The 55176-nt window shown below is 64.8% G+C and carries 56 protein-coding genes and 1 pseudogene (2 of these 57 running past the window's edge); 28 read left to right on the top strand and 29 right to left on the bottom strand.

The annotated features are described in order from the left end of the window. On the top strand, nucleotides 1-464 hold the end of the coding sequence (locus J0X27_RS06725; protein ID WP_207271617.1) for a glucose-6-phosphate isomerase. Its footprint begins 832 nt before the window's first position; 464 of the gene's 1296 nt are visible here — the last part of the coding sequence; its start codon lies beyond the left edge, outside the window; its stop codon occupies nucleotides 462-464. Between the two features lie 95 nt (nucleotides 465-559). Further along, a complete protein-coding gene (locus J0X27_RS06720) occupies nucleotides 560-1681 on the top strand; it encodes a CPBP family intramembrane glutamic endopeptidase (protein ID WP_207271616.1) in 1122 nt (373 codons plus the stop codon). Nucleotides 1682-1747: 66 nt separating this feature from the next. Here the strand turns inward: J0X27_RS06720 and J0X27_RS06715 are convergent, their stop codons facing one another. After that, complete coding sequence (locus tag J0X27_RS06715; RefSeq protein WP_097381369.1) at nucleotides 1748-2206, bottom strand: NOB1 family endonuclease; 459 nt, start codon at nucleotides 2204-2206, stop codon at nucleotides 1748-1750. 4 nt (nucleotides 2207-2210) lie between these two features. Further along, complete coding sequence (locus tag J0X27_RS06710; protein ID WP_097381370.1) at nucleotides 2211-2456, bottom strand: PRC-barrel domain-containing protein; 246 nt, start codon at nucleotides 2454-2456, stop codon at nucleotides 2211-2213. 281 nt (nucleotides 2457-2737) lie between these two features. Here J0X27_RS06710 and infB point away from each other — a divergent pair, with 281 nt between their 5' ends. Next, nucleotides 2738-4537: a translation initiation factor IF-2 gene (infB, locus tag J0X27_RS06705; RefSeq protein ID WP_207271615.1), complete on the top strand. Its 1800-nt coding sequence runs from the start codon at nucleotides 2738-2740 to the stop codon at nucleotides 4535-4537. A 26-nt stretch (nucleotides 4538-4563) separates the two neighbouring features. On the opposite strand, the gene J0X27_RS06700 is transcribed toward infB, so the two are convergent. Then, a complete protein-coding gene (locus J0X27_RS06700; protein ID WP_207271614.1) occupies nucleotides 4564-4941 on the bottom strand; it encodes a cyclophilin-like family protein in 378 nt (125 codons plus the stop codon). Between the two features lie 125 nt (nucleotides 4942-5066). On the opposite strand from J0X27_RS06700, the gene J0X27_RS06695 reads away from it, so the two are divergent. From J0X27_RS06695 to J0X27_RS06680, 4 genes are all read left to right on the top strand, one after another. Next, the gene (locus tag J0X27_RS06695) at nucleotides 5067-5435 is read left to right on the top strand and encodes a hypothetical protein (protein WP_207271613.1); all 369 of its coding nucleotides are present in this window, start codon (nucleotides 5067-5069) and stop codon (nucleotides 5433-5435) included. 89 nt (nucleotides 5436-5524) lie between these two features. Then, nucleotides 5525-7204, top strand: a complete 1680-nt coding sequence (pyrG, locus tag J0X27_RS06690) for a glutamine hydrolyzing CTP synthase (RefSeq protein ID WP_207271612.1) — start codon at nucleotides 5525-5527, stop codon at nucleotides 7202-7204. Next, entirely contained in the window at nucleotides 7204-8121 is a 918-nt protein-coding gene (gene guaA / locus J0X27_RS06685; protein WP_207271611.1) for a glutamine-hydrolyzing GMP synthase, read from the top strand. The genes pyrG and guaA overlap by 1 nt, the downstream gene beginning before the upstream one ends. Beyond that, entirely contained in the window at nucleotides 8118-8450 is a 333-nt protein-coding gene (locus tag J0X27_RS06680; RefSeq protein WP_207271610.1) for a DUF7126 family protein, read from the top strand. Before guaA ends, J0X27_RS06680 begins: the two co-directional genes overlap by 4 nt. A gap of 634 nt (nucleotides 8451-9084) precedes the next feature. On the opposite strand, the gene J0X27_RS06675 is transcribed toward J0X27_RS06680, so the two are convergent. Continuing rightward, a complete protein-coding gene (locus J0X27_RS06675) occupies nucleotides 9085-9882 on the bottom strand; it encodes a 5-formyltetrahydrofolate cyclo-ligase (RefSeq protein ID WP_224214627.1) in 798 nt (265 codons plus the stop codon). A 1-nt stretch (nucleotide 9883) separates the two neighbouring features. Then, complete coding sequence (locus tag J0X27_RS06670; RefSeq protein WP_207271608.1) at nucleotides 9884-10510, bottom strand: MogA/MoaB family molybdenum cofactor biosynthesis protein; 627 nt, start codon at nucleotides 10508-10510, stop codon at nucleotides 9884-9886. A gap of 102 nt (nucleotides 10511-10612) precedes the next feature. Between J0X27_RS06670 and J0X27_RS06665 the strand changes: the two genes are divergently transcribed. Both J0X27_RS06665 and J0X27_RS06660 read left to right on the top strand, forming a co-directional pair. Then, complete coding sequence (locus J0X27_RS06665; protein ID WP_207271607.1) at nucleotides 10613-11638, top strand: zinc-binding dehydrogenase; 1026 nt, start codon at nucleotides 10613-10615, stop codon at nucleotides 11636-11638. A gap of 85 nt (nucleotides 11639-11723) precedes the next feature. Further along, entirely contained in the window at nucleotides 11724-12044 is a 321-nt protein-coding gene (locus tag J0X27_RS06660) for a DUF7977 family protein (protein ID WP_207271606.1), read from the top strand. 89 nt (nucleotides 12045-12133) lie between these two features. On the opposite strand, the gene J0X27_RS06655 is transcribed toward J0X27_RS06660, so the two are convergent. Then, a complete protein-coding gene (locus J0X27_RS06655) occupies nucleotides 12134-12451 on the bottom strand; it encodes a DUF7853 family protein (RefSeq protein ID WP_207271605.1) in 318 nt (105 codons plus the stop codon). 224 nt (nucleotides 12452-12675) lie between these two features. On the opposite strand from J0X27_RS06655, the gene J0X27_RS06650 reads away from it, so the two are divergent. Both J0X27_RS06650 and J0X27_RS06645 read left to right on the top strand, forming a co-directional pair. After that, nucleotides 12676-13737: an alkaline phosphatase family protein gene (locus J0X27_RS06650; RefSeq protein ID WP_207272045.1), complete on the top strand. Its 1062-nt coding sequence runs from the start codon at nucleotides 12676-12678 to the stop codon at nucleotides 13735-13737. Then, a complete protein-coding gene (locus tag J0X27_RS06645; RefSeq protein ID WP_207271604.1) occupies nucleotides 13734-14492 on the top strand; it encodes a class I SAM-dependent methyltransferase in 759 nt (252 codons plus the stop codon). The genes J0X27_RS06650 and J0X27_RS06645 overlap by 4 nt, the downstream gene beginning before the upstream one ends. 33 nt (nucleotides 14493-14525) lie before the next feature. Here the strand turns inward: J0X27_RS06645 and J0X27_RS06640 are convergent, their stop codons facing one another. After that, nucleotides 14526-15011, bottom strand: a complete 486-nt coding sequence (locus tag J0X27_RS06640) for a halocyanin domain-containing protein (RefSeq protein ID WP_207271603.1) — start codon at nucleotides 15009-15011, stop codon at nucleotides 14526-14528. Between the two features lie 74 nt (nucleotides 15012-15085). Further along, the gene (locus tag J0X27_RS06635) at nucleotides 15086-15550 is read right to left on the bottom strand and encodes a PadR family transcriptional regulator (protein ID WP_207271602.1); all 465 of its coding nucleotides are present in this window, start codon (nucleotides 15548-15550) and stop codon (nucleotides 15086-15088) included. 520 nt (nucleotides 15551-16070) lie between these two features. Between J0X27_RS06635 and J0X27_RS17890 the strand changes: the two genes are divergently transcribed. The 3 genes and pseudogenes from J0X27_RS17890 (at nucleotide 16071) to J0X27_RS06630 (ending at nucleotide 18179) form a co-directional block, all read left to right on the top strand. Continuing rightward, nucleotides 16071-16316, top strand: coding sequence for a transcriptional regulator (locus tag J0X27_RS17890; RefSeq protein ID WP_224214628.1), 246 nt, complete (start codon nucleotides 16071-16073; stop codon nucleotides 16314-16316). Nucleotides 16317-16681: 365 nt separating this feature from the next. Beyond that, nucleotides 16682-17011 (top strand): annotated as a pseudogene (locus J0X27_RS18215) (HVO_A0114 family putative DNA-binding protein). Nucleotides 17012-17714: 703 nt separating this feature from the next. After that, nucleotides 17715-18179, top strand: a complete 465-nt coding sequence (locus J0X27_RS06630) for a hypothetical protein (protein WP_207271601.1) — start codon at nucleotides 17715-17717, stop codon at nucleotides 18177-18179. A 236-nt stretch (nucleotides 18180-18415) separates the two neighbouring features. Here the strand turns inward: J0X27_RS06630 and J0X27_RS06625 are convergent, their stop codons facing one another. The 5 genes from J0X27_RS06625 to J0X27_RS06605 form a co-directional block, all read right to left on the bottom strand. Then, nucleotides 18416-19477 (bottom strand): glucosidase family protein, encoded by a 1062-nt coding sequence (locus J0X27_RS06625; RefSeq protein ID WP_207271600.1) that lies wholly within the window; start codon nucleotides 19475-19477, stop codon nucleotides 18416-18418. After that, nucleotides 19474-20196 (bottom strand): class I SAM-dependent methyltransferase, encoded by a 723-nt coding sequence (locus tag J0X27_RS06620; RefSeq protein WP_207271599.1) that lies wholly within the window; start codon nucleotides 20194-20196, stop codon nucleotides 19474-19476. Before J0X27_RS06620 ends, J0X27_RS06625 begins: the two co-directional genes overlap by 4 nt. A gap of 1 nt (nucleotide 20197) precedes the next feature. Beyond that, nucleotides 20198-21568: a glycosyltransferase family 4 protein gene (locus tag J0X27_RS06615; RefSeq protein WP_207271598.1), complete on the bottom strand. Its 1371-nt coding sequence runs from the start codon at nucleotides 21566-21568 to the stop codon at nucleotides 20198-20200. A 233-nt stretch (nucleotides 21569-21801) separates the two neighbouring features. Next, nucleotides 21802-22362, bottom strand: a complete 561-nt coding sequence (locus J0X27_RS06610) for an NUDIX hydrolase (RefSeq protein ID WP_207271597.1) — start codon at nucleotides 22360-22362, stop codon at nucleotides 21802-21804. A gap of 72 nt (nucleotides 22363-22434) precedes the next feature. Continuing rightward, entirely contained in the window at nucleotides 22435-23388 is a 954-nt protein-coding gene (locus tag J0X27_RS06605; RefSeq protein ID WP_207271596.1) for a diacylglycerol/lipid kinase family protein, read from the bottom strand. A gap of 54 nt (nucleotides 23389-23442) precedes the next feature. On the opposite strand from J0X27_RS06605, the gene J0X27_RS06600 reads away from it, so the two are divergent. Next, nucleotides 23443-24159, top strand: a complete 717-nt coding sequence (locus tag J0X27_RS06600) for a PHP domain-containing protein (protein WP_207271595.1) — start codon at nucleotides 23443-23445, stop codon at nucleotides 24157-24159. A gap of 115 nt (nucleotides 24160-24274) precedes the next feature. Here the strand turns inward: J0X27_RS06600 and J0X27_RS06595 are convergent, their stop codons facing one another. Beyond that, nucleotides 24275-26146, bottom strand: a complete 1872-nt coding sequence (locus J0X27_RS06595) for a PAS domain S-box protein (RefSeq protein WP_207271594.1) — start codon at nucleotides 26144-26146, stop codon at nucleotides 24275-24277. 114 nt (nucleotides 26147-26260) lie between these two features. After that, nucleotides 26261-26674, bottom strand: a complete 414-nt coding sequence (locus J0X27_RS06590) for an Lrp/AsnC family transcriptional regulator (RefSeq protein ID WP_207271593.1) — start codon at nucleotides 26672-26674, stop codon at nucleotides 26261-26263. Between the two features lie 102 nt (nucleotides 26675-26776). On the opposite strand from J0X27_RS06590, the gene carA reads away from it, so the two are divergent. Both carA and J0X27_RS06580 read left to right on the top strand, forming a co-directional pair. Further along, the gene (gene carA, locus J0X27_RS06585; protein ID WP_207271592.1) at nucleotides 26777-27856 is read left to right on the top strand and encodes a glutamine-hydrolyzing carbamoyl-phosphate synthase small subunit; all 1080 of its coding nucleotides are present in this window, start codon (nucleotides 26777-26779) and stop codon (nucleotides 27854-27856) included. A gap of 279 nt (nucleotides 27857-28135) precedes the next feature. Further along, nucleotides 28136-28390, top strand: a complete 255-nt coding sequence (locus J0X27_RS06580) for a DUF7533 family protein (protein WP_207271591.1) — start codon at nucleotides 28136-28138, stop codon at nucleotides 28388-28390. Between the two features lie 148 nt (nucleotides 28391-28538). On the opposite strand, the gene J0X27_RS06575 is transcribed toward J0X27_RS06580, so the two are convergent. From J0X27_RS06575 to J0X27_RS06560, 4 genes are all read right to left on the bottom strand, one after another. After that, nucleotides 28539-29708: a M24 family metallopeptidase gene (locus tag J0X27_RS06575; protein WP_207271590.1), complete on the bottom strand. Its 1170-nt coding sequence runs from the start codon at nucleotides 29706-29708 to the stop codon at nucleotides 28539-28541. Then, nucleotides 29705-31579: a UvrD-helicase domain-containing protein gene (locus tag J0X27_RS06570; RefSeq protein WP_207271589.1), complete on the bottom strand. Its 1875-nt coding sequence runs from the start codon at nucleotides 31577-31579 to the stop codon at nucleotides 29705-29707. The genes J0X27_RS06575 and J0X27_RS06570 overlap by 4 nt, the downstream gene beginning before the upstream one ends. A gap of 63 nt (nucleotides 31580-31642) precedes the next feature. Then, nucleotides 31643-31801, bottom strand: coding sequence for a DUF7563 family protein (locus J0X27_RS06565; RefSeq protein WP_207271588.1), 159 nt, complete (start codon nucleotides 31799-31801; stop codon nucleotides 31643-31645). A gap of 114 nt (nucleotides 31802-31915) precedes the next feature. Next, nucleotides 31916-32101, bottom strand: a complete 186-nt coding sequence (locus J0X27_RS06560; protein ID WP_097381402.1) for an HVO_0416 family zinc finger protein — start codon at nucleotides 32099-32101, stop codon at nucleotides 31916-31918. 222 nt (nucleotides 32102-32323) lie between these two features. On the opposite strand from J0X27_RS06560, the gene ubaA reads away from it, so the two are divergent. Next, the gene (gene ubaA, locus J0X27_RS06555; protein ID WP_207271587.1) at nucleotides 32324-33163 is read left to right on the top strand and encodes an SAMP-activating enzyme E1; all 840 of its coding nucleotides are present in this window, start codon (nucleotides 32324-32326) and stop codon (nucleotides 33161-33163) included. Between the two features lie 38 nt (nucleotides 33164-33201). Here the strand turns inward: ubaA and J0X27_RS06550 are convergent, their stop codons facing one another. The 6 genes from J0X27_RS06550 to J0X27_RS06525 all read right to left on the bottom strand — a co-directional run bounded on the left by J0X27_RS06550 (nucleotide 33202) and on the right by J0X27_RS06525 (nucleotide 38563). Next, the gene (locus J0X27_RS06550) at nucleotides 33202-34104 is read right to left on the bottom strand and encodes a transposase (RefSeq protein ID WP_207271586.1); all 903 of its coding nucleotides are present in this window, start codon (nucleotides 34102-34104) and stop codon (nucleotides 33202-33204) included. Nucleotides 34105-34197: 93 nt separating this feature from the next. After that, nucleotides 34198-35169, bottom strand: coding sequence for a hypothetical protein (locus J0X27_RS06545; protein WP_207271585.1), 972 nt, complete (start codon nucleotides 35167-35169; stop codon nucleotides 34198-34200). Nucleotides 35170-35273: 104 nt separating this feature from the next. Further along, nucleotides 35274-36059 carry an SDR family oxidoreductase gene (locus tag J0X27_RS06540; protein WP_207271584.1) on the bottom strand — a complete coding sequence of 262 codons (786 nt, stop codon included), beginning with the start codon at nucleotides 36057-36059 and terminating at the stop codon, nucleotides 35274-35276. Nucleotides 36060-36111: 52 nt separating this feature from the next. Further along, entirely contained in the window at nucleotides 36112-36570 is a 459-nt protein-coding gene (locus J0X27_RS06535) for a Tfx family DNA-binding protein (RefSeq protein WP_207271583.1), read from the bottom strand. Between the two features lie 326 nt (nucleotides 36571-36896). Beyond that, nucleotides 36897-37889 carry an MBL fold metallo-hydrolase gene (locus J0X27_RS06530; protein WP_207271582.1) on the bottom strand — a complete coding sequence of 331 codons (993 nt, stop codon included), beginning with the start codon at nucleotides 37887-37889 and terminating at the stop codon, nucleotides 36897-36899. Nucleotides 37890-38086: 197 nt separating this feature from the next. Next, complete coding sequence (locus J0X27_RS06525) at nucleotides 38087-38563, bottom strand: TRAM domain-containing protein (RefSeq protein WP_207271581.1); 477 nt, start codon at nucleotides 38561-38563, stop codon at nucleotides 38087-38089. Nucleotides 38564-38769: 206 nt separating this feature from the next. Between J0X27_RS06525 and J0X27_RS06520 the strand changes: the two genes are divergently transcribed. The 5 genes from J0X27_RS06520 (at nucleotide 38770) to J0X27_RS06500 (ending at nucleotide 45516) form a co-directional block, all read left to right on the top strand. Further along, the gene (locus J0X27_RS06520; protein WP_207271580.1) at nucleotides 38770-39561 is read left to right on the top strand and encodes an electron transfer flavoprotein subunit beta/FixA family protein; all 792 of its coding nucleotides are present in this window, start codon (nucleotides 38770-38772) and stop codon (nucleotides 39559-39561) included. Further along, the gene (locus J0X27_RS06515; RefSeq protein WP_207271579.1) at nucleotides 39558-40514 is read left to right on the top strand and encodes an electron transfer flavoprotein subunit alpha/FixB family protein; all 957 of its coding nucleotides are present in this window, start codon (nucleotides 39558-39560) and stop codon (nucleotides 40512-40514) included. Before J0X27_RS06520 ends, J0X27_RS06515 begins: the two co-directional genes overlap by 4 nt. Before the next feature lie 290 nt (nucleotides 40515-40804). Then, complete coding sequence (locus J0X27_RS06510) at nucleotides 40805-42070, top strand: ABC transporter substrate-binding protein (protein WP_207271578.1); 1266 nt, start codon at nucleotides 40805-40807, stop codon at nucleotides 42068-42070. Further along, entirely contained in the window at nucleotides 42070-44616 is a 2547-nt protein-coding gene (locus J0X27_RS06505) for a methyl-accepting chemotaxis protein (protein WP_207271577.1), read from the top strand. The genes J0X27_RS06510 and J0X27_RS06505 overlap by 1 nt, the downstream gene beginning before the upstream one ends. A 57-nt stretch (nucleotides 44617-44673) precedes the next feature. Further along, nucleotides 44674-45516, top strand: coding sequence for a polyprenyl synthetase family protein (locus J0X27_RS06500; protein WP_207271576.1), 843 nt, complete (start codon nucleotides 44674-44676; stop codon nucleotides 45514-45516). 62 nt (nucleotides 45517-45578) lie between these two features. Here the strand turns inward: J0X27_RS06500 and J0X27_RS06495 are convergent, their stop codons facing one another. Then, complete coding sequence (locus tag J0X27_RS06495; RefSeq protein WP_207271575.1) at nucleotides 45579-46691, bottom strand: DUF373 family protein; 1113 nt, start codon at nucleotides 46689-46691, stop codon at nucleotides 45579-45581. A gap of 70 nt (nucleotides 46692-46761) precedes the next feature. After that, nucleotides 46762-48657, bottom strand: coding sequence for a hybrid sensor histidine kinase/response regulator (locus J0X27_RS06490; RefSeq protein ID WP_207271574.1), 1896 nt, complete (start codon nucleotides 48655-48657; stop codon nucleotides 46762-46764). A 122-nt stretch (nucleotides 48658-48779) separates the two neighbouring features. On the opposite strand from J0X27_RS06490, the gene J0X27_RS06485 reads away from it, so the two are divergent. Then, nucleotides 48780-49775 carry a radical SAM protein gene (locus J0X27_RS06485; RefSeq protein ID WP_207271573.1) on the top strand — a complete coding sequence of 332 codons (996 nt, stop codon included), beginning with the start codon at nucleotides 48780-48782 and terminating at the stop codon, nucleotides 49773-49775. Nucleotides 49776-50188: 413 nt separating this feature from the next. After that, entirely contained in the window at nucleotides 50189-50917 is a 729-nt protein-coding gene (locus J0X27_RS06480; RefSeq protein WP_207271572.1) for a hypothetical protein, read from the top strand. Nucleotides 50918-50953: 36 nt separating this feature from the next. On the opposite strand, the gene J0X27_RS06475 is transcribed toward J0X27_RS06480, so the two are convergent. Further along, the gene (locus J0X27_RS06475) at nucleotides 50954-52291 is read right to left on the bottom strand and encodes a helix-turn-helix transcriptional regulator (RefSeq protein WP_207271571.1); all 1338 of its coding nucleotides are present in this window, start codon (nucleotides 52289-52291) and stop codon (nucleotides 50954-50956) included. A gap of 169 nt (nucleotides 52292-52460) precedes the next feature. Here J0X27_RS06475 and J0X27_RS06470 point away from each other — a divergent pair, with 169 nt between their 5' ends. Continuing rightward, nucleotides 52461-53687 carry a DUF7096 domain-containing protein gene (locus J0X27_RS06470; RefSeq protein WP_207272044.1) on the top strand — a complete coding sequence of 409 codons (1227 nt, stop codon included), beginning with the start codon at nucleotides 52461-52463 and terminating at the stop codon, nucleotides 53685-53687. A gap of 161 nt (nucleotides 53688-53848) precedes the next feature. Continuing rightward, the gene (locus tag J0X27_RS06465; RefSeq protein WP_207271570.1) at nucleotides 53849-54298 is read left to right on the top strand and encodes a type IV pilin N-terminal domain-containing protein; all 450 of its coding nucleotides are present in this window, start codon (nucleotides 53849-53851) and stop codon (nucleotides 54296-54298) included. 21 nt (nucleotides 54299-54319) lie between these two features. Here the strand turns inward: J0X27_RS06465 and J0X27_RS06460 are convergent, their stop codons facing one another. Next, nucleotides 54320-54943 carry a methyltransferase domain-containing protein gene (locus J0X27_RS06460; protein WP_207271569.1) on the bottom strand — a complete coding sequence of 208 codons (624 nt, stop codon included), beginning with the start codon at nucleotides 54941-54943 and terminating at the stop codon, nucleotides 54320-54322. A 157-nt stretch (nucleotides 54944-55100) separates the two neighbouring features. Here J0X27_RS06460 and ahaH point away from each other — a divergent pair, with 157 nt between their 5' ends. Next, nucleotides 55101-55176, top strand: partial view of an ATP synthase archaeal subunit H gene (gene ahaH, locus J0X27_RS06455; protein ID WP_207271568.1) — the 5' end (the start) only. Its footprint extends 257 nt past the window's final position; the window shows 76 of its 333 coding nt (coding positions 1-76); it begins with the start codon at nucleotides 55101-55103; the stop codon falls past the right edge of the window.

The raw sequence follows: 55176 nt of genomic DNA, 5'->3' as shown, positions 1-55176 counted from the left end.
TCGGCCAGACGCCCGTGCGGGCACTCGGCGTCACCGACCAACACTCGCAGCTCCAGCTCTATCGTGCGGGCCCACGGGACAAACTCGTCACCTTCGTCACGACAGGGGAGCGTCCGGACCGGTCGATCCCGGCGACTGACGTCGACGAGCTGGCGTATCTGGGCGACGCGACGCTGGGCGAACTGCTCGAGGCGGAGTTCGAAGCCACGGAAGCGAGCCTCGCGGCCGCCGGCCGACCGAACGTCCGCGTCGAACTCGAGGCCGTCGACGAGTACGAACTCGGGGGTCTACTGTACGGGCTGGAAGCCGCCTGCGTGCTCGCGGGCGAACTCTACGGCGTGAACACCTTCGAGCAGCCGGCCGTCGAGTGGGCGAAGAAGGCGACTCGCGGCCTGCTCGGCGGTGGCGAGTTCGAAGAGGCCGACGCTGTCGCCGAGAAAACCGAGCTTCGGGTAGAGCGATAGCCGACGTGTCGATCGCTCGTCGGTGACCGGCCATCCGCCCCGAGCCGAACGTCGAGTTGCGGTGCGCATATGAATCCGCACACGAATACGTACGTATGACCGAGACCGCACGGGCCGACGAGGCCGGCCCGATCGCCTCCGACGTCGTTCCGGGGATCGGGACCGTCCTGGCCGGAATCACGATGGTCGCACTGCTCGTCCCCGTTCGCCGCGGCGTCGACGACCCGATCGTCCTCGCCGGTGTCGGCTTCGCCCTCGCGGCGGTCCTCACGTTTCTGGTTCGACGCCACGCCGGGCTCGAGCGACGGATCGGGGGACCGATCGCCGCCGGGTCGAGCGTTCTGGTCGTGTTGCTCGCCGGCTACGCGCTGAATCAGGGGGTTACCGCGCCCGCCGCTTTGCCGACGGGGTCGGTGTCGATACCGGTCGTCTTCGTCGCGTTCGTCACGGCGGGGCTGGCCGCTGCGATGGGGGTCGCCGACTACTACGGAATCACCCCGACGGGACTCAAGCGCCGGAGTCTGCAAGTCGTGTCACTGTCTGCCGTCGGGCTCGCAGGACTCCTCGCGACACCGGTCGTGATCGCGATCCTCGCGATTCCGATCGTCCCGCTTCTCGAGCCGCTCTCGACGTTCGAAGAAGCCGTCTTCACCCAGGTATCGATGGCTATCGGTGCGATGCTCGTCACCGCGGGCTACCTCGCCATGACCGACCGTGACCTGTCCTTTATCGACCTCCGCCGACCTACGCTACGGGAACTGGGCTGGATCGTCGGCGGGCTGTTCGTCCTCTTCGGGGCGCTCTTTGCAATCTCCACGCTCATGCAGTCGGCTGGCGTCGAGAGCGCCGATCACTCGACGACCCAGCGAGCCCAGGACAACCCTGAACTGATGCTGATACTGGCTCCTCTCGCGATTTTGATTATCGGTCCGTTCGAGGAACTGCTCTACCGGAACGTGATTCAGAAGTCCCTGTACGAGACGTTCTCGCGCCCCGGGGCCGTCGCCGTGGCCAGCGTGATCTTCGCCGCAGTACACGTCCTCGCGTACGCCACTGCCGGTATCGGTGCGGTGATTGCCAGTTTGGGGACGATATTCGGGCTCTCGATCGTCCTCGGAACGATCTACGAACGAACGGACAACCTCCTCGTACCGGCACTGATCCACGGGGTGTACAACGCAGTGACGTTCGTGAGCCTGTATTTCACCTACGGCTGATCGAGTGACCGAGTCGCCGCCGGCGACAGGATCGAACGACCGACCGCGACCGAACGCGATCGGGGGTTACGACGGATTCTTGCGGGCCAGCGCCGACCCACAGATCGGACACCGATCCTTCTCCTCGTCGAACTCCCGACCACAGCCCTGACACTGGAACCGCCAGTGGCGCTGTTCGTCGATCCCCTCCCGAGCGATCACCTCGACGTCGACGTTGAGTTTCTCCGAGACGTTTTGCATCGCGTAGTCGTCGGTCACCAGCACGCCGTCGAGTTCGAAACTCGCCGCGACGAGCCGAACGTCGGTATCCGAGAGCACCTCGAGGTCGCCGGATTCACGCGCGGCCCGCTCGACCTTTTCGGTGGTATCGTCGTTGGGAATGTGGATGTGCATTCCCGATCCCTCCATCGCGTCGTAGCGATAGGCGCTCTCGTCCTCGAGTTCTTCGCGGACGAGTGGGATCGTTGCAGTCTGTTCTGTCGTGTGAAAGTCGTGGATAAAAGCGGAGGAGTCGAGAACGTACATACCGTTAGCGCTGGACGACGATGTAGTCTTTCACCGCTTGAACGCGGTTGACGGGAACGAGAAAGCGACCGGCGTCGTCGAGATCGAAGTCGACCCCGCGGCGAGGCAGTTCCTCGTCGGGCTCGATAACGAGATCGTGGAGCTTGCCGGATTTCAGATCCATCGTGATGTTGTAGAGCAGTCCAAGCTCGGTGCCGTCGGACCCCATGACGGACTTCCCCGAGAGGTTTTCAGCGAGTATATCGCTCATGCATGCCCGTACTTACTAATCGGTATTAAACGATTGGGACCGCGCACAACGGCGTCGGAATCCGGCGGCGGTCGGCGACGAGCGGACCGTCACGCGATCCGGTCGATCAACGGCGATGGCACGATGTGAGAGTCTAAGCCGGCGATCCGTCCCATGTCCGGAGCGGCGATCGGTGGCGGCTGTGACCGCGGCTCGCGTCGCGGCGTCCGGAACGCGGATGACGATGGGTTTAACTACGGCGCTACGGAGGTTTTAGGTAAGACCTTCTCGGGTGGTTCACCATGTCGGATACGGATACACGCGACCCCACATCTCTCAGAACGCCGATCGTCGCCGTCCTCGGACACGTCGATCACGGCAAGACAAGTCTCCTCGATAAGATCCGCGGCTCCGCGGTCATCGAGGGCGAAGCAGGCGCGATCACCCAGCACATCGGCGCGACCGCCGTTCCGCTGGACATCATCTCCACGATCGCAGGCGATCTCGTCGACCCGGACGACTTCGACCTCCCCGGCCTCCTCTTTATCGACACGCCGGGTCACCACTCCTTTACGACGCTGCGATCGCGTGGGGGCGCGCTGGCCGACATCGCCATTCTCGTCGTCGACGTCAACGACGGCTTCCAGCCCCAGACGCTCGAGGCCCTGGACATCCTCAAGCGCTCGGAAACCCCCTTCATCGTCGCGGCGAACAAGATCGACACCGTTCCGGGCTGGAAGGAAAACGAGGACTCCCCGATCAACGACACCTACGAGGCCCAGACCGATCGCGTGCGCGAGCGCCTCGACGAGAGCCTCTACGAGATCATCGGGAACCTCTCGGACGAGGGCTTTTCCGCCGACCTCTACTGGCGGGTCCAGAACTTCCAGCGCAACGTCGGCGTCGTCCCCGTCTCGGCGATGACCGGCGAGGGCGTCCCCGACCTCCTGACCGTCATGATGGGGCTCTCCCAGCGCTACATGAAAGAGGAGATGGAGATCGACGTCGCCGGCCCAGGCGTCGGCACCGTCCTCGAGGTCAAAGAGGAGAAAGGGTTCGGGACGACGATCGATACGGTGCTGTACGACGGAACGATCCGTTCGGACGATCGGATCGTCGTCGGCGGACAGAACGAACCGATCGTCACCGACGTGCGCGCGTTGCTCCAGCCGCGGCCGCTCGCGGAAATCCGGACCGAGAGCCGGTTCGAGAAGGTCGACGAAGTGTCGGCCGCGTCCGGGATCAAGGTCGCCGCGCCCGAACTCGCGGACGCGATGGCCGGCGCGCCGGTCCGGGTCGTCCGCGACCGTGACATCGACGAGGTCGTCGCGGAGGTCCAGGCCGAACTCGCGGACATCGCCGTCGACACCGCCGAAGAGGGCGTCGTCGTCAAAGCCGACACCCTGGGCAGCCTCGAGGCGATGGCCGACGCCTTGGACGACGCGGAGGTGCCGATCGTCCGCGCGGAGGTCGGCGACGTCGCCCCGCGTGACGTCTCGGTGGCATCGACGGCCGAGGACGGGAAACAGAAGGCCATCCTCGGATTCAACGTCGATACCCTCGAGGACGCCAACCAGCGCGCGGAGATCGAGGACGTGACGATCTTCACCGACGAGGTCATTTATCAGCTCATCGAGGAGTACGAGGAGTACGTCGAGGGGATCGAGCAGGCCCAGCAGGATACCATCCTCGAGAACATCACCCGGCCCGCCCGCTTTCGCATCCTGCCGGATCACACCTTCCGCCAGAACGACCCCGCGGTCGTCGGCGTCGAGGTGAATTCGGGAACGATCCAGAACAACGCGAACGTCGTCAAGTTCGAGGGCAACGAGCCCGATCGGGTCGGCCAGGTCAAGGGCATTCAGGAGCAAGGCGAGGACGTCGACGAGGCCCGCGCGGGCAACCGCGTCTCCGTCGCCATCGAGGGACCCACCGTCGGACGAGGGATCGAGGAGGACGACGAGCTCTGGATCGAGATTCCCGAGAAACACGCGAAGATCCTCGAACAGGAACTCGCCAGCGAGATTCCCGGCGACGAACTCGAGGCGCTGAACATGTACCTCGACAAGCAGCGCAGCCGGGATCCCTTCTGGGGCAAGTAGCCGTCCTTTTTCGGCCTCGGGCTCGCTCACCCCTCGGCCCGATCGAGGCGAACCCGCGCCCCGCCCTCGAGATCGGCCAGCGAGACCGTCTCGTCGACGCGTGCGACGACGGTCACGGGCGCGGCGGCGCGGGGTTCGCCGTCCACGCTGGCCGGCGTCTCGCCCCAGAAGAGACACAGTTTCTCCCCGGCCGGCCAGTAGGCGATCGCGCCCTCGGGGACGACCGCGCTGGCGTTTTCCGGCGGCGCGTCGAGCGCGAAGTCGAAATAGAGTTCCTCGCCCCAGCGGATCGCGTCGCCGGCGACCGGTAGTGCGTCCTCGAGCGCGGCTCGCGTTTCGGGTGCGTCGTCGGTCCACGTGGCCTCGAGTTCGCGGTCGTCGACGGTAACGCGTAGATCGGTCATAGCTGCGTCCACGAACAGCGGCTACTTCTCGGTGGCGGTCGCAATTCCACCCCGCTCGACTCGAGACGGAGGCCCCCGGCGACTTCCACTGGAAGCATTAACACGCTGCTCGTGGTGGACCCGGTATGCTCGTTCAGCTCCGCCAGTACAAACACGAGGAGGTCCAGTTCGACGACAACAGGACGACCGGCGAGTCCCAGACGGAAGACACGGTCAACCCGGACGCGGAGGACTACTTCGGCAAAGACATGGCCGACCTCGACGTCGAGACGTGGGATACGGTCGAGTACGAGGGTGATCCGATTCAGCGCCGTTCGCTCACGCTCGATGGGGTCACAGCCGTCTCGGTGCCACAGGACCCCATCGACGAGGGGGACCCGGCCCTCCCCGGACGGACGGTCCAGGTGCGGATGGAGGGGGGTATCGAATCCCTCGAGCAGGCCGAGATCGTCGACGTACAAGACGAGAACCCACGGGAATCGACGGCCGAGTGAACGGTGGCTCCGCCGGCGAGGAGTGACAATCTCTGTCGGAGGCGGTGCGGTCCCGAAATCGTTTTCAAGCGGTCGCGCGCACACTCGGTATGCCGACGGAATCGGACACTCATTATGACCCCTCGCTGGGGAACAAGTTCATCTTCGTCACCGGCGGCGTCATGTCGGGGCTCGGAAAGGGGATCACGGCCGCGAGCACCGGCCGGCTCCTCAAAAACGCCGGGTTCGACGTCACCGCGGTGAAGATCGACCCGTACCTGAACGTCGACGCGGGGACGATGAATCCCTACCAGCACGGTGAGGTTTACGTCCTCGAAGATGGCGGCGAGGTCGACCTCGATCTCGGGAACTACGAACGGTTCCTCGACATCGACATGACCTCGGATCACAACATCACGACGGGGAAGACCTACCAGCACGTCATCGAGAAGGAGCGCGCGGGAGACTACCTGGGCAAGACGGTCCAGATCATTCCTCACATCACCGACGACATCAAGCGCCGCATTCGCGAGGCCGCGGAAGGCACCGACGTCTGTATCATCGAAGTCGGCGGCACCGTGGGCGACATCGAGGGGATGCCCTACCTCGAGGCGCTGCGCCAGTTCGCCCACGAGGAACCGGAAGAGAACGTCCTCTTTACGCACGTCACCCTCGTTCCGTACTCGAAAAACGGCGAGCAAAAGACCAAGCCGACCCAGCACTCGGTCAAGGAGGTCCGCTCGATCGGCCTCCAGCCGGACGTGATCGTCGGCCGCTGTGAGGATCGACTCGATCCCGAGACCAAAGAGAAGATCGCGCTGTTCTGTGACATTCCCACGGAAGCGGTGTTCTCGAACCCCGACGTCGAGGACGTCTATCACGTTCCCCTGATGGTCGAAGACGGGGGGCTCGATCAGTACGTCCTCGAGCACTTCGGGCTGGCCGAGGAGGCGCTCCCGGAGGGCGAGCGGGCGAACGACTGGCGCGAGATCGTCACGACCGAGAAGGAAGGGACGGTCGACATCGCGCTGGTCGGGAAGTACGACCTCGAGGACGCGTACATGTCGATCCACGAGTCGCTGAAACACGCCGGTTTCGAAGTCGGCGTGGACGTCGACACCCACTGGGTGGCCGCCGACGAACTGAGCAAGGGCCACGACGGCCAACTCGAGGGAATGGACGGTGTCATCGTTCCCGGCGGGTTCGGAATGCGTGGCTCCGAGGGCAAGATCCGGGCGGTCCAGTACGCCCGCGAGAACGACGTCCCGTTCCTGGGCCTGTGTCTGGGCTTCCAGATGGCCGTCGTCGAGTACGCCCGGAACGTGCTCGGTCTCGAGGGTGCCCACTCCGCCGAGATGGAGGCGGACACACCCCATCCCGTCATCGACATCCTGCCCGAACAGTACGAGGTCGAGGACATGGGCGGGACGATGCGGCTGGGCGAGCACACGACCGTGATCGAACCCCAGACGCTGGCCTACGAGCTCTACGGTGACACGTCCTGCTCGGAACGACATCGCCACCGCTACGAGGTCAACCCCGAGTACTTCGACGCCTTCGAGGACGAGCCGCTGACGTTCTCCGGCACCGCGGGCAACCGGATGGAGATCCTCGAACTCGACGACCACCCGTTCTTCCTCGGCACGCAGTTCCACCCCGAGTACACGTCCCGACCGGGGCAGCCGAGTCCACCCTTCCTCGGGCTGGTCGAGGCCGTCCTCGAGGAGCCCGATGCCGAGAGCGAGAGCGAACCCGACGATGCCGACACCGAAACGGAGGTAACCCACTGATGGTAGATACCGAGACGTTCGTCCCCGACGCAGTCGCAGAGATCGACGAGAAAATCGGCGATGCGAACGCCGTCATCGCGCTGTCGGGCGGCGTCGACTCCTCGACGGCCGCCGCGCTGGCCTACGAGGCGATCGGCGACCAGCTCACGCCCGTCTACGTCGACACCGGGTTGATGCGGAAAGGCGAGACCGAGGAGATCCGCGAGACCTTCGGCTACATGGACAGTCTCCGGATCGTGGAGGCACAGGACCGCTTCCTCGACGCACTGGAAGGCGTCACCGATCCCGAGGAGAAGCGCCACATCATCGGCGAACAGTTCATCCGGGAGTTCGAGACGGTCGCCACGGACGTCGACGCCGACTATCTCGTGCAGGGAACGATCTACCCCGACCGCATCGAGAGCGAGGGAACGATCAAGTCCCACCACAACGTCGGCGGCCTCCCCGAGGTCGTCGACTTCGAGGGCATCGTCGAACCCATGCGCGACCTCTACAAGGACGAGGTCCGCGAGGTCGCACGCGAACTCGGCCTCGAGGAGATCATCTCCGAGCGCATGCCGTTCCCCGGTCCCGGCCTCGCCGTGCGGATCATCGGCGAGATCACCGCGGAGAAACTCGAGGTGGCCCGCGAGGCTAACCACGTCGTCGAGGAGGAACTCGAAGACTACGAGCCCTGGCAGGCGCTCGCTGCCGTCATCGGGAAGGCCACGGGTGTCAAGGGTGACAATCGGGTCCACGGCTGGGTCGTCTCCGTCCGCTCGGTCGAGTCACGCGACGGCATGACTGCCCGCGCTCAGGAGATCGACTGGGACACCCTCCAGCGCATTCAATCCCGAATTACGGGGTCCCACGAGAACGTCGCCCGCGTCGTCTACGACGTAACCCACAAACCACCCGCGACCATCGAGTACGAATGAGTTCCACGACGACCGCTGTCGTCGCCGGCCCCGACGACGACGGCATCGGCGCTGCACTCGAGGGTGAGGGCGTCGACGTGACCCGACTCGACGGCGTCATCTCTCGGCCCCAACTCGAAGAGGCGGGCGTCGTCGGGGTCGACCTGTACGTCCTGACCGACGTGGGACAGGCGACCACCATCCCGATCGTCTGTGACCTGAACGACGACGTGCGGACCGTCGTCTACGCGCGACGAACGGTCCCCGAGTTCGTCAAGGGGCAACTCGATATCGCGATCGATCCACAGTTGATGGATGCACGCGTCGTCGCCGACGAACTGGTCGACTGAGACGGGCCGGTGTCGCCGGATCCCGGCGCACCCGCGACCCGCTGTGGCGCTTGGCCGACACTGATTGCCAGGAATCCGGACGACAGCGTCGATCCGGTCTCCGGACGCAGTCGTTACGGGAGCGAAGTCGACTGGATTCGGCTATGACGGCAGTATAAACTTTTTCGAGCCGGAATTCGGGCGGCTGAACTCACGTTGAATTCGGCGTAATTCGGCGTAAAATCGGTATACCATCACCCCCGTTCAAGTGGTATCGCCCGTCACGTCGTGATGGAGGTCGACGGGCAGATCCCACCGATGGCATCCACCGCCTTCCCGCGACTTCCAGCAATCCCACCACAGCACCCTTCCCCACCACTGCCAATCGATTCTCGCTGACGCGAGCCTCCCACCCACCCACCCGGCTCGCGTCGCTTTTGGGAATCTGGCGTTCGGAACGCGGCGGGTTCCGCCGCGTTCCGGGGATGGACACCCTTTCATTGCTACGGACTGGGTAGACTGGCGTCCAGCGAATCGACCCCAGGAGCGTTCCGATCTCGAGTCCGGAGCGCCGCGAGCGATCGATGCCACTGCAACGATTCACACGCTGATCGCAACGCCGTCGCGCGAGTCGGTATGCAGTGACGTTCGGTGCTTACGACACGTTCTCCCGAAACCCGTCGAGAACCGGGATCTCCTCGAGTCGCTCGTCGGCGAGCAGGTCCCAGTCGATCCCCGTCGGCTGGTCGCTTCCCTCGGGTCGGATCACCCGCTCGGGCGTGACGACGAGATCCATCGCGACGTCGTGGGGCTCCATCGCGACGCGCTCGTCGAGCAACTGCCGTTCGTGGATCGTCGTCGCCACCGGCGTAGACGCGTCGACGAGTCCGAGCTCTCGGAGCACGGCGTACTCGAGGTCGCTGTAGCCTTCGCCCTTGCCGATCCGGCCGCCGTCGTCGGCCGTGGAGCGATCGTCGCTCGCCGTCCGTGCGGACTCTCGGCCCGCGCTGACGGCAACGCTCCCGGAGACGATCAGATCGACGCGGTCGACCTCGTCGGGCCCCACCTGTTCGCCGTGGGCCGAGGAGCCGGAGACGGTCGTCGCGGCGTCGTAGTCCTCGAGTTCCGCGGGATCGAGTTTCAGGAAACACTTCTCGTCTCGCAGTCGCGGCACCGCCATGTAGACCGTCTTCCCCTCGCGGAGCGCGCGCCGTCGGACGGGGAGTTGCGGCGCATCGGGATTGGCCTTGATCGTCGTCGCGTCCGTCCACTCCGGTTGCTCGGCCAGCCGATCGGCTGCGTCGTCCGCCCCGGCGAAGTTCGGAATCCGGCCGTGGGGTGGAAACGGAAACCGGGCCTCGCCGCTCTCCTCAAGGTCGTCCCAGACGCGCTCGCGGATCGATTCCTTGTCGGTGCCGTGGTCCCCGTTTCGACCGTCGTCGACGGAGCCCACGTCAGGCACCTCCGTCGGTCGCGTCGACTTCGGTTGGGTCGCCGGCTGCGGCGTCCGGATCGCTCTCGGCGTCGTCGTCCTCCTTGACATCTTCGTCGTCCTCGGCGTTCGACTCGTCCTCCCGGAGGCAGTCGATGATCTCGGGCGCTTCCGACAGGACGATCTCCTCGAGTGCGAGGCGGACCGCATCGGTGTTGCCGGGCAGACAGAAGACCGGCGTTTCGTCGGCGATGCCCGCGAGCGTCCGCGCGGTCACGGCGCTCGTCCCCACCTGTTCGTAGGCCAACACGGTGAAGAGTTCGCTGAAGGTCGCCAGCTCCTTCTCGAGTAACGGGGCGACGGCCTCGAGGGTGACGTCGGTCGATTCGACGCCCGTCGCGCCCGCTGTGATCACGACGTGGACGTCGTTGCGGTCGATCAATCGCGAGACGATCGACTGGACGGTATCGTGATCCGGGCCGACGTGTTCTCGCACCGTGACCTCGTTGCCGTCGGCCTCGAGAATCTCGGTGAGTGCCTCGCCGGGTTCGTCGGTCTCGAGGCTTCGATCCGAAGCGATCGTGACGACACCGGTACAGAGCGTCCCGTCGCTATCGTCGGACGTTTCGTCCGCAGCCGTTTCCGTCATACCTCGTCTTCGAGGGGCAGTGGGTAAAGTACTGGGCGAAGAGGGGGCACGCCGCGTCGGGTTGCCAAACTGTTATGCATCGGCTTTCCGTTGCCTGCGTGTATGAAGGCAGTCCAATTCGCGGAACACGGCGACACGGACGTCATCGAGTACGGCGAGTACCCCGATCCCGAAATCGATCGGGACGAGGTACTGGTCGACATCAAGGCGGCCGCGCTCAACCACCTGGACATTTGGACCCGGCGGGGAATGCCGGGAATCGACCTCGAGATGCCCCACATTCCGGGCAGCGACGGGGCCGGCGTCGTCGAGGACGTCGGCGAGGACGTCACCCGCTTCGAGGAGGGCGACCACGTCGCGCTCTCGGCCGGCGTCGGCGACCTGCGGATGGACGACCCGACGCTCGACCCGCGATTTCACATCATCGGCGAACACGTCACCGGCGTCCACTCCGAATACGCCGCGATCCCCGAGGACAACCTGATCCCCGTTCCCGACCACGTCGACTGGGCGGTCGCCGGCTCGAGTTCGCTGGTCTTCCAGACCGCCTGGCGCATGCTCATCGAACGGGCCGACCTCGAGGCCGGCGAGTCGGTGCTCGTGTTGGGAGCCAGCGGCGGAGTCGGCCACGCCGCCCTCCAGATCGCCGACTACGCGGGCGCGGAGGTCTACGCGACCGGCAGTACGGCGGAGAAGCTCGACTACGCCGAGGAACACGGCGCGGACCACGTCTGTAACTACGAAGAAGAGGACTTCGCGGACTGGGTTCTCTCGGAGACGGACGGCCGCGGCGTCGACGTCGTCGTCGAACACGTCGGCGCGCCAACCTGGCAGAACTCGCTGAAGAGCCTGACCAAGGGCGGGCGGCTCGTCACCTGTGGCGGTACCGGCGGCGGCAATCCCGAGACGGACATTCCGCGTATCTTCTGGAACCAGCTCCAGATCATCGGCTCGACGATGGCCACGCCCGATCAGGTCGACGACGTGTTGGAGCTCGTCTGGGACGGAACGTTCGAGCCCGCGATCCGCGAGGAACTGCCGATGAGCGAGACCGCACGCGCCCACGAGATCATCGAGAACCGGGAAGGGTTCGGCAAAGTCGTCGTCCGACCGGACAGCGAACTCTAGACCAACTCGACGACGCTTCCCGACCGGTGGACCGTCACGGTGGCCAACCGTGAGGGCTTTCACTCTGCGGTCGAACGCTCCGATAGTGACCTCGAGCGACGACGGCGGCTACGTCCACGATCCAGCGGCGTTCGATGCCGGCGCGGACGACGAACAGGGAACCGATCCGTCGGCCGACGACGGAGACGGCTCCGATCCGCCCCACCCCGCGACGGTCGACCGGGAGTTCGACTGGCGCGGCTGGATCCTCGTCGGCGTCCTGGTCTTCGCGTTTCTCGTCGCCCCGACGGCGATCTATCTCGTCCCGCCGGGTGCGGAGGGGTATCGCTTCGCGTTGCTGATTCTCCCGCTCGCACCCGCGATTTTGCTCGCGATCACGGCCGTCTGGGCGACGACGCGGCCCTGAGCCGGGCGAGCGCGCGGCTGATCGAGGGCGCTCGTCTCGTTCTGTGAAAAAACCAGTGAGTGTCTCCAGCGCTCGAGCGCTGGCGGCCGTTATGCCGGCATCTCTCGGATCTCCTCGAGCCGTTCGAGGACGGCCGATCCGTGACCGACGTCCCGGTCGGGTGTCTCCTCGTGGTCGACGTACGTGGCGAGTGCCGCATAGATGCGATCGGCCTGCAGGCCGGTGAACCGTTCCGTATCGCCGTCGGTCTCGAGTATCTCGATGACCTCGAGTACCCACTCGGGTGGTCGTTCGTCCTCGTCGAGGGCCTCGTCGAGGCGGGTCGACAGGACGTGGTGGACGACCCATTGCTCGTCTCTGGAGAGCGGGACTTCGTACGTCTCGGTTGTCGGTGGTGAGGAGCTCATTTCGTCGGACGGGACCGGGGTGGTCCTCGACCGAAGCTACGAACACCGTCCTAATAAGCCTTGTCACAGTGTGGCATAGTTGCTGGGAACCCGGCGGGCCAGCGGCGGGGGTCGGTCACCCGGCGTCTCGAGGGGAGCCTCGGTCCGGCGCTCCTGACGGTCACGCTGGCGATCAAAAGCTACTAACAGAATCGGATCCACCACGCAGGTAGGAGCCGACGGTGATTGATTTCGCGACGGTATCCGGCAAGATCGCGACCGGACGCATCGGCTATACGCTCTCGCAACTCGTTCCCGCCACGCCGATCTGGGAGCGTGAGTGGGACGTCTGTTGCGTCCTCGACGGCTGTCGCCTCGATCTCATGCGTGAGGTCGCGAGTGCCGGCCATCCGGCGCTGCCCGACGCCGACGGGGTCGATTCGCTGTGGTCGGTCGGGTCCCAGTCCGCCGAGTGGATGGACCGAACGTTCGCCCCGCAGTACCGCGAGGAGATGGCCCGGACCGCCTACGTCACCGGCAACCCCTTCTCCTCCCAGCCCTGCGAGCACATTCTCGTCACCTCCGACGAGGTCCTCCCGCTCGAGGCCGACGATTTCGGCGTCTTCCACGAGGCCTGGCGGGAGGAGTGGGTCGACGACGACATCTCGACGATCCCGCCCGACCCGCTGACCGACGCTGCGATCGCGATCTGGCGAAACCGGGCGGAGCTTGGCGTCGACCGCGTGCTGGTTCACTACATGCAACCCCACGCCCCCTTCCGGTCGCAACCGGGCTGGTTCTTCGGCTCGGCCGACATCGAACACTGGGGGCAGTTCACCGACGGGGACGACGAGGAGGAGATCGACCTCGCGGACCTCGAGCCGGAGGAACGCGAGGCACTGGAGGCGCTGGCCGAGGCCGAAGCCGAGGAAGACGACGACACGGACTCGATGAACGACCCCTGGATCAAACTTCGAAACGGCGAACTCTCCTACGACGCGGTCTGGGCGGCCTACCGGGACAACCTCGAGTGGGTGCTCGACGACGTCGCGCGACTCCTCGCGAACTGCGACGGCCGGGTCGCGATGACCAGCGATCACGGCAACGCCATCGGCGAGTTCGGCGTCTGGTCGCACCCGCCCGGAACGCCGGTTCCCGCCCTGCGCCGGGTGCCCTGGGCGGTCCGCGAGGGGCAGGATCGCGGGACGTTCGATCCCGCCCTTCCGGATGGACTCCGCGACGACGACCCGGACAGCGCGGACGAGCCCGCGGTCGAATCGCGCCTCGAGGCGCTGGGATACCGATGACGACGGCCCTTCGCGACGCGATTTACGCCGTTCGGAAAGCTCGGTTGGGACTCGAGCGCCGCCGACTCGATTACGGCCGGGAGACGCGCGAGCGGGCCGAGCGGCTGGCCGACGTGCTCCCGGCGTCGGCCGCCGAACTGCGGGCGTACGAGCAGGAATACGACGACCTCGAGTGGTTCCACGAGAGCTACGCCGACCGGGTCGCCGAGATCCACGAGGCCGGCGTCGCCACCGACACGACCCACTGGCGCGACGGCGTCACGCTCTACGTCGTCTGTCGCGCACTCGAGGTCGAGACGGTCGTCGAAACCGGCGTACTCTTCGGGTCGTTCGACGCGCACATCCTCGCCGCACTGTCCGAGAACGGCGGCGGGACGCTCCACGCGGTGGATCTCCCCGGCGGACCGCCCGGCCCCTTCGAGTACGGCCACCTGATCCCGGATCGGTGTCGGGACCACTGGGAGCTTCGCGAGGGCGACGCACGCGAGGTGCTCCCGAAGCTACTCGAGACCGTCGGCCCCGTCGACCTCTTTTTGCACGACTCGGACCACCGGCACCCCCACATGCGCTTCGAGTACGAGACGGCGCTCGCTCACCTCACGCCGGGTGGCGTGCTCGCGAGCCACGACGTGCGGCTCTCGAGGCTGTTCGATCGATTTACCGAGGCCAACGGCCTTCGATCGTGCGTCGTCTGCGATACGGGCATCGGGCGGCTCTCGGCCTCGAGCGCTCGGCCGGACTCGAACCGGTCGTGACGGGGCTATCGGCCCCGGTACCGGACGGCGTCCTCACTCGACGACGACTGCGCCTTTCATTCCCTGTTCTCGGTGGGGTTCACAGACGTAGAGGTACGTCCCCGCCTCCTCGAACTGGTGTTCGAAGGTGATGCCCTCCTCGTCCGTGATTTCGGTCTCGAAGACGGGTTCGTCCGCGCCGGTCGCGCCCTCGATCTCGAGTTCTTCCTCGTCTTCGGGCACGTGGACGACGTTGTGACCGCCGCCCTCGCCGGTCCACTCCCAGACGACCGTCGCGTCCTGGTCGATGCGGATCGCGGGCGGATCGAACTGGAGGCCGTCGTCCCCGGCCCCGACGTCGACCGTGACCTCGTCCTCACCGGTGAGGTCCTCGGTTTCCTCGTACGCGTCGACGTCGTCGAACCAGTCGCCGTAGTCCGGTTCCTCGTCGTCCTGTGCGCTCACGGTGGCACCGAGCCCGCCGAGTGCGAGGCTCGAGCCGATCGCTTTGATCGTCGTTCGCCGATCGAGTAGCCGCATACGTAGCTCGTGGTTGGCCGGTGAGTAAACTCGAGTCCTTCCCCTTGCAACGGGCGGGGTCTGTGCAGTGACGTTCAGTCGCCACTCGAGTCCTCGTCTCGAGCCCCGGTCGGCCGATCGGCCCCCTCCCCTCGAGTGGTCCCCTCCGCTATCGCGTCGTGGTCGGGTCGTCGCTCGCGGAGGACGGCGAGCCGGTCGGCGCGCTGGACGAGCAGCGCGCGCCCGGCACCCGTGAGTCGGTAGGCGTGGACGGAGCCCGGGAGGCCATCGCGCGTCGTGACGAGGTCGCGATCGACGAGCGCGCGCAGGCTCGACTCGAGCCGGCCGGGGCTGACCCTCGGATACCAGCGCTCGATGGTCTCCGCGATCCCCCAGGGATAGCAGGGGTAGCCCTCGTGTTCGCGGCGGGCGACGGCCTCGAGACAGTCGCGCTGGAAGCCGGTGAGTTTGGCCCACGCGCGCCGGTCGTCCGTGGTGTCTGCGGGCGATGCGTCTGCTCGAGCGGGACGTTCAAGGTCCCGCGAATCGTCGTCTGACATGGCTTTCGGTGGAGTACGGAAGCCACGCGGGCCGGTGGTAGTGACACCGGGTCCGCATTCTCGAGGACCGATGTGGGTAGCCGTGGGTCCGTCTGGCCTCCGTTATGTGCTCTTCGGTACGGATAGCACTTAAATTTGGTTACGGAAGCGTAATCCAAGATTACGATATAGTATTTGGTTAATGACAATAATGATCCCAGCACGAGTATTCGCGCCTAATCGTGTCGATTCGAGAACGACCAAGTTGGATGTCGCGTGAAGATTTCCGTATCCTCGAAGCGATAGATGATCCCGAGATTCTCACAGTACAATCTCCTGCGATAATCGCTTACAATCTGGATATGACTCGCCCGCACGTCTCAAATCGTCTTTCTAAGTTCACAGAGCATGGTCTTGTGGAAAAACTAGCGGATGGACGATACCGCATTTCGGACCGAGGTCGTGCGTATCTCGAGGGTAAACTTGATGCCGAGGAGTTGGAACTGAACGAGGAATGACAGCGCGTCGTCCAGGGAATTGGATGCAGTTGTCGATCGATGACCGGATTCTCGAGACGCTCGAGTCGTCGGGCATGATTCTGTCTCCCGCGGTTATCGCGATAAATATCGACAAATCGAGGGATGAGGTGAATCGCCGGCTATCGGCACTGGTCGAGTACGGAGTCGTCGCTCGAGTCAAACGGGGATACTACGAAATCACTGATACCGGCAAGGAGTATCTGTCTGGAGAGTTAGACGCGAGTTCCCTTGAGCCAAACGAGAGTTGATCGCTGAATGCGTTCGCTGATTTCGTGGATGACGAAGTCTGATCCTGCGATTCTCGAGGTCTTCGAGGAAGCAGGGATCGCGATCTCGCCAGCGGTTGCAGAATTCAATTTGGAAGGGGTTTCAAAATCTACGATCATTCAACGCCTTCCAGTCTTAGTTGACCACGATTTATTGGAACGAGTAGACGAGCAACGGGGCTATTATTAAATTACGGGTTAGGCCCATACTTATTTCAAGGGAGGATTAGAGAGTGACGGCCTTGAACCATCAGTTTCTTTCCGCGTATTCGAACCAACTGATGACCGACCTACCCCCAACCCCATGACCCGAACATTCCACGTCCGATCGTAGCGACCTTGAGGACGTGCTTGCAGTTCTCGATGCCGGCGAGAGTGTCGACCCGAAGCCGTCAACGCTCTCCGTAAGGTCCTCGAGACGTTTGGCCGGATCTTTCGGTCGACGAACCTCGAACTGCTCGAGGCGATCGCGGACCACGAATTCGAGAGCATCCGTGAACTCACCCGGAGCGGTGACCGTCACCCGCCGGAGGTGATTGACAACGTCACCGAACTCATCGATTACGGCCTTGCCGACCTCGAGGAGAACGGCTGTGCAAAGCGGCTTTATCTAGTACGATAAGATCGACGTTGACATTCCAGTCGGCCAGCACTCGCCCGATGTCCCGCCGGCGTAATAATCGTTGGTTCGAAGAACTTGCCAATGCTTTCGAGCTTAACCAACCCCGAAGAGATGCCCGCGGCGTTGGTAAAGCCTAGGAGTTGCTGTCCGCTGCTGGATCAATAACCTATAGATTCCCGTCGAACAGCCTAGAAATCTATGGGCCTCCGTCATATCTAGTTTATATATAATACTATTTATAAGTCACGTAGAAATTTCGTCATGCCGTGAGACAAGCCTATTGCCCCGAAATCAACTATTTTTATCATTAGTCTTTCCGACTACCTCTGTTCGTGTAACACTTGCAGGAAGTTCTAGGTACGTGAGATCGGATTCTGATTCCGTATCGGGGAGATCATTTCTTATACCCACTGGTAGTTGATGATCTGACGAAATTGTAACTGACTCTCGACCTGGGAATCTAGTAGTTTCTTGGTCTATACTTTCGACTTCTATCGTTTTACCTTCAGAGATATCCACAACATCTCCTTCTTGGGGAGTTTCGGATTGATTTGTTCCAGTTTTGATAGACTTATCTCCGCTTGTGGATGTGGATTCCAGGACAACATCATCTTCGGTGAGCTCAACATCCCAGTAAACGACCCCATCGTGGTACCCGGTGGATTCCGTGGCCTCTACTGTTTGTATAAGTCTGAAATTCCTTCCGGATAGGTCCTGGGAAAATAAAATGTTTTATTGATACATGGAGTGGTTCACTTATGTCTCAATTTGCCCGCCGAAAGGTCCTCCAAGTTTGTGGAGTGGCACTTGGAGTAGTCGGAGCAGGCTGTTCGACCTTCCAGACGAATACTACAGAAACACGAATTGGTGAGATCACCGTTATTAATCAAGTTGCTCAATCAGACACTGTTCACCTACTATTAATTGAGGACAGCAATCCGATATATTGGGACTCAATCGAAGTAGAACCCAACTCAGGGAGAGAAGGTGTTGTAGAAAGTAAAAGCGTTCAAAACTATCCAACAGAACCAGGAAAATACGCGCTGTATGCGTGGCTGGACGATCAATCTCGTTCAGAATGGGAACAGGTTGACTTAACCGAGTCTGATTCGTCTTGTCTAGATATTACAATTATGGTTGATAGTGCAGAAAATGAACGAGATGGTCTTATAAGAATTCTTACATTCTCTGAATGTGCTGATGATGGAACTGAAAATTTCTAACCTCGAACTGGCCTGACTAGACACTGCCGTCAGACTCCGTTTCGTCTTCGAGTTGTAGAATCGCCTCTTCGACTTCCTCTTGAGTCGCTTCGTCCATTGACTATCCCCTTACCAAGCATATGGGAGGCAGACTCCGTAAAGTAGTCTCAGCGCATTCTCATTGAGAAAATGCGACCCTCCTCAGAGCTTCCGCTTGTTCCGGTTCCGACGGTCCCATCACTCTCGAGTACTACAGTTCACTCCCTTTCCGGCAGGGGATCAGTAAACAGATCCGCAGCCCCCGACAACCCCGACAGCGCGTCCGCGGCCAGCACCGCCGCCCCGCCCGTCCACGTCGGCCGCTCGCCCGGCCAGAACTCCTCGTCCTCGAACTGATACCCCGTCCAGAAGACCCCCTCGTCGTCGGTCCACTGGAAGAGCCACTCGTAGATCTCACGCGCGCGTTCCGCCTCGCCGACCGCGGCCAGCGACACGACCAACTCGCAGGATTCCGCGACGGTCACCCAGGGCTCGTCCGCCACGCAGCGACAGCCCAGTCCCTCCTCGAGGTAGCGATCCATCCCCGCCTCGAGGCGCTGTCGCGCCGGCTCGCCGCCCAGCACGCCACAGAGGACGGGATAGAACCAGTCCATCGCGTAGCGGGATTTGCTCTCCCACGTGCGATCGAAGCGGTCGGGACGCTCCCGGATCGCCGCACCGAGGTCGGCGCGGGCCGCGAGCCAGCGCTCGCGGGCGTCGGTGTGGCCCAGTTCCGCGGCGATCGCCGCCCCGCAGGCCAGGCTCTTGTAGATCGAGGCACAGCCGGCGACGAGGGCGTCCTCGTAGACCTCGCCGTCCGCGCCGACGGTCCAGTAGATCTCGCCGGTCGCGGCCTGCTGGGCGCAGGCGAATTCGAGGGCGTCGCGGACGGTCGGCCAGAGCGTCTCGAGGAACGCCCGATCGCCGGTACACAGGTAGTGGTGCCAGACGCCGACCGCGACGTAGGCGCTGCGGTGGGTCTCCTTTCGGGGTTCGTCGCCGGCGTGTGCGCCGTCGTCGCCGTCCGTTTCGCCGTAGGTCGCCCACAGCGATCCGTCCTCGTGTTGTGCGTCGGCGATCCACCGGTAGGCCCGACGGGCGGCCTCGTGGCGATCAGCGACCGACAGCCCCATCGCGCTCTCGACGTGATCCCAGGGATCGGCGGGGCCGTCGGGATACCAGGGGATGAGCCCGTCCGATCGCTGGACGCGTTCGATGTAGTCGACTGCGGGTGCGAGCTCCCAGTCCGCGAGCGACCGTCCCGAGGCGACGTTGCTCACGCCGCCCCCTCCAGCTGGAAGTAGTAGACGACGCTCTTCCCGACGACGGGATCGAGCGCCCGCTCGAGCAGCCGGACCGGGCGGGGGGATTCCAGCACGTCCCACTCCAAAAAGCGGTCGTAGGCCCGCAAGGGCAGCGGCGGGTCGCCCCGCTCGTCGCGGTCCCACCAGAGACACTTCAGCCACCAGTAGGGCGCGTGCAGGGCGTGGGCGAAGTGGCCGTCGACCCGCCGGAACCCGCGGTGTTCGATGGCCGCCTGTAACTCCTCGCGGTCGAAAATCCGGACGTGCCCGCCCTCGACCTGGTGGTACTCGTCGGAGAGCGCCCAACAGACCCGCTCGGGGCCGGCTCGAGGCACGCTCACCGCGAGCGTGCCGCCGGGCGCACAGACCCGCCGGAGTTCGTCGATGGCGGCCTCGTAGTCGGGGATGTGCTCTAGGACCTCGGTACAGCAGACGACGTCGAACGCGCCGTCCTCGAAGGGGAGCCTGAGTGCGTCCCCCGACAGGAAGGTCACTGGCACGTCCGTCTCGCCGGCGATGTACTCCTCGTAGTCTTCCTGAGCCGCGCGCAGGCTCGCTCGCTCGAGGTCGAGCCCGACGACTTCGGCGACGTTCTCGAGGGCGGCGGCGTGGACGTGACGGCCCTCGCCACAGCCGACGTCGAGGACGCGCATACTCGGCGTCAGGGTCATCCGGTCGAAATCGATCGTCTCCATGTTAGCCCTCCTGTGACTGCGTTTCGATCGCGTTGCGGTACGTTCGGACCGTCTCGCGGGCGGCCCGATCCCAGTCGAACTCCTCGACGATGCGTTCGCGACCCTGCTCGCCGAGGCGCTGACGGCGCTGCTCGTCCGTGAGCAGTTCCCGAATCCCCTCGGCTAACGCGTCGGGTTCGCCCGGTTCGACGAGTACCCCCGCGTCGCCGACCACTTCGGGGAGCGCGCCGCCGGTGGTGGCGACGACCGGAACGCCACAGGCCAGTGCCTCGCCGGCGGGGAGGCCGAAACCCTCGTACAGCGACGGGACGACCGCCACGTCGGCGGTGCCGTAGAGCTCGATCATCCGCTCGTAGCTGATCTCGCTGTGGGTCTCGATCGCCTCCTCGATCCCGAGTTTCGAGACGAGTCGGGCACAGTCGCCGCCCTCGTCGAACTCCCCGACGACGACGAGTTCGGCGTCGACGTCTCCCCGAACGGTCGCGAAGGCCTCGAGCAGGTGTCGGGTTCCTTTCAGCGGGACGTCGGCGCTGACGGTCGTCATCACGCGCGGGCGATCGTGCGTTCGCTCGCGGGGTTCGAACAGTTCGGTGTCGATCCCGTTATAGACGACACGAACCGACTCGGGGTCGGCCCCGAAGTCGGCGACGGTGCGGTGTCTGGCCGATTCGGAGACGGTCAGGATGTGTGGGAGTTCCTGGACGACCTCGCGTTGCATCCGGAGGAAGCGATACCAGCGACGGATCAGCAGGCGTTCCCCCCAGCTATCGGCCGCGGCGAGGTCGGCCTCGCGGTCGACGGTGATCGGATGGTGGACCGTCGCCACGACCGGGTGGCCCCGCTCGCGGAGCGTGTTGAGGCCGTGACACAGCGACTGGTTGTCGTGGACGACGTCGTACGACGGCTCCTGCTCCTCGAAGTAGTCGACGACCCGGCGGCCGAATGCGTAGGGATCCGGAAAGCCACCGGTGAGCGCGCTGAGCCACTCGTAGAGCGCGAGGGGGTCGCCGAGATAGGCGGGCTCGAACTGGCCGAGCCTGTCGAGTTCGTCGACGATGTTCTCGCCGGGGAGTTTCACCAGCCCGACGTCGTCGTCGAGTTCGGGGTAGGGTTTCCCCGAAATCACGTCGACGGAGTGGCCGCGGGCGGTCAGCGCCCGACTCAGATATTTCACGTAGACGCCCTGTCCTCCGGAATACGGGTTCGATCGGTAACTGAGGAGACAGATATCGAGCGACTCGTCGGCGACCCGCCCCGTCCCAGGCGTGGGCTCCGATTCCGCCGTCGCCCCCGCGGCGGTCGATCCGTCCGCCGACGCGGACGACGCGATCGTACTCCCCCGGAGAAGCCGTCTGAGCGTGCCAGTGACCATCGCAGTCTATCCTGCATGTGTGAGCACTCCCCTATAAACCTCCCGTTCGTGTACTGTTTTCCGACGGCGTTCGGTCTCGAGCGGAGGCCACGCGCCGATCGGGCTCGGGCACCGGCGTCGCTCTCGTAGCTCGAGTGCTCAGTCGCGGTCGGGTCCGTCGTGGTTTCGCGGCGGACCCCTCGATGCGTGTGCTCCCGGCTCCGGGCGGTGTCGGTCAGTTGGGCCGTCGACTCTCACCGGACGTCCCGTCGCATCGCGATCTCGAACCACGGACAGAGTCGAAGCTGGCGGTACCACTCCGGATTGGAGTGCAGTCGCTCGTAGGGGACCCACATCAGCCCGGCGACCTCCTCCTCGTTGGGGTCGAGGCTGCGGTCCGTCAGCGTCAGTTGCAAGACGGCACAGACCTCGTGTTCGACGCCCGCGTTCTCGAAGTAGCGTTTGTACTCGAAGCGATCCGTTAGCTCCAGATCGTCGTACTGATCGGGGGTGATCCCCAGTTCCTCCTCGAGGCGCTGGCGGGTCGCTTCCTCCTGGCTCTGTCCCTCGACGGGGTGGGAGGCGACGGTGCCGTCCCAGTACGTTCCCCAGAGGCGTTTGTCCGGCGCTCGCTGGGCGAGGAGGACGTTCCCCTCGCCGTCGAAGACCAGCGACGTGAAGGCCCGATGGCGGATCCCCTCGCCGGTATGGGCGTCGAGTCGGTTGACGGGTTCGAGCGCGGCGTCGTCGGCGTCGACGGCGATCACGTCCTGTCCGGCGTTCTCGTGTTGGAGGTCCTCCTCCGGCGTGCTCATAGTCGTACACTCACGACGACTCTTGAAACCAGTATCGGCTCGTCCCGAGGGTTTCGAATCGATACAGCCCGTCTATCCGCGCGTCTCGAGGGGCCATCGATTCCCGTCGTCCGGATCCGGCCGATAGCCGTCGCCGACGGCGATGGTGAGCGTCGCCGGCTCCGTCTCGAGATGGAGCCGTTCGGTCTCGAGGATCTCGCCGTCGAGGCTGTACTCGATGGCGTCGGCGTGGCTCTCGATCACCAGCGACGGCGTCCGGCGGCGGACGATGTGCGTGCTTTCCTGGCCGAACAGGCCCTCGAGGGCCGCGCCGCCGAGCAGATCGGTCGTCGCCGCGTCCTCGACGATCGTCACCTCGAGGCGGCCGTCTTCGACGTTTGCCTGTGCGGTTCGCGCGCCGGTAAAGCGCCGGCAGTTCCCGACGAGGACGAACAGCGCCTCGCCCTCCCAGGCCCGCGCCCGCTCGCCGTTCGATCCCGTCGCGGTCTCCACTCGCAGCGGGAGCGAGTCGAACTCCCCGAGCGTCTCGACGGTGTTTTTCACGTACGCGAGCACGCCCAGCTCCGCCTTGCTCTCGGTGGTCGTCTCGCTGCTTGCCTCGGCGGTGATCCCGCCGACACAGGAGTTGACGAACACCCGACCGTTCGCCGTGCCGATGTCGATCTCCCGCCGACGGCCGTCTTCGATGACCGTAAAGGCGTGCTCGAGTCCCTCGATTCCGACGTTCGCGGCGAAGTTGTTCCCCGTCCCCGCGGGGACGACGGCGACGGCGGTCGTCTCGAGGGCCGCCGCGTCGGCGATTCCGTTGACGACGGCGTTGAGCGTGCCGTCGCCGCCGGCCGCGGCGACGAGATCTGCGCTCGGAGCGGCCTCGCGGGCGAAGCGCTTGGCGTCGCCGCTCTCCTCGGTCGTCATGATCTCGAACCCGTGGTCGGTCGCGAGGCCGACGACGTCGTCGACGTGCTCCCCGCTCCCGCTGACGGGGTTGAGGACGAGAACGCGATCGCTCGCCTCGTGGGATGGCATACTGGAGCCCATGCCGGCCGCATCCAAAAGGATCTGGCCGGCGTTTGCCCCAGTATGTATACGGTCGATCTCCACGCACACACGCGATTCTTCCACGGCCGGCGCTCGCTTGGCGACCGGTACGACCCGCTGGGCGTCAGGCTCCTCACCGAGCTGGCCGCCCGGCGCGGCCTCGACGGGGTCGCGACCACCAACCACGACTACTACACGCCGTTCGATCCCGCGCCCGACGTGGCGACGCTGCCGGGCATCGAGATCACCACGGATCGGGGCCACGTCCTCGTCGTCGGCCCCGATCCGCCCCGGGCGACGAAACCCGGCGCGCTCTCGCCCGCGGAGGCCGTCGCGCTGGCCCACGACCGCGACTGTGCTGCCATCGTCGCCCACCCGTTCCGGAACAGCACGGTGCGGGAACTCGAGGACGTTCCCTTCGACGCGATCGAAGTCAACGGCAAACACCCCCGCTCGCAGCCCCTCGTCGAGGCGCTGGCGGCCGAGCGGGACCTCCCGCTGGTCGGCGGGAGCGACGCACACTATCCCTTCGAGGTGGGGCGGGCGTACACGGTCGTCGAAGCGGACCGGCTCACGCCCGAGTCGGTCGTCGATGCGATCCGCGACGGACGAGTGAGCGCACGCGTCTCCCGGTCGAAAGGTAACCGGCTCCTCAGGCGGGGCTACCGGGCGGTCCACAGCCGCAAACACGTGATCGACGCGTTCGAGGAACCGACTCCCGGTGTCGGGCAGCCGCCGGGCGAACCCGACGAGGACTGAGACGGTTTACTGTCCGTCAGTGCCGGCGGGACCGGGACCGCCCTGCGGTCCCACCGGGACATCGGGACAGCAAACCGTATGAGACGGGTTGCTGTCGCTGGCCGTCCGGCCGCCGTCAGTGGCTCTCGGCGGCCGGGACCCGGAGCGTGACGACGCTGCCCCGTGGCTCGTTGTCGGCGATCTGCATCTCGCCGCCGAAGCTCTTCGCGACCCAATAGATGTACCACAGATCCAGACCCGTTCCGTGGACGAGTTGGGTCTCGTCCTCGTGGTCGACCATCGGTTGTTCCGCCGCCGGAATTCCGGGGCCGGTATCGGCGATCACGATGTCGACCAGCGTTTCCGTCCCGACCCTCTCGGAGTGGGGAACGGTGATCGTCACCTCCGGAGTACCACGGTCGTTGTGGATGACGGCGTTGTGTACCGCCTCTCGGATCGCGGTCTCGAGTCGGTCGTCGGCCTGGACGGTCACGGTCTCGGGCTCGGAGACCGTGATCTCGGCATCGGGGTACTCCTCCTCGAAGTCACTCGCCAGCCCCGAGAGCATCGTCCCGACGTCGCTCGTGACGTCGGGGTCGCGTTCGCGTTGGAACAGGTCGCGGACGGCTGCGGCGTTTTCGCTGATTTCGAGGAGGTCCGCCGCCTGCGTTTCGATCGCGGTCAGGGCCACGGTTCGCTCGTCGTCGTCGGCCTCCCGGAGACGCGTTGCGTTCCCTTCGATGACGTTCATGCCGTTCCGGATGTTGTGTCGCAGGATCCGGTTGAGCACGCTGAGTCGCTGTCCGCGCAGTCGTTGCTCGGTGATATCGGACTCGATGGCGACGAAGTGCGTGATCTCGCCGTCGTCGTCGGTGATCGGCGCGATCGTCTGGTCGACGTGGTACAACTCGCCGGACTTGCGCCGGTTGACGAGTTCGCTTTCCCAGATCTCACCCGAGCGGATCGTGTCCCAGAGGTCCTCGTAGAACGCCTCGTCGTGCTTTCCCGACTTGACGATCCGTGGGTTCAGACCGACGACCTCCGTTCGGCTGTATCCGGTGTCCCGTTCGTAGGCCGGGTTGACGTACTCGATAGTCCCGTTGCGGTCCGTGATGATGATCCCGTGCCCGGCCTGTTCGACCGCTTTTCGGAAGAGTTGTAACTCCCGCTCGCGTTCCCTCCGAGCCGTGACGTTTTGCACCGCGCCGCGTAACGCGACGACGGTTCCGTCCTCCGTGACGGGCTCTCCGACCGTCCGGACCCAGCGGTCGTTCCCCTCGGCCGTGACGATCTCGAGGACGCCGTCGTACGACTCCTCGCGGCGTCGACACGCCTCGACGAACGACCGAATCCGGGGCCGATCGTCGGGCCGATAGAACTCGATCGCGTCCGAAAGCGTCGGCTCGTAGCCGTCGTCGACCTCGAAAATCGCTCTCGTCCCGTCGGTCCACCGGAGTTCGTTCGTTCGGAGATCGAGTTCCCACCCGCCGACGGCCGCGAGGTCCTCCGCTTTCGTCAAGAGGTCCCGATTCCGCTCGAGTTCACGCTCCGCCGTCGCCCGTTCGGATATTTCACGAACGATGCCGACGATCCGGCGAACCGGACCGCTCGAGTCGGCCGGGTGCAACGTCGTCTCGACGGTTCGTTGGCCGACTGGAAACGAACGCGTCGCGCTGAAGTCGACCGAGGCCCCGCTCTCGACGCACTCTCGGTAGCGACGGAGCCCGTCGCCGTCGGGGCCCAACTCGAACACCTCCCGGAGGGTTCTCCCGGTGACCGACGCGTCGCTCAGGCCGGTGGCCGCTTCGTAGGCCGGGTTGACGCGCCGGAACCTGAACGCGAGGTCCCGCTCCGTCCGTTCGACGTCGATCAGAAAGACTGCCTCCTCGACGGCGCGAAACAGCGTTTCGGCCTCGTCGGGAGCCACCGATCGGTCCCGATTCGAATCCGCCGTCCGATCGCCGGCGACCGACTCGTTTCGATTTCCGGACCGTTTCTCGGCGGTCATTAGAACGGAATGTCACCCACCGGTGAAAAAAGCGAACGGTACTTTCACCGACTGGGAACGCCGTCGCGACTCGAGTCGCCGTCGTTTCGGTTCGGGTCGGAGCGAGCGGCGGATTCAGCCGAGTTCCTCGTCCAGAATCAACCGCGTTTTCGTACTCACGACCTCCTCCTGATCGCGGGCCTTGGTGATCAGATCGTTGACCCCGCGCGTGTCCGCGGCGTCGACCACGAGGACGACGTCCTGTTCGCCCGAGACCATCCAGACGAAGTCGACCTCGTCCCACTCGGCGATCCGCTCTGAGACGGCCTTGGTATCGACGTCGACCGCGACGCTGAGTTCGATCATCGCCTGGACGTTGCCCGTCCGGGTCGAGATCGTAAAGCGCTCGATCACGTCGTCGTCCATCATGCGCTCGACGCGGTTGCGGACGGTCCCCTCGCTCGTGCCGACCTCGTCGGCGATCTCGGTGTACGGCGTGCGGGCGTCTCGCCGGAGAATATCGAGGATCTGTCGGTCCAGGTCGTCCATGGAGATGCGTACCTACGTCGAACTCGCATTTACCGATTACGAAAATCGTAACTGAGCTTCGAAGACAACACTTATGATGGTCCATCCGATACGTAGATCGTAATGACGGAAGCCTACGTCGCACTGGAAGGCGGTCACGTACTCGAGGGGCGTGGTCGCGCGGCAGGAACGGCTCGCGGCGAAATCGTGTTTACAACAGCGTATACGGGCTACGAAGAGAGCCTGACTGATCCCTCTTACGAGGAACAGATCCTGACCTTCTCGTATCCCCTGATCGGTAACTACGGCGTCCGCGAGGAGCGGTTCGAGGACGGCCGCGTCCACCCGCGTGGCGTCGTCGCGAAGGAACTCACCGAAGACGTCGTTGACTGGCTCGCAAGCGAGGGGGTCCCGGCCGTCGACCACCTCGACACGCGCGAGATCGTCACCGACATCCGCGACGGCGGTGCGATGAAGTGTGGCATCGCCGTCGGCGAGGACGTCACCGAGGAGGACGCCCTGGCTGAACTCGAGCAGTGCAAGGCCATGAGCGATCACACCGACATCGGTGCCCAGGTCAGCGTCGACGAGCCAGTCGTCCACGGCCCGGACAACGACGGCGAGACGGTCGCCCTGATCGACTGCGGCGCGAAGGGCTCGATCATCAGCTCCCTGCTCGAGCGTAACGCGACCGTCCACGTGTTCCCCTACGACGCCGACGTCGCCGACGTCGAGGCCGTCGACCCCGATCTCCTGTTCATCTCGAACGGTCCCGGCGACCCGGTCAACTTCGAAGGTGCCATCACGCTCGTCGAGGAATTCGTCGAAGACACGCCCGTCGCCGGCATCTGTCTCGGCCAGCAGATCGTCGCCGAGGCGCTCGGTGGCTCGACCGAGAAGATGACCTTCGGTCACCGCGGCGTCAACCAGCCGGTCCTCGACCTCGAGTCGGGGCAGGTCGTCATGACCACCCAGAACCACGGCTACACCGTCGCCGACCCCGGCGAGCACCTCGAGATCACCCAGATCAACGTCAACGACGACACGCCCGAAGGGATCGACGGCATCGAGTACGACGTGCTCACCCGACAGTACCACCCCGAAGCGAACCCCGGCCCCGAAGACACCCTCGACTTCTTCGACGACGTGCTCGCTATGGCTTCCGAGCGGGCGGACACGCGAGCGGTTCCCGCCGACGACTAACCGTCCGGTGGCTCCGTCGCTTCTCCACGATTTCCGACACGCAGTGGCGACTCTCCGCCGACGTGTCTCGGTGACCGAGCACGGGACGGCGACGAAGCCGTGTGCACGATCCGAGCCGCTAGCGTCGCGAGTCCCGGTCGAAGCGCCTCGGATCGTGGGTCGCTGTGACCGAACGGGCGCTCGAGGAACCGTGGACTCCGACTGTCGGGTATCGATCGGACGGCCCGGCGATCGCACACGTCGCCGTGTTTTTAGCCGGTGGCCCGCTATCTGGAGCCAATGACCGGCATTATCGACACGATCAAACTCGCGGGAACGCTCGTCCTCGCGCTTCCCGCCGCGATCGCCGGGCTCGAACTCCTGCTCGTCCGGGACCAAACGGCCGTCGGCGTGGCACTTCTGGGACTCGCGATCGGCCTCGTGGCCGTCCAACACTGGCTGACGATGCCCACCGATATTCCCGAACTGCTGGTCAAACGAGTCGTCGGAACGGTCACCAAAGAGCCCGACACCGAACCCGACGACGAACGGTAGCGACGGGTCGATCGCTCGCCGAGCGCTATCGCCTTCTCAAGTGGCACTCACTACCCGAACGACGCAGTTGGAGACGCTGTATCCGGCAGTCTTGCTGACAGTATCGTCCAACGATCGAAACTCCACGCCCCTCAACCCGCGGCGACGGTCACTCGAGGAGCGCCGTCGGCTCGAGCGATTGCGATGGCGCGGCGAGCCAGTCGGGGCGCTCGCCCTCGCCGTGGACCGCGAGCACGTCGGCGATCCGGACCCGACTCTCCGCACCGACCTGTCCGGCTACGTCGAGTCGAACCACGCTCCCTGGCCCGACGTCGTCACCGCCGTCGATCGGTCGTTCGCGGGGCTCGAGCCCGACACCGGAGACCCGCGTTTCGATCGCGTCGTCCTCGCCGAACCCGAACGAGCGCACCTCCGCCTCGAGGTCGGCTGCGACGGCGGTCACCGATTCCGGTCCGGCGGTCAGCATCGATCGCGCGGAGCGAAACGACTGCGTGACGCCGACGTGGACCCGCCGCTCGCGGCCGCCGTCGCCGTCGACGACGAGCGTCCGAACCAACCCGCCGTAGTAGCCGGTCGGTCCGCGCGGCGCAGCCTCGAGAACGATCGGCTCGCCCGGTCGGAGCGGTTCCTCCTCGGGATCGGACCGTCCCCTCGAGTCGGGATTGACGGCCGTGTTTCCGACCGGAAACGCACCCGCGCGCACGATCGCCTCGTCGATGGCGGTCCGTAACCGGGTGGGCGTCACCGGTTCGGCGTCGGTACTCGGACCACCGCCAACTGCGAGCAGCCCGTCGACGACCGTCGTATCCGCCAGTAGCGACGCCGCTCGCCGGATCCCGGCGGCGGCCGCTCGCTGGGCGGCCGCGATCGCCGCCCGCTCGCCGTCCGTCTTCGTCGCTCGCGCCCGCTCGAGGGCGTCCGTCGACGCCAGTTCGACGCCCGCCCCCTCGAGATAGAGTGCGGCGTCGTGGGGCACTCGCGGTGGCGTCAGTACCGTCCCCTCGAGTCCGCGATCCGCGAGCGCCGTCGCGAGTCGCCGGGCGGGGTGACCGCTCGCGTCGTCGCCCGCCGACCGGACGAGCCACTCGTCGTCGGCACCGACGTACGCGATCGCGGTGCGGTCGGTCGGAGGCGTCGGGCAGGCGTATCGAAGTCCCGGATCGCGAGCAGTGCCGACGTGGACGACGGCCGTGGCGTCGCGGTCCGCCAGTACCCTCGAGAAGACGTCGGCTGCGTGGTCGCGGCGCTGGCGGGCGACGCCGGGGCGATCACCGACCCGGCCGCCAGCCGTGGCGTCGCGGTCGGTCCGACCGGTCACGGCGCTTCGGCTTCCGCCTCGAGCTCGTCCGCGTCCGTCTCGATGGGTTCCTGGGCCTGCTCGATCAGTTCCTCGAGCGTCGAGTCGGTGAGCCGATTCTGCAATAGGACGTCGATTGGGAGCGTCGGTGCGCCGTCGACGAGGTTCTCGAGCAAGACGAGCCGTTCGCGGGCGCGGGACATGCCGACGTAGAAGACGCGGCGTTCGTTGTCCGTCAGCACGGGCACGGGCGAGGTGGTCTTGGTGAACTCCTCGCAACCGGGGATCGCCTCGGGATCGTCGACGGTGGCGACCATCTGTTCGACGACCTTTTCGGTGAGATCGGTGCCGACGAACACGTGGTCCGCCTCGCGGCCCTTCGCGGAGTGGATCGTGCCGACGCGGACGCGATCGGTGTCCATTCCCGTGTACTCGCCGATCCCGAAGTACGAGCGGACGCTCTTCTTCTGGAAGTTTGTGACCTTCCGGAGCATGTCGGCTGCCGAGGCGGGATCGGGCATGAACGGCGCGTGGTCGACGATGACCTCGCTGGGGATCATGAGTTGCTCCAAGTCGTCGATACCGGCCTCCTCCTGGCGCTCGTCGATCTCGTCGAAGAGGGCGTCGCGATCGTTGGTGCCAAACGCCGACTCCTGGAGCATGTCGGCGAGTCGACGGGCCTGCAGGCCGGTGACGTCCTCACCCGCGTCGATCGCCTCGACGGCGCGGACGTACTGGGTGAGTCGGTCGGTCCACATCCGCTGGTCGGTCAGCGAGGTGAAGGGGACGCCCTCGGTGATGAACTCGTCGATGAACTGGAACATCTGGTAGCGGGCCCGGAACAGTACCATGATCGTGCCATCGCCCTCGACGAGCGTGCGCCGAACCATCCGGACGACGTCGAGCATCGAGCCGTTCGTGCGCGCCTCGACGGCACCGCCTTCGGTACGGGGCTTGAGGTCCTTGTCCTGGCGGTGATCGATGTGACGGATCTCCTTGTTGACCGCGTTGAGCACGTTCGAGGGCAGCCGATAGGAGTTGGGAAGGATGACGTCCTCGTCGACCTCCTCCTCGAGGAGCAATGCGGGGTCGGCACCCTGCCAGGAGTAGACGACCTGGTCGTCGTCGCCGGCGATCAGGACCTGCTCCATGTGGGGTTTCCACTCCTCGTAGACGTCGTACTGCAGCGTGGTGATATCCTGAAACTCGTCGATCACCAGGTAGTCGACGCTCGGCAGCAAGGACCGCTGTTTGACCCGCTCGAGCATGTCGGCGAAGCCGATCTTGCCGTGTTCGCCCTTGTAGGACCGCCAGGCCCGGATCGTCTCGGGAACGTCGATTCGGTCGTCGTCGCTGGGCCAGGTCGGGGTGTACTTGTTGCCCTCCTGGGCGTTGGGGTCGATCTCGGGTGGGAGACGAACTTCCTCTTCGTCCCACTGGAAGGGGACGTCGTACCAGTCGGTTACCTCACGGCTGGTCCGCTGGAGCCACTGGCTCGTCGCGATGACCTTGTTGCCGATCGTCGTCGATCGAGCGGTTCGGCGGCCGGCACCCGAATACTCGTCCTCGTACTCGATACCGTACTCCTCGCAGAACTCCTCTTTGTCCGACTCGCCGATAACGTCGCTCCGAGAGAGATCGAGCAGCTCGTAGGCCTTGGCGTGCATCGTACAGACGTTTCCCTGCAGCGCACGCGGGCTCTCGTCGAGCCGGTCTGCGAGACGCTCCCGAACCTCCTGTGCTGCCGCTCGCGTATACGAGACGACGAGAATATCCCGGAACGTAACGCCCTCCTGCTCGAGAATGTCCTCGACGTGGTCGAGAAGGGCAGTCGTCTTGCCGCTTCCCGGACCACCGAACAGGCGGGTGACCGTCGTGTCCGTCGTAGTCATTGTAGCTGTACAGGAGCGCGATACCTATAAGTGACGTGGGTTTTCTTCGACAGGAACTGACGCTCAGGGATCGCGGGGAGAGCGGGCCTCTCGGACGTCGGCACCGTCGCGGATCTTGTCCTGACAGTCCGGACACACGCGGGGGTCGTCGACACCGCGGGGGGTGAAGACGCGGGCGTACGTCTCGGTGACGAACGCGCCGCAGTTCTGGCATTCCGGCATTGTTATTCCCACTGCGAAGTGATCGACAACACGTTATAATCCTGTCGAATTATCAGTGATAAAAATACGGGATGGATTACGAAGCGACCGCTGTCGCTCGTCGCTACTGGAGGGTTACGGCGCTGGCTGCCACCCACAGACGGTACAGGAACTGGCGGACGTATCGTGGAGGCCGCCACATTCGGGGCACTGCTTCTTGTTATACTCCTGCTCCCACCCTACTCGTTCGACCGAGTGACCGCGATCGGACAGGAATTGATCGATGACGTCGTCACCGGCATCAGTGGGTGAGGTTGCCATAGGTGTGTGAAGGCACACCACATTATTAAATCGTTGGGTCGCTGAAGATGCTGCCACCTCCGCGAGACCACACGTCGTTGCCCCGCCTACGGCAGGGAATACCCACGGTGCCATCGATCGACAGCGAGCGCCACAGCACACCCCACGAGTTCGAGCCAGCGCTCGCTCGCGGAGACGACCCCGACCCGCGAACTTTTCTCGCTCTCGACCCAACGCCTCCGTATGAGCGACCTGCGCCTCGACGCAACGCAACTCGATCGCTACTCGAGACACGTCATCATGGACGAGATCGGTCCCGAGGGCCAACAGCGGCTGCTCGAGAGTTCCGTTCTGGTCGTCGGCGCGGGCGGCCTCGGCTCGCCGGCGATCCAGTATCTCGCCGCCGCCGGGGTCGGCCGGCTGGGGATCGTCGACGACGACGTCGTCGAGCGCTCGAACCTGCAACGACAGATCGTCCACGGCGACGCCGACGTCGGGCGACCGAAAGTCGAGAGCGCCGCCGACTACGTGACGGCACTGAATCCCGACATCGACGTCGAGACCCACGAGGTCCGCGTTACGGCCGACACGGTCGCCGACCTCGTCGCGGAGTACGACGTCGTCCTGGACGCCAGCGACAACTTCGCGACCCGCTACCTGCTCAACGACCACTGCGTCCTCACCGAGACGCCGCTGTTCCACGGCGCGATCTACCGCTTCGAAGGACAGATCACGTCGTTTACGAACGACCGCGGCAGTCGCGACGACTCGCCCCCGTGTTATCGGTGTCTCTTCCCCGAGGCCCCCGAACCCGGCACCGTCCCCGACTGTGCCACGACGGGCGTCCTCGGCGTCCTCCCCGGCACCGTCGGCTGTATCCAGGCCACGGAGGTCGTCAAGTACTTGCTCGGGAAGGGCGACCTCCTCGAGGGTCGCCTCCTGCTGTACGACGCGATGGGCATGAGTTTCGAGGAAGTGCCGGTCCAGCCGAACCCGGCGTGTCCGGTCTGTGGCGACGACCCCGAGATCGAGTCCGTCTCGGACGTGGCCTACGAGGGAACCTGCGAGATTTCGGCCGACTGACTGGCGGCGAGACGATTGGCATCCCGAGGAGACACCGACTACGAGACGCTGACGTACCGACGGCGGTGGTCGAGATAGACGATCGACGAGAGCCAGAGCGCGATCAGGAAGGCGTAGACGCCGACCCCCGACGGGTTCGTCGACTGGACGAACCGCGCCGCCAGGTACGCGACCGCGTAGGTCCCGAGCGGCGCGCCGACGTATACCCAGTAGTTTGGCATCCAGCCTCGACCCGCCTCGAGGAGAGTGATCGCGTCCTTGAACAGTGCGACGGCGACGAAGACGGCGAACGGAACCAGCACGAACAGCGACAGCACCGCGACCAAGAGCCCGGCATCACTGTCCGGACTCACGCCGAACACGTACAGTAACACCGCCGGCGCGACGACGACGTACGCGGCGATCAGCCACCACCAGCGGGAGTCGTCGGCCGCCGCGTCCGGAGCCGCCCGCGAACTGGCCCCGTCTCGAGTCCGATCGGCCTGACTGACCAGCCAGTCGCCGACGGCCGCGCCGACGCCGCCGCCGAGCCCGAAGAGCGCCACGAGAAACGGGACGACGATCGGGAGCGCGACGACGGCGATCGCTCCCTGCCAGCCCGAAAGCGTCCACACGAGTTCGGCCGTGTAAGCGACTTCCCAGCCGACCGCCGGCGCGGAGCCGACGACGCCGGCGACCACGCCAGCCCGGCGGCTCACGGACGGTCGTTTGCCGTATCGAACGGCCTCGAGCAGACCGACGTTCCCGTCCTCGGCCGAGCGGTCGGCGTAGTGGAGGCCAGCGAGCAAGCCGGCGACGACGACGGCTTCGCCCGAAAACGACATCGGCGCGGACTCCCACGAGAGGGCGACGGTGAACGGAATCGACGCGAGTCCGAGGAGGACCGCCGTTCGGAACCGCTCGTCGGCCAGATCCGCGAGGGTGTTGCGAAGCGGGGGCATTGTGGTTAGCTGACTGTCAGATACAGCGACTATTCAAAGTACTCCTCGAGTCGACGCGCGATTCGGGCCCAGGGGCGGGGCCCGGCTTCGCCGTCACCCGCTCGAGACGGTGCGTCCGAGCCTCGAGCGGACGACGGCGGGCAGTTGCACCGCGCCGGCGACGGCGAGACAGGAAGCGAACGCGGTGGTCCCCAGTTTGCCACCCGCCCCGGAGAGGGACGGCGCGACCGCGAGATAGACGAGGCCACAGAGGCAGCCGGCGGCGGCGATCTGGTCCGTGGTCGCCAGCCGCTCGTCGCCCGACATCCCGACGAAGGAAGCACAGAACGCGACCGCGGCCAGCGTCGACCCGACCGCCGGGAAGAGCGGAGGGAGCGCGACGCCGGCGACGAGTCCGATCACGGCGGAGGCGACGACGGAACTGGCCCCGCCGTGGGTCCGAAGCGCGACGGTCGCGACCGCCGCGACGCCGGCGACGGCGACCACCGGCGGGGCGAGTCGCGGCTCGAGCGCGCTGGCGGCGGCGTAGTCGACGTCGAGCAAGGCGACCGTCACGATGCAGCCACAGAGCGCGATCGTCCCGTACTTACCACCGAAGCCGTCGAACGAACCGGCCGTCGCGACGAACGCGAGGCCGGCGATCACCCCGGCGATCGCGACTCCCTCGAGCGACGGGAACACGGCCGGCGAGGCCATCCCGACGAACGTCCCGCAGTAGGCCGGGCCGTCGATTCGGGGGAGCCAGATGCCGACGAGCAAGCCGACGGCGGCGGCGGCCAGGACCGGGCCGAGGCCGGCGTGAACGCTCAGGGCGTAGGTGACGACCGCCGCGACTGCGACCGCGACCGCGTCGACGGCGTCGGCTCGTGCGAGTCCACCCCTGTCGAGCCTCGAGAGCTGCCGTCGCTCCGTCGCGGCGACGACGGTCCCGGTGAGCCCGACACCGAGCGGGATGCCCACCGCACCGACGTGGAGTTCGGGCGGCGCACGGACGGCACCGAGGAACAACGTGGCCGGCGTCACCAGCAACGCGAGGTAGCCGATGACTCGAATCGGACCGTACACATCCGAACTCTTCCGAGGGAGTCCGAGAGGGTTACGGTTCGGAGAACCTATCGCCGGCTGTCAGATCGCGGGCGTGATAGGTCGACGGAACGGCACGCGAGGCCCTAGCTCCGCAACAGTCCGCCGTCGATTGGCACCTCTGTCCCGTTGACGAAACTCGCCCGCGGGCTCGAGAGGAAAGCGACGACGTCGCCGAGTTCTCGGGGGTCACCGATGCGATCCATCGGGATTTCGCTCGCCATCGCCGTCAGCCCGTCCTCGTAGTCCTCGTAGGTGCCACGCTCGACGCCAGCCTCGATGAGTTCCTCGATCCGGGGCGTCTCGATCGTTCCCGGTAGGACGGCGTTGGCCCGGATCTCGGGCGCGAACTCCCGCGAAACCGTCTTGACGAGCCCGATCACGCCCCGGCGGACCGAGTTCGAGAGCAAGAGGCCGTCCGCGACCTCCCGGACGGTCCGGGAGGTGATGCAGGTGATCGTTCCGTAGTCGGACTCGAGGAGGTGTTCGTGTGCTTCCTCGATCGTCCAGACGACGCTCATCACCAGCAGGTCGTAGGCCTGGTACCAGTCCTGCTCGTCGGTCTCGAGGAACGTCGTACTCGGCGGTCCTCCCGAGGAGGTGACGACGTGATCGAGGCCGCCGAACGCCTCAACCGTCTCACGAACGAGCCCCGACACGTCGTCGGGGTCGGTGAGATCGGCCTGGACGGCCAGAACGTCGCCCGTCGCCGTCTCCGCGAGCTCCGCGCGGGCCGCCTCGAGGCGCGTCTCGTCCCGACCACAGATCGCGACGTTCGCGCCCTCCTCGGCGAGTGCCCGTGCGCTCGCGAATCCGAGGCCGCTCGAGGCGGCGGTCACCAGTGCGCTGTTGCCGTCGAGTTCGAAGTCCATACCGCCACCGATGGCGGCGGCGTACAAATCTCTCTGGGAACCGGTATCGGACTCACTCCTGGTGTCGAACGCGAACCATCCCCTCCGACGTGACCCCGACGATCAGCGGAGTCGACACCTGCCGGCCGGTGACGGCCGCCCCCGCGGCGTCGCTGACGATCTTCATCAGGTCCGGCGCGGTGTGGTCGACCTTGACGCCGGCCTCGTCGCAGGCCTCGTATACCATCTGTGGCACGTCGTAGAGATCGGTCTCGGCCGGGACGCGAACCCGAACTGGCGCACGCAGCGCTTCGGCGAACGCGACCGTCTCGCGGGCTTTCGCGACGTTCTCGCGGGCACTCGATTCGATCGAGGAGACGTTCGCCCGCGAAGTTCCCAGCGCCGCGGCGATATCCGCCTGTGAGATATCGCGTTCGCGCAGTGCGAGCACCTGTGCCTGCCGGTAGGTCAACACGCTCGTCTCGGAATCGAACCCGATCTCCGCGAGGAGTTCCTCGATGTCGTCGATCACGGCGACTCGCCTCGCTTGCGGTTACAGGCTCGCGTCTGCATACCACCATCTAGCCGTCGGTGGGATCAAAGCTTCCACGGTCCCGGCACCGTCGCTATCGGGGCCCCCTGACAGTCGGTTCACACCTGATCGCACGACAGGTCGCGATCAGTGTGTGAGTCGTTTCAGCGGCGACTTTCGTCGCGCGGTCGACGGCGATTGCTCGAGTGGCGGCGCTCACACTGCTGGACAGAACGACGTGAAGCCGATCGCCTGTCTGCGACCGTCCCCGCAGGTGACAGCCCCACATTCGCGACCGGCTTCGTATTGACTGCGATCCAGTAGTATCAGTACTCGAGGTCCCAGCGCTCCCCGTCGGTCGCGGCCAGTTCGTCCGACACGCCGTCGGCGAGGCGATACTCGGTGTCCTCGCGGATGACGGTGCCCGCCCGCTCGAGGTGTTCCAGGTGCGCGTAGGACTCGCCGGGACCGTGGAGGATGTGGATGCCCTCGAGGTCGCCGAACAGGTCGTCGCTGACCGTCCAGGTGTCGCAGGGCCCCTTCCGATCGAGCGCATCGAGGACTCGCCAGGAGCGCTCCTCGTGGTGGTCGATGATGTGCCGGGCGCGGTCGGCGGGGTCGTCGATCGGATCGCGATGGCCCGGCCACGCGCGGTCGTAGTCGGCGTCGACGATTCCCTGGAGCGCGCGGAGGTACTTCGCGAGCGGCTGGTCGACGCGAACGTCGGCTCCGCCGACGTTGGGCGTGTAGACGGGCAGCAACGCGTCCCCGGAGAAGACCGCCCGCCCGCCGTCGAGGTCCGCCTCGAACATGCTGAGGCCGGCGGCGTGACCGGACGTGTGGACGACCTCGAGTTCGGTCTCGTCGAACGAGAACGTGTCGCCGTCCTCGAACGCCGTCACGGTCGGCGTCTCGACCGTCGTCTCGCCGTCGGCCATGTGCTCGAGTAGGACCTTCTGCTTCGGTTCGGGCATCCCCCACTCCGCGAAGTACCGCTTCTGACGATCGTACATCTCGTCCCAGGCGTCTTCGTCGCCTTCTACGAGCGCCGCGTCGTCGGCGTGGACGTACACCTCGGCACCGCTCTCGGCCTGAATCTCGCCGGCCAGTCCACAGTGATCGTGGTGCCAGTGGGTGAGGAAGATCCGGTCGACGTCGTCGAAGCCGAGTCGGCGGTCGGCGAGGGCGGCCTCGAGTTGCTCTCGCGTCGTCGCCATCCAGTCGCCGGTATCGATCAGTACCGTCTCCGAACCGTCCGAAAAGAGGTAGGCGTTGTTGTCCCCCTCGAACGCCGAATTCGACAGCGAAATGCGTTCCATGAGGGGTGATCCAACAGGAATCGAGAAAACGTTATGTGAAGCGGAACGTCGCGAACGGATGATCGCGGCCCAATCGTGCCCACCATACGACGCCGCTCGTGTAACTGTAACGTGGTCGACGGGGCGATTTCACTGCACGGGCGGCAGCGCGAACCCGACGAAGAAACCGACTGCGCGAGCTGTCCACTCGAGCGCCCTTACGAGCCCCAGAAGTTATCACGGCTCCCGAGTCGCTCACGTTCGGGGCCGTCGTCGCCGTCGTCCGCATCGGTTTCGTCGGCGGCGACATCGCCGTCCGTCTCGTCCGTTTCGTCGGTGTCCGCGGTCTCGCCGTCGGGAGTCATCGGCAGGAGTTCCAGTTCCTCGGCACGGGCGTGATTGCTGTGGACCCGTGTAATCTCGACTCGTGCACGAGCCTCCGGCAGGACGCCGTCGACCATGACGATAAACCCGTCGTCGGTTCGGCCGACACCGGCACCGCTTTCGTGCATGTCGACGACGTCGATGACGACCTCTTCACCCGGCTTGACCGGCTGTGTCTTGAGGTCTTCGATCGGCTGGTTGTAGTGGTTACACCACTCCTTGCCACCCCGGTCACCGTAGTGTTGACATCCCATTCCCGAGATCCGTTCCGAGAAGATCGGGCAGTCATCTGCGAGTGGACAGTCTGCCATGGTCGACACTACCAGCGGTGGCGTTAAACCGTTTCCGTCTTTGCGTTCGGAACCGCGTTCGAGTGAAATGCTGGTAGTCCACGGTGAACGAACCGACAGCAAGTCTAATCTCCGAGCGACGATTTGTGAACTCTGGAAACTGAACGCCTTCCACGCGACGGGCGGTTTCGAAAAGATTTACGGTATGGGCGTAGCAGTGACAGACGATGAAAATTCTCGTTACGGTCAAAGAGGTGGCGACCGTCGAAGACGAGTTCGAGATCGACGGAACCGAGATCGCGGATCAGTATCTCGGTGCCGATTTGAACGAGTGGGACGATTACGCGATCGAAGAGGCCGTCCAGCTCCAGGAAGACGGCATCGCAGACGAGGTCGTCGCGGTCACTATCGGCCCGGAAGACTGTGAACAGACCATTCGTCAGGCCCTCGCGAAGGGTGCCGACCGCGCCGTCCGCGTCTGGGACGACGCGCTGGAAGACGTCGACCTCCTCGACGTCAACGCCAAGACGGAGATCCTCAGTGCCGTCATCGAGGAGGAAGACCCCGACCTCGTCCTCTCGGGCGTGCAGGCCGGCGACGATAGCTTCGCCGCGACCGGCGTCTCCGTGGCAGAGAACATCGGCTTCCAGTGGGGAGCCGTCGTTAACCACCTCGAGCACGACCTCGACGACGGCGTCGCGTCCGTGCGGCGCGAACTCGAGGGCGGCGTCGAGGAGCTGACGAACATCGATCTTCCCGCCGTGTTGACGATCCAGACGGGGATCAACGAGCCCCGCTACGCCAGCCTCCGTGGCATCCGACAGGCACAGCAGAAACCGATGGACGTCAAGGCACTCGCCGACATCGGCGTCGACGAGAGCACGATCGAGACCGAACTCGAGCTGACGGACATGTACGAGCCCGAAAGTGAAAGCGACGCGACGTTCTGGGAGGGCAGCGCCGAGGAGACGGCCTCGGAGCTGGGTGAACTGCTCCGCGACAAGGGGGTGGCACAATGACGGACGTCCTCGCAGTCGCGGACCACCGACGCGGCGAACTGCGCGACGTCAGCTACGAGATCATCACTGCCGGTCGCCAGCTCGCCGACGAAACCGGCGGCGACCTCCACCTCGCGGTCATCAGCGGCACCGTCGACGACTTCGCCGACAAACTCAACCGCGAGGGCGTCGACGCGATCCACACCGTCTCCCACGGCGAGGAGTTCAACCACGACGTCTACACGCAGGCGGTCACGCAGCTCTACGACGAGCTCGCCCCGCAGTACGTGCTGACGCCCAACAGCGTCAACGGGCTCGACTACGCGCCCGCGATCGCCAACCAGCTCGACCTGCCAGTCGTCACCGACACGATCGATCTCGACAACGACGGCGAGACGCTCGTCGCGACCCGCGAGATGTACGGTGGCAAGGTCGAGACGACCAACCAGCTCGAGGGCGACGCCGTCGTCACCATCCGCGGTGCCGAGTGGCCCGCTGCGGAGGGAACCGGCGACGCCGCGATCGAGGCCTTCGACGCGGACATCGACGAAGACGCGATCGGGTCGACCGTCAACGGCTTCGAAGAAGTCGGCGGCGGCGACGTCGATATCAGCGAGGCCGACCTGCTGGTCTCGGTCGGCCGTGGGATCGAAGAAGAGGAGAACCTCGATCTGATCCGCGACCTTGCGGACGCGCTCGGCGCGACGCTGTCCTCGTCCCGTCCGATCGTCGACAACGGCTGGCTGCCCAAGAACCGGCAGGTCGGCCAGTCCGGGAAGGTCGTCACGCCCGACGTCTACATCGCGATCGGGATCTCCGGCGCAGTCCAGCACGTCGCCGGGATGAAAGGCTCCGATACGATCGTCGCGATCAACACGGACCCCAACGCGCCGATCATGGACATCGCCGACTACGCGATCGTCGACGACCTCTTCGACGTCGTGCCGGAACTCATCGAGGAGTTCGACGAATAAGCGGTTTTCCGGTTCGGATTTTTGCGCGAGCGGTCGCGAACCGAGTGAGCGACTCGAGCGGCCATTTCGGTGGGATTGCAGTTGCGGTGGTGCACGCCGGCTTTCTGCGACGCGTCCTCGGTGTCGGGCGGTCCACGCCATACGATCAGTTCCCGGTCGGGAGTGTCACCGTCCGACTACTGGCGGTGACCCCGGTTTCTCGACCGGTGATATCGCCGTTCATTGATAGCCAGCTAACTGTTCGGTTTTGCAGACAGTATCGTTATATACCATGAGTTAGATTCAGAAGTATGCCCAGACGATCGAATCGACGAACGCTGCTGTCTGGTCTCTGTACCGCTGGTCTCGGCAGTCTTGCCGGCTGTCTCAGTTCGGTACCCGGACTCGATTCGAACGATTCCGAGTCGGAGACCGACGTTGGTGGTACCGACCGGACGCTCAAACTCGGTATCATGCAACCGCTGAGCGGCAATCTCGAGTCGCTCGGGAAACCGATGCGAGACGCCGCAGAACTCCCGATCAAACAAGTACGAGACGACGTATCGCTCGACATGGATTACAATGTCGTCGACACGGAAACGTCCCCGTCCGCGGGTGTTCAAAGCGCTTTCACGCTCGTCGAGGAGTATCCGATGGTCAACGGTCCGGCGGCGGCCGACGTGACGCTGCAGGCGACACAGCAGGTACTCATTCCGTACCGGACCGTCTGCTGTTCGCCCAGCGCGACGTCGCCGACGATCACGTCGCTCAACGACGCCGGTCTCGTCTTCCGGACCGCACTGTCGGACCGGCTGCAGGCGATCGTTCTGGCCCAGCAGGCGACAAACGATCTCGGCCACGACAACGCCGCGATCCTCTACGAGAACAACGACTACGGCTGGCAGTTGAGCCAGGCGTTCACGCGGTCGTTCCAGCGCACACACGGGGGCACGGTCACGTCACAGGTCCCGCTGAAAGGCGACTCGAACTCCTACGACGCGGCCATCGAGCGGGCCAGGACGGACGATCCCGACCTGTTGCTCGTGATCGGCTATCCGGAGACCGGCGGCCAGGTACTCACTGACCTCGGTGGCGACGCCCCGGAGGACATCCTCGTTACCGACGGGATGCAAGATGGGGCCCTCCACGACGAGATCGATTACTCGCTCGACGGCATCCGCGGCACCGCACCGCTGGTCGACGGGCCGGGTAACCAGACGTTCACGGAGCTATTCGAGGGCGAGTACGACACCGAACCGGGCATCTTCACGCCCCAGGCGTACGACGCGAGCGCCGTCTTGCTGCTCGCGAACGCCTACGCTGGGCAAAACGACGGCCAAGCGATCGGCAGCGCCATGCCGGTTGTCACGACCGGAGACGGGAAGGAGATCACCCCGAACAACCTCGCGGAGGGAATCGAACTCGCGGCCGAGGGCGATGCCGTCACGTATCAGGGGGCGTCCGGCTCGGTTACCTTCGACGAGAACGGCGACGTGACCGACGGCGTCATCCAGTACTGGGAGTTCGACGAAAGTTCTTCCGGCGGAATCGCCGAAATAGACCGGGTGAGTCCATAATGGTGTCGCTCGCATCGCTGGTTCCGTCGTTCATCAGGCGGCGGTACCTCCTGAAGTTCGTGGTCTCGATCCTTGCGGTCGTGCTCGTGATCGGGAGCGTCGGGGCGGTCAGCTACGTCCAGATCGATCAGACGGTCCGGACGGACTCGAACGAACAGCTCGAATCGACCGCCGAAACGCATGCGGATACGATCAGTAACTGGGTCGAGTCGATGCGCGTCCAGACCCGGACGGCGTCCGATTCGTCGGTCCTTCGCGAGGGCGATCCGCAAGCAGTTCAGGGCAAACTCGTCGAAGAGCAGGCCCGGATGGATGTCGACGTCCGTGCGATCCACTACGTCGACACCGAGAACAACGAGATCGTCACGAGCACGAACGCGGCCTACCGCGGCGAATCGTTCGCCGAGCTGTCGGAACCGTGGGCCGCAGACGGCTTCGAGGACAACCTCGGACTCGACGAGTCCGTCTGGCACTCCCAGTCGTCCTACCAGTCACCGACCCTCGAGGATCAGGTGATGGCCTTCGCCAGTCCGGTCACCGACCGCGAAGATCGGGCCGTCGTCATCATCGGCACCCTCGAGTATCAGGTCGACCAACTCCACGAGGAGAACACGTCCGCCTCGACGGCCATCATCGGCGGCGACGGCGCGACAGTCTTCAAGGCCGAGTCGGCGTCGCTCGACGCTGACGCGGCCGACAACGATGCGGTCGAGGCTGCCCTCGGCGGCCGGATGACTCGCACCCAGGACGGTGATGTCGTCCGAGCGTACGTCCCCGTGGGCAACACTCAGTGGGTCGCCGTCACGAGCGTCCCGACGGAGCAAGCCTACGGCGTCGCGAACGATGTCGAGACCAACGTCATCACGATGGTGCTTGCGAGTCTGATCGCCCTCGGAGTCGTCGGCGGCGTCCTCGGACGGCAGACCGTCGTCCCGCTGACTCGGCTCCGCGACCGGACGGCCGAGATGGAAGAAGGCAACCTCGACGTCGATCTCGAGACGAACCGCGTCGACGAGATCGGCCGGCTGTACGATGGCTTCGACAGTATGCGCGCCTCGTTGCGAAACCAGATCGAGGCGGCCGAGGTCGCCCGTGAGGAGGCGGAAGCGGCCCGCGAGGAGACCGAATCGATGAACCACCACCTCGAGATGAAAGCCGAGGAGTTCAGCAACGTGATGGACGAGTGTGCCGACGGAGATCTAACCCAGCGGCTCGACCCCGAGAGCGAGAGCGATGCGATGACCGATATCGCGGTCGCGTTCAACGAGATGCTCGTGGAACTCGAGGAGACGACGGCCAACGTCAAGGCCTTCGCCGACGAGGTGGCGGCGGCCAGCGAACAGGTGACTGCCAGTTCCGAGGAGGTTCGTTCGGCGTCACAGCAGGTTTCCGAGTCGATTCAGTCGATTTCGGACGGTGCGGACCGCCAGAACCAGAACCTGCAGTCGGTCAACCAGGAGATGAGCGACCTGTCGACGACGACTGAGGAGATCGCGGCCTCCTCGAACAACGTCGCCGACCTCGCGGAGCAGACGGCCGAAACTGGACGGCTGGGTCGCCAAGCGGCACAGGAAGCGATCGACGGGATGCACGTGATCGAATCGGAGTCGACCGATGCCGTCGATGCGATCCAGGACCTCGAAGAGGAGATGGCACAGGTCGACGAACTCGTCGAGTTCATCTCCGACGTCGCCCGCGAGACGAACATGCTCGCCCTGAACGCGAACATCGAAGCCTCGCGGGGCGACAGCGGCGAGGACGGCTCCGGGTTCGGTGCCGTCGCTACGCAGGTCAAAGAGTTGGCCGCGGACACGAAATCGACCGCTGAGGACATCGAACAGCGGTTAGAGCGGATCGACGAACAGACGACTGAAACGGTGACCGAGGTCCAGCGCACCGCAGAGCGGATCTCGGAGCACGTCGGCTCCGTCGAAAACGCCGCGGAGGCGCTCGACGAGATTTCCCACTACGCCGATCGGACCAACGACGGCGTCCAGGAGATTTCCGCGGCGACAGAGGAACAAGCGGCCTCGACGCAGGAGGTCGTCGCCATGGTCTCGTCGGCGACGAACATCTCCGAAGCGACCGCGGCCGAATCCCAGCGCGTCGCGGCGGCTGCCGAAGAGCAGACCTCCGCCCTTTCGGAGGTGTCGGAGAGTGCGAGTTCACTCGCCGATCAGGCCGCACACCTGAGCGAGACGCTCGATCACTTCGAAACCGACCGAGCGGAAGACGTCTCCGTCGACGAGTACGAATCCGACCACGAGATGTCCTTCGAGTTCGAGGAAACGGATATCGACGGCGACGACATGGTTGAGCACCGTGATGGGAATCCCGATTCGGTGGCCAAGACTATAACCGAGTCCGAACCGGACGACCGAGCATCGACGGAGGCCACGAGGGGCGTGACCGACGCGGAAGACGGAAGCGATGCCGACGACGGGGCGGCCGAGACGGGAATCGAGTCCGGGTCGGAGGCCGACGACACGGACGCTGACGGGTCGTCGGACGACGAGTTTTCCTTCACTCGGTTCGACGACGAGTAAGACCGAGTCGACGGTCGAACCGTCACGTACTTTTCACCGCCGTCCTAAGCGCGGGTGATGGAACTGCTGGAGCGCCGACGGGCGCTGATCGAGGAGCGTCTCGTCGAGGTCGTCGAGGGGGTCGAACCCGAGACACTCAGCCAAGAGGTTCGCCACGTCGCGCTCTCGGGCGGGAAGCGCGTCCGACCGATGGTGACGTTATTGGCCTGTGAGACCGTCGGCGGACGGGCCGAGGACGCAGTCGAGTTCGGCGTCGGGATCGAACTCGTTCACGCGGCCTCGCTGGTCGTCGACGACATCATCGACCGCTCGGAGCTGCGACGCGGGACGACCAGCGCCTGGGCCGAGTTCGGTCATGGCCCGGCGATCATCACCAGCGATGGGCTGCTCGGAGAGGCGTTCGCCCTGTTTTCGGCCGATCCGAACGCGACCCGCGTCGTCGCCGAAGCGATGGTCGAACTCGGCATCGGCGAGGCGACCGAACTGTCCGCCGAGCCGACCAACGAGGAAGAGTACATGACCCTGGCGCGCCGCAAGACCGGGGCGCTGTTCCGGGCGGCGGCGGAACTCGGGGCGATCGCGGCCGACTCCGATCCCGTCACCGTCGAGGCGCTGGGCGAGTACGCCGAACGAGTCGGGATCGCCTTCCAGATCAGGGACGACGTGCTCGATGCCGTCGCCGATCCCGAGGAACTGGGCAAACCGACCGGCAACGACGCAGCACTCGAGCGCCCGTCGGTCGTTCAGGTGACGGATCTCACGCCCGAGGAGGCCAACGCTCACGCCCGGCGGGAAGCCGACCGAGCGATCGACGCCCTGGATCGAGTCGAAGTCGCCGATCCCGAGGCCCGACAGTATTTGCTCGATCTCGCGGAATTCGTCGTCGAACGCGAGCGATAAGCGGCGACTCGCCCCCGAAATCGGCGCGCACCGCCGTCGGGTGCGCGGGGATCGGGTCCCCGTCAGACGCGTTCGGCCCGCGTCCCCTCTTCGCGCTCCGGATCGCCGAACCACGATTCTGCGACGGCGAAGGTCAGCGTACTCATAATTCCGAGCAGCGTCCCTGCCGTCAGTGCCGTCGCGAGATAGGTGATGCCCACCTCCTCGAGGAAGAACGCACTCACCGCATAGAGGACGATCGCGATCGAGAGCACGTAGAAGGGGGCGTTGAGGTATCGCCACTCCAGCGAGCCGGCGATGTATTCGTCGGTGATCTGTCCAAGGCTGGTCGTCAGCCCCGCCGCGGCCAGCCAGAGAATCGAGCCGTTGACCAGTGCGGCGAGCATGACCGGGACCTCGAGATCGCCGGCGGTCGATCGTTGGACTCCCTCGAGCGTGTCGACCCCGCTGACGCCGCCGAGGACGAACAGCGCCGCGGCGACGACGTACGCCAGCAGCGTCGTTCGGCCGGCATACAGCGAGCGGCGGGCGCGTTCGACGGCGGTGTCCAGCCGGTCGCCGAGGCCGAGTCCGCGCGAGATGAGATAGAAGCCAAGCAGCGCGGACGTCATGCCCAGTACGAACCCCGGCATGTCCAGGACGGTCCCGATCAGCGCGAGCGGATAGATCAACAGGAGAATGCCGAGCGGGATGAGGACCGTCCCGCGCGTCTCGGGATCGTCTAACACCTGCTTGATCGTGTAGTACATCGACTCGAGGTCCTGTGCCTGCCGGACGACGACCCGCCGAACGCCGTCGATGGGGACACGCGAACGGATGATCGGGATGACGGACTCGTCCTGTGCGCCGTCCGTGACGACGAGGGTCGTGACGTCTTCCGCGGTCGAGAGGCTCGCGAGGACGGTGTCGACTTCGTCGCCGACTTCCCGGTTGGCGCTGACGTCGCCCTGATCGTTGCCGGTGACGACGGCGACTTCGACGTTCTCGTCGCGGTCGGCGAGATCGTCGTAGACGTGCAATCCCTGAAAGATGACGTTGACGTCGGAGTCCTCCGGATCCGCGGTGGCGAGTGCGACCGCTGCCTCCTCGACTGGAGCGCGGCCGATAACCGGCGTCGAGAAACCGGTCTTCCGGCCGAGATCGTCGTCGAGATCGACACAGAGGACCAACAGCATCGGGTCGTAGTTGTACGCCGCGGTATTTTTCTCTTCTGGGACGCCGAAACGGCGTCGATAGCAGTCGGAATCAGCCGGAGCCGTCCGTCCCGGCGTCGGACTCGTCGGGTATCGATCCGACGTCGGCGTCGGACGTCGTCACGTTCGTGATCTCGAACCGAGCACCGCCGGCCGATCCGTTCCGAGCCGTGACCGACCAGCCGTGAGCCTCGGCGATTTCCGCGACGATCGCCAACCCGAAGCCGGTCCCGTCCGGCTTCGTCGTATAGCCGAACTCGAACAGCGAGTCCGTATCGGCCGGCAGCCCCACGCCCGTGTCCTCGACGGAGAACCCGTGTCGGCTCGTCTCGTCGCCGGTCGACTCCCCATCAGCCGCGAGCGGACCGACGGTGACGACCAGCGGCTCCGTCTCGTCGGTTCCATGCTTGACCGAATTCCGAAACAAGTTCTCGAACAGCGTCCGAAGTCGAGCGTCGTCGCCGTACACTCGCATCTCGCCGTCGATCTCGAGACGAGCATCGCCGGTGTCGACGGTCGACCACGCGTCGCGGGCCACTCCGGCAAGCGGGAGCCATTCCCGCTCGCCGATCGTTTTGCCCTGCCGGGCCAACTGCAACAGCCCGTCGACGAGTTCCGCCATCCGCGACAGCGACCACTGCAATTCGTCGACGTGTCGACTGTCGAGTTGTTCCTCAAGGGGATCGAGATGACCCTGTGCGACGTTCAGCGGGTTTCGGAGGTCGTGGCTGACGAGGCTGGCGAACTGTTCGAGCCGGTCGTTCTGGCGCTCGAGTTCGCGTCGATAGCGCTCCTGTCGGGTGATATCGCGGAACGCGTGGACGGTTCCGGCGAACTCGCCGTCCTCGAGCGGAAGCAATTTCGTATGGACGTCGTAGATCCGTTCGTCGCCGTCGGGTCGACGAAAGCGAACCTTGTACGTGGCTTTCCCGTCGGTGTCCGCGGAGAGGAGCTGACGGACGGCCTCGATGTACTGATCGATCGTCGACTCGCGATAGTATCCGCGTTCGATGAGCGTCGGAAACGCCATCCCCAGGAGTTCGTCTTCGGACTCCTCGAATTCGGACAGATATTCGTCGTTCAGCCAGACGATGGTCCCGTCCGCATCGAGCACGAACAGCCCGAACGGTGCGGTCTCGAGGATCGTCTCGTCCCGGTAGCGTTCGCGGCGTCGTTCCCCGTGGCGTGTGAGTTCCCGAACGATGCCGATGGAGCCGGCGGGCTCGTCGTCGATCTCCAGCGGTGCGACACTCATCTCGCCGGCCCGTCGTCCATCCTCGGTTTCGAACGTACACTCGAAGCGTGATCTCTCCGGGGGCGCTGCTGTGGTCACTGGGTCCGGCGCATCGCTCGCACCCGCGGCCGTTTCGTCGGCGAGAAACGTCTCGATAGTCGACCCGAGCAGTCGCTCTCGGTCGTCCCCCAGCCAGTCGACCGCCGCGTCGTTTACCATCGTGATCGTCCCGTTCCGATCGAAGAGACAGATCGGGTCGGCAGCGTTCTCGACGATCGACCGGTACCGCTCGAGTTGCCGATCGACCGCCGCTCGACGGGCTTCCACACGGCGTTTCTCGACGGCGTTCTCGATTCGATGTGCGAGGACCGTATACTGGGCGGTGGCAGTTCCCTTTCGCAGGTAGTCGGTCACGCCGGCGTCGATCGCCTTGCGTGCGATTTCCCCCGGATCAGCGCCCGTAACCAGGAGAAACGGGACGTCCGGATCGCGGTCGCGGACGGCCTCGAAGAACTCGAGTCCGTTCATTCCGGGCATCTCGTAGTCGCTGATGAGACAGTCGATATCGACGTCGTCGAGGATCGCGAGCCCCGCACGCCCGCTGTCAGCGGTCGTTACGTCGAACTCGTCGTTCGTTCGCTCGAGGGCGGTCGCGAGGAAGTCGCGAACGCTCGGATCGTCGTCGACACACAGGACGTGGATCCTCGCTGACATCGGCTATTCTCCCTTCCGTCCCCATCGTATAATAACGTGTGGCCAGAAACGAGGTGTCGACACGATCCAGTCCACTGCAGTTTCGTACGGCTTTTGAGGCTCGGGTGGCTACGTTCCGTCGAATGATCTCGAAGGGCTGTGAGCAGTGTGCGAAAGGTGGCAAGATGGTGCTGTTCGTCTATGGCTACTGCGACCAGCGCGACTGCTTTTACTGCCCGCTCGGGGAGAACCGCAAGAACGTCACCGACGTCTACGCCAACGAGCGACTCGTCGAAACCGACGAGGACGTGCTCACCGAGGCCCACCGGATGGACGCGCTGGGTACGTCGATCACCGGCGGCGAGCCCCAGGAGGCGCTCGGTCGGACCTGTCACTACCTCGAGTTACTCAAAGACGAGTTCGGCGAGGACCATCACACCCACCTCTACACCGGTATCACCGGCGGCCGGGAGAACATGCGACGGCTCGCCGAGGCCGGGCTCGACGAGATCAGGTTCCACCCACCCTACGAACAGTGGGGCGATCTCCACGGCACAGAATGGGAGGAGATCCTCTATATCGCCCGCGAAGAAGGGCTCACCCCCGCGTTCGAAATCCCCGGTATCCGCCCCGAAGAGGAGTTCCTCGAACTCATCGACGAGGGCGCGGCCGAGTTCTGTAACGTCAACGAGTTCGAGATGAGCGACGGGAACTACCGCCGGATGCAGGAACAGGGGTACGAACTCAAGGAAGACCACATGAGCGCCGTCGACGGCTCCCGCGAGGAGATCCTCGACGTGATGGGCGACCACGAGAAGGTCTACTTCTGTACGTCCGTGTTCAAGGACGCGGCCCAGCATCGTCGCCGCCTCAAACGCATGGCCCGCAACATCCGCCGCGAGTTCGACGACGTCACCGACGACGGGACCCTCGTCTACGGCAAGACCCGCGCCGACCCCGCGGAGTTCGAGGCGCTGGGCGTCCCCGAGGAGTTCTATACCGTCAAACCAGACCACGTCGAGGTCGCCTGGTGGCTCTTAGAGGAGATGATCGAGGACGGCGACCTCGAGGACGGCGAGATCGTCGAGCAGTATCCGACCTACGACGGACAGGTCGTCGAGCGGACGCCGTTAGCGTGAGTACCGCGAGCGAGCGAAGCGAGTGAGGGGTTTTTTGGTGGAGATTTTTCGAGGAGGGTGAACGCAGTGAACCTGACGAGAAAAAGGTCCACGTGGCAGGTCGTCGAGCGGACGCCGTTAGCGTGAGTACCGCGAGCGAGCGAAGCGAGTGAGGGGTTTTTTGGTGGAGATTTTTCGAGGAGGGTGAACGCAGTGAACCTGACGAGAAAAAGGTCCACGTGGCAGGTCGTCGAGCGGACACCGCTAGGTAGGACCGCGAGCGGACCGGATTCGAATCGGTTGTACACGCTATAACGATCGTCCCACAGCGTGCAACCCCCCGAATATGGCCGTCTCAAAACTCTCGTGTCCCGTTCATCGCCGAGCGAGTCGGTGCCGCTTATCCGGGTTGTAATAATGGCGGGTGTCCCGAAATGAGCGGCTACGATGAAATCCCGAACCTAGCAGTCGTCGCGGTTGCACTGCTCGTCGCCCTCTCCGGGTGTAGTGCTCTCGGTGGCTCTCAGACGGCTGACCCAGCGACCGAGTCCGATTCGGAGCCAGTGAACGAAACCGAGTCGGAAGCGAACGGCTCCGACGACACCAGCGACGACATCGAATCGAACGGGACCGAGAACGACACGGATGACGGAACCGAGAACGGCACGGACGACGGAGATGACACCGCGGATGCGGAGTGGTCCCCGCCCGAGGAACCGAACCGTCCGATAGAAGACGAACGCGAGGATCGAATCGAATCCGTCGAGTTCGTCGACAAAGAACCCGCAGCGAGTGGCGACGGCTACTCGAACTTCAACCTCGAGGTCGTTGCCAACACCAGCATGGAGGACGTCGATCCGCCAGAACACGGTGACGTGGAGGGTGAGCCGTACTTCTTCGTCAAGATCAACGAGGACGAACAGAAGCTAATCGAGCGAACGGATGAGGTTCGCATGGAAGAGAACGGGACGTTCCACATCGACGTTCGACCGGCCGGTATCGAAGAGTTCGGTGCGGGCTCGTTGGCCGTCGAGGTCTTCCTGATGGACGAGGACAAAGACTGGGACGACATCTACGACTCCGTCGGCAGGGACATCCAGTACAACCCGGACGCGGACGACTCGTCCAGCATCGAGGACGGGTCGGAGACCAGCGAGAACTGAGCCTGCCGGCGGATCGACCGTCCCGGACCGAGACGATCACTCCACCTCGGTCGGATCGACGCCCGGCAGCGTGATGAGGTTTTCCCGGCCGATCCGGAGCTTCTCGATCTCGTCGTCGTCGTCCATCTTCGAGAGGAGCTGTGAGACCTTGGCGTTCGACCAGCCGGTCTCCGTGACGATTGAGGCCTGTTTCATCCGACCGCCGTTTCGTTTGAGCAATCGAAGGACGCGTTCCTCGTCGCTTAACAGTTCGGGGTCGATTTCGTCGTCGACCGATTCCTCGAACTCGAGGTGGGTGCCCGATCCGCCGTCGGTATCGGCGGCTGCGGGCGAGTCGACCGCCGCGTTGGCGACCGGTTCGGCGCTCCCATCGCCGTGGGTCGTGGTCCCATCGGAACCGTTCCCGTCACGTTCGCGGGGATCGAGTCGCTTCAACAGCCCGAGTGGCCCGGTGGTTGCGAGCGACGCCAGCGGATCGGTCGCCCCCTCCCGGTCGCCGTCGGTCTGTCGCCTCGCGAGGACGTAGCCGCCAGCCCCGATGAGGGCGACGACTCCGAGAAGCGCAGCGATCAGCACGGTCGTATTCGAACTCGGCGAGTTCGGGCCAGCCCCCTGAAGGAGCGTGATCTCGAGGCCGTCCTCCTCGAAGTGATGGGGGCCATTCCAGACGAGCGCGCTATTTTCGGTTCCTGTCGGCGCGTCGACGAAGCCGTAGTTCTCCGGGGGTTCGATGACGAGCCGTTGCCAACTGGCTAACGACTCGAACAGGAGTCCCTCGGTCGTCTGGAAGCTGTCGCCGACGCGAATCCGATCCCCGTCGACGGTTCCGAAGTTCGTCCAGGTGAACGAATACGAAAGGACACCAATTCGGACATCGTCGCCGTTCGTGGCCGGTTCTTCGTCGGTCTCGAGGGGGTCGATCCGTGCCTCGTCCCAGCCGGCGTTCTCGACGCTCATCTCGCGGCTGTTCGAGTCGGCAACGCGGCTCGCGTACCGGTCGAACACTCGCGGATCGTACTGTGGGTCCCGCTGGCCCGCCATGACCGCGTCGGCGTACTCGTGGAAGGTTTCGGCCTCGGAGTCGTCGGTCACGAGGAACCGGCTTTCGATATACCATTCCGCATCGCCATCGTCGGTGATGCGAACCCGGATCACCTGCCGCGTCTCGGGACTCTCGAGGGGCGGTGAGGACGATTGGAGGGCCGATACCGACTCTGGCTGCTCGAGGGCTAAGGCTGGGGAGGGAGACGTCGGCGGGGACCGCTCACCAGTCGTCGACGCAGGCGTCGACGGTGTGGCGGCGGTCACTGCCCCCAGACTGGACGTAGCGAGGAGGACTGTGAGGGCGAGTGCGGCGGCGGTGGACATCCGCATGTGTACCAATTGGGTGGTTTCCACGGGGAAAAAACACTTTCCATCGAAAATAAACCCCTTCTAGCGCGCCTGAACGGCGTAACATGTCGCAATCGGGTCTGTAGTGGGCGTCTCCGGGCCTGACCGATAGACGACCAGTTTTTGTATCAGGAGGCCATACGGTGTGGCGATGAACAACGCGATGCCTGCCCTCCTCGCGTTCCTCCTCGTCCTCTCGCTGCCTGCGATGACCGTCGTCGCAGCGGCCCCTGACGGCGAGCGCGTCGACGGATCGGCGGCGGCCCTCCAGCAGGAACTCCCGTATGAAACGGCCCCGGTCGAGGCCGAGAACACGACCAACCGTCTCCCCTTGACCGGTGACGTCAGAAGCGAGCACACCGACTACGGGAGCGGCCTCGGGCTGGTTTTCGCGAGTGCCGACGACGAACTCAGGCTCGACCACGAGCAGTACACGCTCGTCGACGACGAGTTCGACGATGCAACCACTGAGCAGCAAGCAGCGATGGTCCAGCAGGCCTACGAGCGTATCAACGAACGGGCCGACGAACTCGAGCAACGCGAGCGCGAGGCAGTCCGAGCATACGCAGCCGGCGAGCAATCGACGAACGAACTCCTCCAGACGTTGCTGCGAAACCACAAGGAGGCGGCGATGCTGGCCGATACCCTCCGGGACCTCGAGGGGCACGCAAGCCGGGTTTCCGGATATTCGCTGCCGGCTGACTACTCCGACTACAAGGCCCTGGAGTACCACCGAACGCCGCTCCGAGAGAACCTCGAAGCACTCACCGATCGCCCGACGCGTGGGAGCGGACTCGGCGTGACCGTCTCGGCTTCACAGACGGGGTACAGCCTCGGGATGATGGACGGGGATCAGTACCTCGTCGAAACGGCTCGGTTCGATAACCGGGACGGAACGGACTCGGAACGGCTGCAACACAGCGACGCCTACGATTACACCGGTGAGCTCTATCCGTGGGCGACCGAAGACGGTCCCCACTTCCAGGACAACAGTCCGGACCACTACTGGGCCGAGACGGGACACGATCAGGGCCGGCTCGATTTCTACTTCAACAGCCAGACCGGAAACGTCTATCGCGAGACACAGGAACTGACCGCACAATCGCTCCCCGTAACGGAAGAGACGACGGGGTCCAGTGACGGGCTCGAGCTGTCGATCAACGAGACGCCGCCGGCGGAGAACGTTAACAGTCCGATCGAAGTGACGGTGACCGACCAGGCGACCGGCGAACCCGAGCAGGCAACCATCATCATTGACGGGATCGAAATCGGGAAAACCGACGAGGACGGGTCGCTGTGGATCGTTCCAACCATCGGCCAATCAGAGCTGACGGCACGGACTGCAAACGGGACCGTCAACGCGACGATCACGTCCTAATTCGGTGTCCGGACGGAGTCACGATTCGGCTTCGACCCGGGAACGTGTTGTTCCACGTCAGAGTGGACTGTCATTTATACGCGAAGGAGCGGCCAGAGCGATACGTGATCCCAAAGCGGTTCCGTCCCCGACGACGCCCCACTTCGAGCGCGCCACGTGCGGTGAGCCCGCTCGTCGGCGTCCTCGCGTTGCTCGCAATTACCGTCTGCCTGGCGACGGTGGTCGCGGTCGGCGTCGGTGCATGGTCACTCGAGGCTCCCGGTCCGACGGCGGCGTTCGAACTCTCGGCCGACGGCGACCGCTCCTCGATCACGATCGAGCACGTCGCCGGTGAGTCCGTCGACGTCGAGGCACTCTCGGTGACGATCGCGATAAACGGGACGGAGCTCACCGAACAGCCCCCCGTCCCGTTCGTCGGCGCGAGCGGGTTCGATGGCTCACCTGGGGGCCCGTTCAATCGGGAAGCCGATCCGGAGTGGACGGCGGGAGAACGGGCCAGCGTGTCCGTCGCCGAGACGAACTCCCCGACGCCCGAGACGGACGATTCGATCACCGTCTCGCTCGACGTCGATGGCCGCCGGATCGCCGAACTCGAGACGACGGTCCGATGAGGTCCGCTCGGCTCCGGGCCGTCACTCGGGTGCGCGCCCGATCGTCGTGATCGCGACGTCGGGGTCGTAGGACGGACCCATGAACGCGTGTTTCACGTCCTCGAAGCCGGCGGTTTTGAACATCTCGTCGGCCTCGTACTCGTCGTAAAAGAGCATGATCGAGTCGGCCAGGAGTTGGCTGACGACGTTGTCGGGATAGTTCGGGCCGACGACGAGCACCTGGCCGCCGGGTTTGAGCACGCGACGGAATTCCCGCAGCGCGAGGATCGGGGTCGGCCAGTACTCGATCGAACCCGACGACCAGACGACGTCGAACGTGTCCGTCGCGAACGGCAGCCGTTCGGCGTCGCCGCGGTGGAAGTGAACCGGCGGTGCCCGTTTGCCGAACTTCTCGTAGGCCTGTTCGAGTTGATGTTCGCTCTGGTCGAGCGCGTAGACCTCGTCGACGTGCTCGAGCAGTCCCTCGGTGGCGAAGCCGGTGCCACAGCCGACGTCGAGGACCGTCATGTCGTCCTCGATGTCGAGCAACGAAAGCGCCGCGGTGCGCATGTCCTCGGTCCAGATGAACGGGTTCACCTGATCGTAGACCCGTGAAAGGTACTTATAGAACAGTCGAGCACGGGCCTTGTTCTCGAGAAGTCCCATTAGTGAAGCGTTTCGATCGGATCGGCATATGTCTGCCGTTCCCGGCGCTGTGAGGGGGAAGTAAAACGCAATTATCGTCCGTTCGGGCTCGGATCGCGCTGAGTCACTTTCGCAACTACCATATACGCGCTCTAGCAAACGTCCGACTGCTTAGAATATGCCGAGGCCAGAGGTTCTCGAACGAATTAAGTCGGCGGAGGAAGAGGCCGACGAGATCGTCGCATTGGCAGACA

The sequence above is a fragment of the Natrinema longum genome (assembly GCF_017352095.1).
GTDB lineage: Archaea > Halobacteriota > Halobacteria > Halobacteriales > Natrialbaceae > Natrinema > Natrinema longum.
This window is presented reverse-complemented; position numbering and strand designations above follow the sequence as displayed.

Excerpts from the sequence above, each read along its gene's own strand:
- J0X27_RS06720 (WP_207271616.1), top strand. The coding sequence starts at position 560 with ATGACCGAGACCGCACGGGCCGACGAGGCCGGCCCGATCGCCTCCGAC.
- J0X27_RS06715 (WP_097381369.1), bottom strand. The coding sequence starts at position 2,206 with ATGTACGTTCTCGACTCCTCCGCTTTTATCCACGACTTTCACACGACA.
- J0X27_RS06710 (WP_097381370.1), bottom strand. The coding sequence starts at position 2,456 with ATGAGCGATATACTCGCTGAAAACCTCTCGGGGAAGTCCGTCATGGGG.
- infB (WP_207271615.1), top strand. The coding sequence starts at position 2,738 with ATGTCGGATACGGATACACGCGACCCCACATCTCTCAGAACGCCGATC.
- J0X27_RS06700 (WP_207271614.1), bottom strand. The coding sequence starts at position 4,941 with ATGACCGATCTACGCGTTACCGTCGACGACCGCGAACTCGAGGCCACG.
- J0X27_RS06695 (WP_207271613.1), top strand. The coding sequence starts at position 5,067 with ATGCTCGTTCAGCTCCGCCAGTACAAACACGAGGAGGTCCAGTTCGAC.
- pyrG (WP_207271612.1), top strand. The coding sequence starts at position 5,525 with ATGCCGACGGAATCGGACACTCATTATGACCCCTCGCTGGGGAACAAG.
- guaA (WP_207271611.1), top strand. The coding sequence starts at position 7,204 with ATGGTAGATACCGAGACGTTCGTCCCCGACGCAGTCGCAGAGATCGAC.
- J0X27_RS06680 (WP_207271610.1), top strand. The coding sequence starts at position 8,118 with ATGAGTTCCACGACGACCGCTGTCGTCGCCGGCCCCGACGACGACGGC.
- J0X27_RS06670 (WP_207271608.1), bottom strand. The coding sequence starts at position 10,510 with ATGACGGAAACGGCTGCGGACGAAACGTCCGACGATAGCGACGGGACG.
- J0X27_RS06665 (WP_207271607.1), top strand. The coding sequence starts at position 10,613 with ATGAAGGCAGTCCAATTCGCGGAACACGGCGACACGGACGTCATCGAG.
- J0X27_RS06655 (WP_207271605.1), bottom strand. The coding sequence starts at position 12,451 with ATGAGCTCCTCACCACCGACAACCGAGACGTACGAAGTCCCGCTCTCC.
- J0X27_RS06645 (WP_207271604.1), top strand. The coding sequence starts at position 13,734 with ATGACGACGGCCCTTCGCGACGCGATTTACGCCGTTCGGAAAGCTCGG.
- J0X27_RS06640 (WP_207271603.1), bottom strand. The coding sequence starts at position 15,011 with ATGCGGCTACTCGATCGGCGAACGACGATCAAAGCGATCGGCTCGAGC.
- J0X27_RS06635 (WP_207271602.1), bottom strand. The coding sequence starts at position 15,550 with ATGTCAGACGACGATTCGCGGGACCTTGAACGTCCCGCTCGAGCAGAC.
- J0X27_RS17890 (WP_224214628.1), top strand. The coding sequence starts at position 16,071 with ATGCAGTTGTCGATCGATGACCGGATTCTCGAGACGCTCGAGTCGTCG.
- J0X27_RS06630 (WP_207271601.1), top strand. The coding sequence starts at position 17,715 with ATGTCTCAATTTGCCCGCCGAAAGGTCCTCCAAGTTTGTGGAGTGGCA.
- J0X27_RS06620 (WP_207271599.1), bottom strand. The coding sequence starts at position 20,196 with ATGGAGACGATCGATTTCGACCGGATGACCCTGACGCCGAGTATGCGC.
- J0X27_RS06615 (WP_207271598.1), bottom strand. The coding sequence starts at position 21,568 with ATGGTCACTGGCACGCTCAGACGGCTTCTCCGGGGGAGTACGATCGCG.
- J0X27_RS06610 (WP_207271597.1), bottom strand. The coding sequence starts at position 22,362 with ATGAGCACGCCGGAGGAGGACCTCCAACACGAGAACGCCGGACAGGAC.
- J0X27_RS06605 (WP_207271596.1), bottom strand. The coding sequence starts at position 23,388 with ATGCCATCCCACGAGGCGAGCGATCGCGTTCTCGTCCTCAACCCCGTC.
- J0X27_RS06600 (WP_207271595.1), top strand. The coding sequence starts at position 23,443 with ATGTATACGGTCGATCTCCACGCACACACGCGATTCTTCCACGGCCGG.
- J0X27_RS06595 (WP_207271594.1), bottom strand. The coding sequence starts at position 26,146 with ATGACCGCCGAGAAACGGTCCGGAAATCGAAACGAGTCGGTCGCCGGC.
- J0X27_RS06590 (WP_207271593.1), bottom strand. The coding sequence starts at position 26,674 with ATGGACGACCTGGACCGACAGATCCTCGATATTCTCCGGCGAGACGCC.
- carA (WP_207271592.1), top strand. The coding sequence starts at position 26,777 with ATGACGGAAGCCTACGTCGCACTGGAAGGCGGTCACGTACTCGAGGGG.
- J0X27_RS06580 (WP_207271591.1), top strand. The coding sequence starts at position 28,136 with ATGACCGGCATTATCGACACGATCAAACTCGCGGGAACGCTCGTCCTC.
- J0X27_RS06570 (WP_207271589.1), bottom strand. The coding sequence starts at position 31,579 with ATGACTACGACGGACACGACGGTCACCCGCCTGTTCGGTGGTCCGGGA.
- J0X27_RS06565 (WP_207271588.1), bottom strand. The coding sequence starts at position 31,801 with ATGCCGGAATGCCAGAACTGCGGCGCGTTCGTCACCGAGACGTACGCC.
- J0X27_RS06560 (WP_097381402.1), bottom strand. The coding sequence starts at position 32,101 with ATGGCAACCTCACCCACTGATGCCGGTGACGACGTCATCGATCAATTC.
- ubaA (WP_207271587.1), top strand. The coding sequence starts at position 32,324 with ATGAGCGACCTGCGCCTCGACGCAACGCAACTCGATCGCTACTCGAGA.
- J0X27_RS06550 (WP_207271586.1), bottom strand. The coding sequence starts at position 34,104 with ATGCCCCCGCTTCGCAACACCCTCGCGGATCTGGCCGACGAGCGGTTC.
- J0X27_RS06540 (WP_207271584.1), bottom strand. The coding sequence starts at position 36,059 with ATGGACTTCGAACTCGACGGCAACAGCGCACTGGTGACCGCCGCCTCG.
- J0X27_RS06530 (WP_207271582.1), bottom strand. The coding sequence starts at position 37,889 with ATGGAACGCATTTCGCTGTCGAATTCGGCGTTCGAGGGGGACAACAAC.
- J0X27_RS06525 (WP_207271581.1), bottom strand. The coding sequence starts at position 38,563 with ATGGCAGACTGTCCACTCGCAGATGACTGCCCGATCTTCTCGGAACGG.
- J0X27_RS06520 (WP_207271580.1), top strand. The coding sequence starts at position 38,770 with ATGAAAATTCTCGTTACGGTCAAAGAGGTGGCGACCGTCGAAGACGAG.
- J0X27_RS06515 (WP_207271579.1), top strand. The coding sequence starts at position 39,558 with ATGACGGACGTCCTCGCAGTCGCGGACCACCGACGCGGCGAACTGCGC.
- J0X27_RS06510 (WP_207271578.1), top strand. The coding sequence starts at position 40,805 with ATGCCCAGACGATCGAATCGACGAACGCTGCTGTCTGGTCTCTGTACC.
- J0X27_RS06505 (WP_207271577.1), top strand. The coding sequence starts at position 42,070 with ATGGTGTCGCTCGCATCGCTGGTTCCGTCGTTCATCAGGCGGCGGTAC.
- J0X27_RS06500 (WP_207271576.1), top strand. The coding sequence starts at position 44,674 with ATGGAACTGCTGGAGCGCCGACGGGCGCTGATCGAGGAGCGTCTCGTC.
- J0X27_RS06495 (WP_207271575.1), bottom strand. The coding sequence starts at position 46,691 with ATGCTGTTGGTCCTCTGTGTCGATCTCGACGACGATCTCGGCCGGAAG.
- J0X27_RS06490 (WP_207271574.1), bottom strand. The coding sequence starts at position 48,657 with ATGTCAGCGAGGATCCACGTCCTGTGTGTCGACGACGATCCGAGCGTT.
- J0X27_RS06485 (WP_207271573.1), top strand. The coding sequence starts at position 48,780 with ATGATCTCGAAGGGCTGTGAGCAGTGTGCGAAAGGTGGCAAGATGGTG.
- J0X27_RS06480 (WP_207271572.1), top strand. The coding sequence starts at position 50,189 with ATGAGCGGCTACGATGAAATCCCGAACCTAGCAGTCGTCGCGGTTGCA.
- J0X27_RS06475 (WP_207271571.1), bottom strand. The coding sequence starts at position 52,291 with ATGCGGATGTCCACCGCCGCCGCACTCGCCCTCACAGTCCTCCTCGCT.
- J0X27_RS06470 (WP_207272044.1), top strand. The coding sequence starts at position 52,461 with ATGAACAACGCGATGCCTGCCCTCCTCGCGTTCCTCCTCGTCCTCTCG.
- J0X27_RS06460 (WP_207271569.1), bottom strand. The coding sequence starts at position 54,943 with ATGGGACTTCTCGAGAACAAGGCCCGTGCTCGACTGTTCTATAAGTAC.